Source organism: Streptococcus infantis (assembly GCF_964243025.1).
Lineage (GTDB): Bacteria > Bacillota > Bacilli > Lactobacillales > Streptococcaceae > Streptococcus > Streptococcus infantis_N.
Map to the genome: position 1 here is coordinate 1 of NZ_CAXTDJ010000006.1, position 55,635 is coordinate 55,635.

The window sequence follows — 55,635 nt, forward strand, 5'->3', positions numbered from 1 at the left end:
GTGTCTTAACCCCTTGACCAACGGACCCTGAGCTTTTTCAACTCTTTCTATTATACCCACTTTTTCTGCCTTGTCAAGAACTTGAGATTATTTTTTTATCTTTTTGGAGAAAAATCTCTTAGTACATGCTTTAGTTCTTTCAACATTGCTTTTCTTCCTTTGAATCGCTCATCAGCTAACAATCGTTCAAATAACTCCAATTTTTCTTTTCCTAATCCTGCTCGATACTTTTTAAGCACTTCTTGTAATGCGTAAGACTCATCTATCAATAGCCCCCCTTCGCCTAATCGATGACTAATCTCGCTTACTTCTTCATAAGCTTGTCGATCCAATCTTCTTTTGTAACTTTCTTGTTTCCTAACTGCATCCAAAATTCGATTTCGAAACTTTGTTTTGAAGTAGGTATAAAATTCCTTATTTTTATTTTCCTTAAAATCAGGGTGATTTTCTAATAATTCATGTAGGCAGATCATTCCCTCTTGATCCCAATCTTCTTTTTCCCATAAATGAAGGTAGTATTCTTTTCTACACTTATGTACAATAGCTTTTACTTCGTGGTAATTCATGTCTAACATAGTTGTTCTCCTTTTCTGCCATTAGTATAGCAGAGGTAGAGACGAATTATGACATTTCTTCTATTTTGTTATTTATCTTGCCTGATTTTATTTTTTTGAATGTTTGATATTTCGTTGGGATATCTTTTTAGACTTTTTAGGATATAAAAAGAGACAAGAGTTATGCTCTTGTCTTTTAAAAAATTTATTGGAACAAATCTACAATTGTATCCCAGACGGTTTTTGCCTTTTCTTTAATTTTTGCATCTGAAATAGCTTTTTCTGCTTCATCAATAAGGTTCTGTGCTCGACTTTGAATGTCACTTATAGAGTCATTCGGCTGCCCTCCACCATTGTCAGCAGGCTGATTCGGAACATTTTTAGGAGCAATTCCATTTATTTTATAGGCGTTTTCAACTGTAAATGTGCTTCCTGGTGTATAAGGAAGAATTGTTTCTGCCATACTTCTAAAAATATGAGCGGCGCCATTTGATGTCGAACCTGCTAGGTAATGATTTTCATCAGTAGTCGGGAAACCAAGCCAGTGACTAATGACTAAATCAGGCGTATAACCAACAACCCATTGATCACTCGTATATTCTGGGTTAAAAGCAGTTTCTGTCGTTCCAGTTTTTCCAGCCATGACATAACCATCAGGCGATGAACTTATTCCTGTACCATTTGTGAAAGTCCCTAGCATCATGCTAGTCATTTTATCGGCTACTGACTTATCGATTACACGTTTTTGAGAATTTTTATGAGTAGCAATGACTTGTCCACTCGCATTCTCAATTCGTGTAATAAAATGCGCTTCAGGCATCAAACCTTCATTTGCAAATGCTGCATAAGCCTGGGCCATTTGTAGTGGGTTAGTTTCCACGCCACCACCTAAAGCCACTCCAAGCACACGATCTACATCGCTCATGTTGAGACCAAACTTTTCACCCGCTTCAAAGGCTTTATCGATTCCAAGCTCTTTAACAGCAGCTACTGCAGGTAAATTTAGAGATTTAGCCAAAGCTTGATACATGGGTACTTCTCGTGATGTCTTGATTCCTGCGTAGTTGTCTACTTTATAATCACCATATTGCATGGTATGATTATCCAACTCCTTATTAAGAGACCAGCCTGCCTCAACCGCTGGTGTGTACACTATCAAGGGTTTAATAGTAGACCCTGGACTTCTTTTGGATTGGGTTGCATAGTTAAAATTTCTGAAACCTGTTTTATCATCCCCGGCCACTCGACCAACAACTCCTCGAACTCCACCTGTTTTTGGTTCTAATGCGACACTACCAGACTCTGCATGTGTTCCATCTTCAGCTGTCGGAAAGAGAGAAGTATTTTGGTAGATAACCTGCATATTTGCTTGGTAATTTTGATCTAGCTCCGTATAAATTCGATAACCGTTATTAACGATTTCTTCCTCTGTTAGATTATACTTTTCAATAGCTTCATTGACAACTGCATCAAAATAGGAAGGATAACGGTAGTCTGATATTTTCCCTTCATAACTATCTTTCAACTGAGAAGCCATATTAACACTTGATGCTTCTGCTTCCTTATTTTTATCAAGATAGCCGGCAACCACCATATTTTGCAAGACAGTATCTCTTCGATTAGTTGAATGCTCAATAGAATTCAGAGGATTGTACAATTCTGGGCCTTTAAGCATACCTGCTAAAGTGGCGGCTTCATCAAGAGTTAATTCCGATGCCGAAACACCAAAGTACTTTTTACTAGCATCTTCAACACCCCAAACTCCATTACCGAAGTAGGCATTGTTCAAGTACATGGTTAGAATTTCTTTTTTACTGTATTTTTTGGTTAATTCTAAAGCAAGGAAGAATTCTTTAGCCTTTCTCTGCACAGTTTGGTCTTGTGAAAGATAAGCATTTTTCGCCAACTGTTGGGTAATTGTAGAACCACCGCCCGAGCGACCAGCTGTTAGGATAGCCAGGAAAAAGCGCCCATAGTTAATCCCACTATTTTTGTAGAAGCTTCTATCTTCTGTCGCAATAACAGCATTTTGCAAATCTTCACTAATATCCGAAAGTTCGACATAGGTCCCTTTTTGACCTGACAGAGCCCCTGCTTCTTTCTCTTCTCGGTCAAAAATCAGAGTACGTGTTTTTAAAGAATTTTGTAAGTCTGTAACATTTGTCGATTTTGCTAGCGCAAATAGATAGACCCCAACAAAAAGGCTGGCACTTAATCCTATAATCAGAAAGATCTTTGTCAGATGATAACGGCGCCAGAATTTTCGGATAGGACCAACTGACCCAGCTTTCTTTCGTCCTGTTCTTGAACGTCGTAAATTACTAGACCCGTTATTTTCATGCTCAACTTCATTAGTCTCTGTTTCTTCAATTTCATTTTCTTCTTTCTTAAATAAGGAAAGAAATTTTTCAAATAATGTATCTAATTTCATGCGTTTATTTTATCATCTTCCCTATAGGAAGACAAGAATTTAGCTAGTTCCCCTGTCCAAATAGACTAATTTTTGTTACAATATCTGTATGAAATTTACCTTTACGATCCCCAACTCTCTACCCGAAATGACTGTCAAACATTTTCTAGAAGAACAGCTGTTAATACCTCGAAAAATAAGGCATTTTTTGAGAATCAAGAAACACATCCTCATTAATCAAGAAGAGGTTCATTGGCATCAAACGGTCAAGGCTGGGGATGAATGTCAGTTGATCTTCGATGAGGAGGATTATCCTACAAAAAAAATTCTCTGGGGAAATCCCAAACTTGTCGAAGAAGTCTATCAAGACCAACATTTAATTATCGTCAATAAACCTGAGGGTATGAAGACACATGGAAATCAGCCAGATGAGATAGCTCTTCTCAATCATGTCAGCGCCTATGTCGGCCGAACCTGCTATGTTGTTCATCGCTTGGATATGGAAACAAGTGGTCTCGTACTGTTTGCTAAGAATCCATTTATATTGCCTATCTTAAATCGATTATTAGAGAAAAAAGAGATTTCGCGAGAATACTGGGCCTTAGTGGAAGGAAAAACAGAAGCCAAAGAACTGATCTTTCGAGATAAAATTGGGCGTAATCGACATGATCGTAGAAAACGGGTCGTCGATCAAAAAAATGGTCAATACGCTGAAACCCATGTAAGTCGATTAAAGAATTTTCAAAACAAAACTAGTCTCGTTCGTTGTAGATTAAAAACAGGGCGAACTCATCAGATCCGAGTCCACCTATCTCACCACGGACATCCAATCCTCGGAGACCCTCTCTACAACCCACACTCAAAAAACAAGAGACTGATGCTTCACGCATTTAAACTATCCTTTATCCACCCTCTGACTTTAAAACAATTATGCTTTACCACACTCTCAGATACATTTGAAAGAGAATTAAAACAAAATGGATGATAAAATCATCCATTTTTCTTCACTAATACTAAAAAAGCAAGACCAATAGGTCTTGCTTTTTCGACTCAGAAATTATTTAGCAATTTTTGCGAAGTATTCAAGAGTACGTACAAGTTGTGCAGTGTATGACATTTCGTTGTCGTACCATGATACAACTTTAACCAATTGTTTACCGTCAACGTCAAGAACTTTAGTTTGAGTTGCGTCGAACAATGAACCGTAAGCCATACCTACAATATCTGAAGATACGATTGGATCTTCTGTGTAACCGTATGATTCGTTAGCTGCTGCTTTCATAGCTGCGTTCACTTCATCAACAGTAACGTTCTTTTCAAGAACAGCTACCAATTCAGTAACTGATCCAGTTGGAGTTGGAACGCGTTGTGCAGATCCGTCAAGTTTACCGTTCAATTCTGGGATTACAAGACCGATAGCTTTAGCAGCACCAGTTGAGTTAGGAACGATGTTTGCAGCACCAGCGCGAGCACGACGAAGGTCACCACCACGGTGTGGTCCGTCAAGGATCATTTGGTCACCAGTGTAAGCATGGATAGTAGTCATCAATCCTTCTACAACACCGAAGTTATCTTGAAGAGCTTTAGCCATTGGAGCCAAGCAGTTTGTAGTACATGAAGCACCTGAAATAACTGTTTCAGTTCCATCAAGAACATCGTGGTTAGTGTTAAATACAACTGTTTTAACGTCGTTTCCACCAGGAGCAGTGATAACAACTTTCTTAGCTCCACCTTTAAGGTGTTTTTCAGCTGCATCTTTCTTAGCAAAGAAACCAGTTGCTTCAAGAACGATTTCTACACCGTCAGTAGCCCAGTCGATTTGTTCTGGATCACGTTCAGCAGAAACTTTAACGAATTTACCGTTAACTTCGAATCCACCTTCTTTAACTTCTACAGTACCGTCGAAACGACCTTGAGTTGTGTCGTATTTCAACAAGTGTGCAAGCATAACTGGATCTGTAAGGTCGTTGATGCGAGTAACTTCAACACCTTCTACGTTTTGGATACGGCGGAAAGCAAGACGACCGATACGTCCGAAACCGTTAATACCAACTTTAACTACCATTAGTGATTTCCTCCTTATGAAAATCATGAAATTTTTATTGTGAAAAGAGTAACTTGAATCACTACAAATCACCTTTCAACGAACCTATTATATAACTATTTGAGCTTAATTGCAAGTGCTGACCTTGATTTTCTATGTCAATTTCTTTTTGATAGGAAGCAACTGTATTTTATTTCCCTACTCGTAGCGTAAGGATTCCACTGGATCCATTTTGCTAATTTTACGAGCTGGGAAGTAGGCTGAAATATACCCAAGTAGTAAAGCAAAAATTAGAGTTCCAAAAATTGAGAGAAGATTCAATTCAAAAACTTTAGAGATAGACGGATAAAAATGATGAACAGTAACATTCGCTAGACTGCCTATCCCTTGAGCAATGATGAAAGCTATAAGCAAGGCAATTCCTACAATCCAAAGAGCTTCGTAGATAAAAATTCCTTTCACATCCCTATTTTGATAGCCAACGGCCTTCATGACACCGATTTCCTTAGAACGTTGCATGATATTGATATAAATGATGATGCCTATCATAACTGCTGCCACCACAATCGCTTGGGATGAAAGAACAATCAATAGTCCCTGGATGACGCGAATAAAGGTAATCACAATATCAAGAACGGCCTGTTGAGAAAGAACGGCATATTTCTTATTTTTTTGTAATTCTTCTATTACTGCTTTTGTCTGAGATGGATCTTTGAGTTCCAAAATAAAATAAGATACAGTCTTTGTAAATCCAGCTTCTTTCAAAATCGTTTCCATTTGATGGGCTGGCATAAAACTGTTACTGTCCTCCATGTCATCTTCATCATTGATCACACGTACAATATGAGTTTGAAATTGAGAAGTCTTGCTACCTTCAGCGCCATTTTCTACAATGCTTGCTAATACTTTTTTGCCTATAACATCACTAGCTGTAAGATTGTTCCCTGTTTGTTCATTCCAATTTTTCAGTAGACTCATCGGAATCGTCAATCCCTGCTCTTTTGCATCAGTGTATATAGACCCTGCTAGCACTTTTTCTTTCTCATTACTGCTAACGGAGATACTTGTATCCTCATATAAACTCACAACTTGAGCATAAGAAGGCATAGTTTGATTTAAGTCCACTTCTTGTCCGTCTATACTGATTTTTGACATAGTCATGCCAAAAGGACTCTCTAGATATTTAATATTTTCTTTCCCAATCGTATCCGTGATATAGTTCTTATCTTCTTGGTTTAGAAAACCTCTTCCAGCAACGCTTGAATTCAGTGCAATCTGGACTTGAGAAGGGAGCTTGCCCCCGTTTGTATTTTCATCAATCATTGAAATCAAGGCATTCCCTAGTCCAAAAGAAATCAATACTCCGACAAAACCAATCGAGGTTGCTACTGCAATCAACAAGTTTCGCCACTTTCTTTCCATAAAGTTACTCAAAGAAAGTTTGAATTTATTTTTAAAGGATAATCCTTTATTTTTTGACTTCTTCAACGACTTCACCATCCTTCATTTTGATAATTACATCTGCATATTCAGCTACTTCTGGGTTATGAGTCACAATCAGTACTGTTTTCCCAGATTTGGCCAAACTTTTAAATACTTCTAATACCATTTCTTGAGATTGAGAATCCAGCGATCCTGTTGGTTCATCAGCTACAATCATATCCGGTTGATTGACCAGAGCACGCGCAATCGCTACACGTTGCTTTTGACCTCCAGAAAGTTGCTTGACATTTTTAGCCATAAAAGGTTCCATGCCTAGACTAAGAAGTTGCTCCTGAGCAATCCTTGTCATTTCTTTATCCGATAAATCTTTGACATAGAGAGGCAACTTGACATTATCCAGAACAGACTGGTGAGGAATGAGATTGAAGTTTTGAAAGACAAATCCAATATTATCTTTACGGAATTGAGTTAATTCAATCTCCGATAAATCCCTGAGAGGTTCTCCTTTAAAAGCTAAAATTCCCTCATACTCTCTATCTAGGCCACTGATGATATTCAGTAGACTAGTTTTTCCACAGCCTGACGGACCATAAATCGCAGTGATTTTCCCTTCTGCAATCTGCAAGTTAATATTCCTTAAAGCTTGTTCTCTATTTTTACCGTCCAAAGCGTAAAATTTTGAAATATTTTTAATGGATAAAATAGACATGGACATCTCCTTTAAATCACTTGTGATATCGTGTATCGATACAAACTATATTTATCAATCAGATTCAAAAGGAATCAAAGAATTCCTCTCTCTTTTTTACGAATTCATTGTAACAAAAAAGCGACATTTCCCCAATGACAGAAATGTCACTCCTATAAGCCATTTAACGATATCTTTCTAGGTCCTCGGCCCATTCATTATCTAAACTAACGATTAACTTCTCATTGCCAAACATTCTCGCCATCATTTTTGCTTCTTCATACTTTTGTTTGGCTGTATCATAATCCGTCTGAATATAATATTTCCACTCCACCATCAAGACAATCGGTTGTTTTTGAAAATCTCGTGTTTTCTGTCCTATTTTATATAACGTTTCAACTGCCCTCTTAAAATAATGAAACAGTCCCATAATTTCTATACAAGCTAAAGAAGCTAACAAGGAATCTCTAAGCAAGTCCAAACAATCGAACTCTATCTTATCAACCTGAGAACTTAGTTTGTCATGAAAACAAAGAATGGTTTCATGCTCAGATTCTTTTATCTCACCCACATTTAAACCATCCATTAACTGACAGTTGAAATACAGTCTCAATTTCAAAAGGTCCTCAACTTTATATACATCTCTGGATAGTAAGTCTTGAAGACCGCCCTCAATCACACTGCTTCCGTATAAGGAATTACTAGTCGCTCTCACTTCATCTATAGCTTGAAGACAATCCACTAGTACTTTCTCATCACTTGGCAAATCATCATAAAAACATTCAAAAATCTCATCAAATTATTCTTCCTTCTGTTCCAGTAACTCTTTGTCTCCATAGTCAGGATGATGAAGAAGAAAGTATTTTAATTCTTGGTAACGCTTGGGTAATTCCTTATAGTCTGGCATCAAGACATACGATGGAATACCTAGCCTATCCGCAATATATTCAAGTGTTTTTATCGTAGGACGAAATTCTCCTTTTTCGATGCGGACCAACTGACGAACGGACAACTCTGACTCATCCCCACAAAAAACTGGACGACTAAGACCTTTCTCCTCTCTAAGAAGTCTTACCTTTTCCCCTAGATCATTCATCTCTTACATTTCTCCCTCGCACGATTATCAAAGCTTTGATTTTCAAACAAATAGATGCGATTATTATACCATTTCCAAAAAAGAAATACAAAAAAGAGACAGGATTACTCCTGCCTCTGACTGATAATCAATTATTTAAGACGTCCTGGTCTTTCTTTGTAACCATAGTAAGCATCTTCGATGATTTCTTGCATATGATCAACCATTGGAAGACGTGGGTTTGCAGGTGAACATTGATCTTCATAAGCAAGGAAAGCCAATTCACGTGAATGTTCTTTCCATTCTTTCTCGTCAATACCTTGTGCTTTGAAGTTCATTTCGATACCTACGCGCTCACCGAGTTCGTAAACAGCTTTAGCATAAGATGCAACCCCTTCTTCTGGTGTAGAAGCTGGAAGTCCAAGCATACGAGCGATATCTTGATATTTCTCATCTGCACGGTAGTAGTTGTACTTAGGCCATGTAGCTGTTTTAGCAGGGCGTGTACCGTTGTAACGGATAACGTATGGAAGCAAGATTGCATTTGTACGTCCGTGAACTGTGTGGAATTGTGCACCAATCTTGTGAGCCATTGAGTGAGAAATACCTAGGAAGGCATTCGCAAAGGCCATACCAGCAATTGTTGAAGCGTTATGCATTTTCTCACGTGAGTGGAAGTCTGCATTCTTAACTGAGCTTTCCAAGTTTTCGAATACAAGTTTGATAGCTTGAAGAGCAAGACCATCAGTGTAGTCGCTAGCCATTTGTGATACGTAAGCTTCAGTCGCGTGAGTCAATACGTCCATACCAGTATCAGCAGCAACAAATCCAGGAACTGTCAACACCAAAGCAGGGTCTACGATTGCCACAGTCGGTGTCAATGAGTAGTCAGCGATTGGGTATTTACGATTGTTTGCTTTATCAGAGATAACGGCAAATGGAGTTACTTCAGATCCTGTACCAGATGTAGTTGGGATAGCGATGAATTTAGTCTTCTTACCAAGCAATGGGAATTTGAAGGCACGTTTACGGATATCCATGAATTTTTGTACAAGGTCACGGAAGTCCACTTCTGGTTGCTCGTAGAAGAGCCACATTACTTTAGCAGCGTCCATTGGTGATCCACCACCAAGAGCAATGATTGTATCTGGTTTGAAGGAACGCATAATCTCAGTACCACGTTCAACTGTAGTGATATCTGGATCTGGTTCTACATCTGCAAAGATTTGGTAAACAACCTTATTGCGACGAAGGTCAAGTTGTTCGATGATACGATCAAGGAAGCCAAGCTCTACCATAGCGTGGTCAGTAACGATCATGACACGCTCAACGTCACGACATTTTTGAAGGTATTGAATTGAATCACGTTCAAAGTATGTTTTTGAAGGAAGTTTCATCCATTGCATGTTATTTCTCCGTCTTCCGACTTTTTTGATATTCAAGAGGTTAATGGCGCTAACGTTATCCCCAACTGAGTTACGTCCGTAAGAACCACATCCGAGTGTCAATGATGGCAAGAAGGCATTATAAACATCCCCGATACCACCGAAAGTAGAAGGTGAGTTACAGATAACACGAATAGCTTTAACAGCTTTACCAAATTCTTTAGTCAATTCTTCATCAGCTGTATGGATAGCAGCTGAGTGCCCAAGACCGTTAAATTCAACCATTTGACGAGCTTTTGCAATACCATCTTCGCGGCTTTCAGATTTCAAAACTGCGATAACTGGTGATAATTTTTCACGAGTCAACGGCTCGTTTTCACCAACTTCTTTACATTCTGCAGCAAGAATGTTTGTTCCTTCTGGAACAGTAAATCCTGCTTGTTCTGCGATCCAAGTTGCTGGTTTACCAACGATGTCAGCGTTCAATTTTGCACCAGCACAGTTTTTGCTGTTTGCTTTCACGCCGAAGCAGAATTCTTCAAGAAGAGCTTTTTCTTTTTTGTTTACAAAGTAAGTGTGGTAAGATTTGAACTCTGCTACAAATTCATCATAAATTTCTTTATCAATAATAACCGCTTGTTCAGATGCACAGACCATACCATTATCAAATGATTTAGACATTACGATATCGTGAGCAGCTTGGCGAATGTTGGCTGATTTTTCAACATAAGCTGGAACGTTTCCGGCACCTACCCCAAGAGCTGGTTTACCACATGAGTATGCAGCTTTAACCATGGCATTCCCACCTGTTGCAAGGATTGTTGCAATACCTTCATGGTTCATCAATGCGCTAGTTGCTTCCATAGATGGTTCAGTAATCCACTGTACACAGTTTTCAGGAGCTCCTGCTTTAATCGCTGCATCACGCACGATTTGAGCAGCGTGAGCTGATGATTCTTGAGCTGATGGGTGGAATGCAAAGACAATAGGATTACGAGTCTTCAATGAAATCAAAGCTTTAAAGATTGCTGTTGAAGTCGGGTTAGTTGTTGGAGTGATACCACAAACAACACCAACTGGTTCAGCAATAAGAGTCAATCCTGTCACATCGTCTTCTTCAATAACACCAACTGTTTTAGTGTGGCGCATGTTGTTTACTACGTGCTCACAGGCAAACAAGTTCTTAGTCGCTTTATCTTCAAATACTCCACGTCCTGTTTCTTCAAAGGCATGTAAAGCCAATTCTCCGTGGGCATCAAGTGCTGCAACTGAAGCTTTTGCTACGATATAATCGACTTGATCTTGGTCAAGTTTACGCATTTCTTCAAGAGCAACCAAAGCTTTTTGCACCAAACCATCGACATGCTTTTCAGCAGCGAGTTTCTTTTCCTCTGGTGTTACAGTTTTTTTATCAGCCATATTTTCCTCCATAGCTTTCAAGGATTGTAAGTCCTTTGTTAATTTTTTCACAATCTTATTATAACTCTTTTTTCAAGATTTGTAAACAGTTTCATAGAAATTTCACAAACTTTTTTTATTCGCTTGTGAAAATAATTTTGCACATCCCTACCCATACGCTTTTTAGCTTATACTTTGTGAATAATCCCATAAAACTTTTATTTTTCACAAACTTCATTGTAAAAAGGTATTGAAAGGCGTCTCAATTTCCATGTAAGCGCTTTCTATAAGTGCGGTATATTACCCCCTCTAAGAGGAGGTTATTGTGCTTGTTGGAAGAGCCCTTGTTTAAAGTCACCTTCATAGACAACTTCTTGCTCTGTAGTCAGTTTTCCTTTTCCTTCAGCTTGGCCATTAACAAAGTCCCCTTCATAAACCCAGCCCTCTTTAGCTTGGTAGGTTCCTTTACCGTTAAATGCTCCATTTTTAAATTCACCAGTATAAGTGTCGCCATTTGAGAAGGTCATTGTGCCTTTGCCATTCATCTTTCCACGAACAATACTTCCATCATATACAAGTGAATCGCCATCCAGTTTTAAAACTCCTTGCTTAGGCATATTCCCTACAAATACAAATATAGCACAAAGAGCTATGACTACTACTGTTACAATTTCCAAACGAGGACGCGTTATATAGACACTGTACTTATCATAGAATTTCTTTAAATTATCCATTTTTTGCCTCATTTTCTAAACGTGTTAGCCAAGCTTGGCAACCAGTTAAAACTCGATCGTAAGTTTCATCAAAATCACCTGTATACCATGGATCAGGAACACCCTCAGAAGCAAATGCCTCTAGCTTGTGTTGTTGGTCTTGAGGACACATTCGAGTCAAATCTAGAAGATTGGACTCGTCCATCCCAATGACATAATCAAAATATTCAAAATCATCCTTAGAAATTTGCTGTGATGTTTTTGATGAATCGTAAGGAATCTCGTGAGCTTTAAAAATTTTCTGAGTTCCTTTGTGAATTGGATTGCCATGTTCCCAAGAAGAAGTTGCTCTACTTTCAATCTCATAATCATCGGTTAAAGATTTCATAACAAATTCTGCCATAGGACTACGGCAAATATTACCAAGACATACAAAAACAACTTTCTTCATTATTGTTCCCCATATTCATAGAAAAAGGGGTATGAGATCCACCCCGTTTTATTCTTCAATCGCGCTTTCACCATCGACAACTGTACCTTCTGATGTAACAGCCTCTTTAAGTGGCAAGACAGATTTGATAGCTCCAAGTTCAAAAGTCAAGTAAACTCCGTCTACATCAAGTACGATCGTTCTGTTTTCGGTATCAACTTCATCAACTGTACCGTATAAACCACCGATAGTAATGACTTCATAGCCTTTTTGAAGCTTGTTCAAGCTTTCCATACGCTTTTGCGCTTGTTTCTTTTGAGAACGTTGCATAAAGAACATCAAGGCGAACATACCTACAAGCATGATCACAAATGTTAAATTTGGACTAATATTTTCCATAGTATTTTCTCCTTTGTATTTTACATAGGACTACTATATCAAATTTCAGCTACTTTTACAAGGTTGTACCTTAGTTTTAGGTCAATAAAAAACCAGAGCAAAGCTCTGATTTTTCTTATTTCAAGTTGTTTACGATTTCCACTAAGTTATCAACTGTAAATCCATACTCTGCCAACACTTTTGGAGCTGGTGCAGATGCTCCAAAGGTATCAATACCGAGAACTGCTCCATCAAGACCAACGTATTTGTACCAGTTTTGAGTCGCTCCCATTTCAACCGCCACACGGCGACGAACTGCATTTGGTAAGATTTCTTCTTTGTAGGCTGCATCCTGTGCATCAAAGACATCCGTAGATGGCATGCTAACTACGCGAACTTTCCCACCTTGACTTGCCAATTCTTTAGCAGCTGAAACAGCTAGATTCACTTCTGAACCTGTTGCAATCAAGATCGTGTCAAAGTCTGTAGCATTTTCATAGACAACATAAGCACCTTTCGCAACCTTATTAAAGTCTGTTCCTTCTTCAACAGTCAAGTTTTGACGAGTCAAGACGAGGGCAGTTGGTGTTTTCTCGCTCTTCACTGCAAGGTACCAAGCTGCTTGAGTTTCACGCGCATCTGCTGGACGGAAAACATTAAGGTTTGGAATCGCACGAAGACCTGCCAAGTGCTCAATTGGTTCATGAGTTGGTCCATCTTCACCAACTGCGATTGAATCGTGAGTAAAGACATAGGTTACAGGAAGACCTTGTAGAGCTGACAAACGAACTGCTGCTTTAAGGTAGTCTGAGAATACGAAGAAAGTTCCACCGTAAACTCGAAGTCCACCGTGAAGAGCCATTCCGTTCAAAACTGTACCCATTGCAAATTCACGAACACCAAATTGGATATTACGGTTCAAGCGATTTGCATCGTCCTGAAGTCCGTCAGTTTTGATGTAAGTCATATTTGAATGAGCAAGGTCAGCTGATCCGCCAAGGAAGGTTGGCAATTTAGCAGCCACTACATTTAAAGCATCCTGACTTGAGTTACGAGTTGCTTGAGAGAAGCCATTTTCTAAAGCTGGGAAGTCTTCTGGAGTCAATTCAACTGGATCACGTCCTTCGATGATGGCTTCCACTTCTGCAGCAAGCTCTGGGTAAGCTTCTTTATAATCTGTAACTAGTTTTGTCCATGCTTCATATGCTGATACACCTCGGTCCGCAACATTTTCTTTGAAATCAGCATAAACTTCTGCTGGGATTTCAAATGGTTCGTAGTCCCAACCAAGGGCTTGACGAGTTGCAGCAGTTTCGTCTGCACCAAGAGGAGCACCATGTACGGCATTAGTTCCTTGTTTGTTTGGCGAACCATAACCAATAACAGTTTTTACTTCAATCAGAGATGGTTTCCCTGAAACCTTAGCTTCTTCAATAGCTGCTTGAATAGCTTCTAAGTCTGTCCCATCTTCAACCAAGGCTGTATGCCAACCGTAAGCATTGTAACGATCACGAACACTCTCTGTGAATGAATCTTTTGTCTCACCGTCCAAGTTGATATCATTTGAATCATAGAGAACAACCAATTTGTCAAGTTTCTGCAAACCTGCGTAAGAAGCAGCTTCACTTGAGACACCTTCCATCAAGTCACCATCTCCACAGATAACATATGTGTAGTGATCAAAGATGTTATAACCTTCGCGGTTATACTTGGCTGCAAGGAAACGTTCTGCTTGTGCAAAACCTGTCGCAGTTGCAATCCCTTGTCCTAGAGGACCTGTTGTTGCATCAACCCCTGCTGTATGACCAAATTCTGGGTGACCTGGAGTTTTAGAACCCCATTGACGGAAGCTCTTCACTTCATCCATGCTCACATCTTCAAATCCAGAAAGGTGAAGAAGGGCATAGAGAAGCATTGATCCGTGACCCGCTGAAAGAATAAAACGGTCGCGGTTGATCCAGTTTGGTTGAGCTGGATTGATACGAAGTTCTTTAGTGAAAAGGCTGTAAGCCATCGGTGCTGCACCCATTACCACCCCTGGGTGACCTGAGTTCGCTTTATTGATAGCGTCAATACCTAGAAAACGAATCGCATTAACAGATAGATTTGACATAGAATTTCCTTTCTCTTTGAGGTGATAAGTATACCACGCATTCTATTTTACTATTATATGAAAAAATACCTAGAATAGCAATAAAACAATTTACTATAAAATGACTCAGCCGATTATACTAATCTCTAGTCACTTGATAGTAAGGTGATAGTTTTTCAAAACCTCTATCAAGTTTATCTAGAACTTTATCTATAGTATCTTCATCAGCTACTGGAATATCAACTTTTACTAAAACCTTACGAATCTCCTGATTGAATAATTGTTGTCTTAAAAGTTGTCTATTCTCCTCAGTAGCTTGTACTCTATAGCTTTCATCGTTTTTCTGAACCCAATAATAGATTCTATCAACCACTGGGATATCCAATATTTTAGCCTGTTTTGACAAGGTAGTCTCATCTTTCTTTCTCTCTACAAAGCTGACTTCTATAGAGATTCCCCAATTATTCTGATTTCCATACAAACGAAGAGCCATCATTGGCTCTGTCACTTTCCCCTCACGCTGTAGATAAACCCAAAAATGTGGTCGCAAGCGCTGCGCTTGGTTCATCCACTGGCTAGTCTGTTGGAGTTGCCATTCTGGATGGCTTGCTTGAAAGGCTTTGGCTAGCTCTGTAAAAGCTTTTCTGGCCTCTTGACCTTTGTTGCGAAATGCCATCATTTTCTCTCGTTCTTCTCCCGCTTTATCAGGATTACGATACTGTAAACCAGCAAAGTCTAGATAGTCTCTTATCTTATTCAACATTAATTTAATCTCCTCCAGCTAGCAAAAAATCAGGATAACCCTGATTTTACTTATTCTGTATCTACGACAACATAACGATTTGGTTCGTCACCTTCAGAGTAGCTGGTTACACCTTCCATTCGTGAGATGATACGATGGATAATTTTACGCTCACTGCTTGACATTGGATCTGTCATCTGACTACGGCCTTCTTCCAAGACACGTGTAGCTAATTTTTGAGCATAACTCTGTAACACTTCTGCACGATGTTCTACATAATCATTCACGTTGATAGTAATGTAGAAAGTTTTTGAATAACGATTGTAGAGGTAATTTTGTGCCAAAAGTTGAAGAGATTTCAAAACCTTACCATGGTAACCAATGATACGACCTGGCTCATTTGTATCTATTTGCATGTTGATAGAGCGACGGTTAGAGGTGCTAGAAATAGTTCCCTCAACATCCATATCATCGATGATTGCTTGAACATAATTGGTTACTTCTTCAACAACCTTTTCGGTGTCGTATGTTAGCTCGACTTTCAAACCAAGATTTTCTAAGTCGCTGCCTTTTTCAGGCTCAACTTCATCTTGAGTTTCTTCAGGTTGCAATTCTTTTAAAACTGCAATATGGCCTGTTTCTTCTAAAATCGTGCTGGCTTCTTTATCATTCTTAAGAATTTCAGCCTTAACTTCTTCAGAAATTTCTTGCCCTTCTTCTTCAATTTTCTTGATAGCTGCAACTACATGTCCCAAATCAACGGTTGCTTCGCTGACTGTTTTAACTGGATCATTTTGATCATTAATTTCTTTCGGAACACCTTTGATCGCCTGCTGATTTGCTTTTACAACAGTTGTTTCACTGATTGCTTCGATATCAACTTGAGCTGGTTTTGTACCAAAAAGTCCAAAAAATCCTTTTTTCTCTCTCGAAATAACTTTGATATGAGCTTTCATTCTCGGAATATTTAATTCATTCAATCCCTTTTGGATTGCTTCTTCAACTGTTGAACCTGTAAATAATACCATTATCAGATTTCTCCTTACTTTTTCTTTTTCTGTGCTTTCTTAAGAGCTTTTCTTTTCTTAACTTCTAAATCCTTCTTAGCTTGCACATCAGCTTCACGCTCTGCAATGATTTTGAAGGGGTTGTTCAAAAGGTAAGTTTGCAATACTTGATAAGCATTTGAAACCGCCCAGTAAAGAGCGACACCACTTGGAGCAGATATTGCAAAAAAGAAGATTATAACAGGCATCCCATACATCATACCTGTCATTGCACCATTTTTCTCAGGCAAAGCTTTATTTGAAAGCCAGCTACTGAGGAAGGTGAATAGGGCAGCCAAAATAGGTAGTACGAAAGTGGTATCAGCTCCACCTAGATTGAACCATAAGAAGTGGCCTGTCTTCAAAAAATCTACGTTTGATAAAGCTTGGAAAAGAGCCAATAGAATTGGCATTTGAATCAAAAGTGGCCAGAAGGATGCCGATTGCTTAATGCCTAATTCTTTAAATAATTTACGTGTTTCCTGATCTAGCTTAGTACGACTTTCCATGTCGCGACCTGGATAACGTTCGCGCAATTCTTTGATAAGAGGTTGCGCCTCTTGCATTTTTCTGGAAGCCACCATTTGTGTTTGAAAGACTGGTAACAGTATTGTTCTAATCAATACTGTGAACAGAATAATCCCTAAACCAATGCTGACATCAAATGACAAAAATCGAATAGTTTCAGCAAAAAAATAAACAAGTTTACTCCAAAAGTCTGCCGAATCTGCAGACACTTCACTAGTTGCACAAGCAGTCATTACCAACAAGGACAAACCTAACAAACTAGTCAATTGTAATTTCTTCTTCACTCTTATTTCCTTCCTGGTAAATCTTTGCTAATCTCAAAACATGAAGTAAGTTTTTTTCAATTTCTGCATATTCTAATAGTTCAACGCCTTTTCGAGCAATCACAACAAAATCGACATTATCAACAAGTTGATTACTATTTTGAATGAGAACATGCCGGATTCTTCTCTTGATTTGGTTTCTTGTCACAGCATTTCCTAATTTTTTACTGACTGATAAACCTACTCGAAAATGTGTTTCATTGTTTTCTAATCGATAAATAACAAATTTTCGATTAGCTACACTTGTTCCCTTTTTAAATATGGCGTCGAAATCTTTCTCTTTTTTTACACGAAAGCTTTTTCTCAAAAATTCTACTCCATCTAATAAAACTACTACTATTATACCATAATTTTTCAAAAAAACCAATCATGGCAAGGTTTTAGGCTGGTTTGACTTCGAAAAAAGTAGCCATTCTTAAAAAATTTGACCAGAATCAATGAAATTTTACTAGTTTTTTAAAGAATATAAAACAAAAGCCACTCTTACGAGCGACTTTTGTAGGAGATTATTATGAAAAAGTTTAGGATTTCTATTAAATAAAGTTAGGAGGTCTTTATTTAATGATTAGAGTATACACACTTATCCTTAAATTGAACTTAAATCATTTTATTTTTTTATTAATTTTTAAAACTATGAATTGGAGCTGGAATCTGTCCTCCACGAGCAATGAAATCAGCCGAAGAAGTTCCATTGACTTTCATAACTGGGGCAGTTCCTAGCAAGCCACCAAACTCAATCATATCGCCTTCTTTACCCTTTGGAATGATACGAACAGCTGTTGTTTTCATATTAATAACACCAATTGCTGCCTCATCCGCAATCATAGCCGCAATCGTTTCTGCCGGGGTATCTTCTGGAATGGCAATCATATCCAATCCAACTGAACAGATAGCAGTCATCGCTTCTAATTTCTCAAGATTTAGGGAACCATTTTGCACTGCTGCTATCATACCCTCATCTTCTGAAACTGGGATGAAAGCACCTGACAGACCACCGACTTGGTTGCAAGCCATTACTCCGCCTTTTTTTACTTGGTCATTTAAAAGAGCTAAAGCGGCAGTCGTCCCATGAGTCCCAACTGTTTCCAGTCCCATTTCTTCCAGGACCCGAGCTACTGAATCCCCCACTGCAGGAGTAGGTGCTAAACTCAAATCAACAATCCCAAAATCAACACCTAGTCTTTCACTAGCCATCTGGCCAACTAATTGACCAATCCGAGTAATCTTGAAGGCTGTCTTTTTAACAGTTTCAGCAACTACATCAAAGCTTTGGCCGCGAACTTTTTCTAAAGCACGTTTGACAACACCAGGCCCTGAAACACCTACATTGATAATAACATCAGCTTCACCAACACCATGAAAGGCTCCGGCCATAAAAGGATTATCCTCAACTGCATTAGCAAAAACGACAAGTTTTGCAGCCCCCATATCTGAAAGCACAGCTGTCTCCTTGATAATTCGACCCATATCAGCTACAGCAGTCATGTTGATTCCTGACTTTGTTGAACCAATATTTACTGAAGAGCAAACTTTATCAGTTTCAGCTAAAGCACGTGGAATCGAATTAATGAGTATTTCATCTCCTTTTTGGTAGCCTTTTTGAACTAAGGCAGAAAAGCCACCAATAAAATCAACACCAATTTCTTTTGCTGCTCTATCTAAAGCTTTGGCTAATGGTACATAGTCCCTTGCATCTGTAGCAGCACCAATTAGAGAAATCGGTGTTACTGATACACGTTTATTGACAATAGGTATACCTAACTCAGCAGCAATTTCATCACCAACAGCGACTAAATTTGCCGCCTTAGTCGTAACTTTTTCATATATTTTATCTGCAGCCTTATCAATATCTGGATCAATACAATCAAGTAGAGAAATTCCCATGGTAATGGTACGAATATCAAAATTCTGCTCTTCAATCATTGCAATAGTTTCGGTAACTTGTCTAATATCCATAAGCACCTCCTAGATATTATACATAGCATCGAAAATAGTCGCGCTCTGAATATTGATTTTGACATTCAAGGTCTGGCCAAAGGCTTCAAACTCATTTCTTAGTTGAGTAAAATCATGTTTTTCATCACTGGATACTACAGCCATCATGGTGAAGAACTCATCCAAGACAGTTTGTGAAATATCATCAATATTTAATCCTAATTCAGCAATCTTAGTCGCAACACCTGCAACAATACCACCCTTATCTTTTCCAATAACAGTTATAATAGCTTTCATATTGGTCCTCCATCTTTAAAATCTAGAAAAATAACCATATCTAAATTTTTCTTTTTTCTCAGTATAGCACATTTACTTCAAAAAAACTAAAAAACGCCTGCTTACGAAATTGTTCTTAAAAGAAAAACAATTTCGTAAACAAGCGTCTACCCTATCATCTTATGATGAGTGTTCCCGCTAGGACAAAAGTCCTAGCGGTAGACCAGAGCTAGACTAAGAGCACAAGGCTCCATCATCATAACACTCAACAAAATTGATGATTTTATACTAATTCGATGATCGCCATTGGCGCTGCATCACCACGACGTGGTTCAGTTTTAAGGATACGAGTGTATCCACCGTTACGGTCTGCGTAACGAGGTGCGATTTCTGAGAACAATTTTTGAAGTGCTGTAGTAGAAGTGTACTTATCAGTTGCTTCATCATAGTTTTCAGATGCAATTTCATTACGTACGAAAGCAGCAGCTTGACGACGTGCATGCAAATCACCACGTTTACCTAGAGTAATCATTTTTTCAACAGTTTTACGGATTTCTTTAGCACGAGCTTCAGTTGTCACGATTGATTCGTTGATCAAAAGGTCAGTTGTCAAATCGCGAAGCATTGCTTTACGTTGTGAGCTAGTGCGTCCTAGTTTACGGTAAGCCATGTATTCCTCCTTTATTTATCTTTTAATCCAAGACCCAAATCAATGAGTTTGAGTTTCACTTCTTCCAAACTCTTGCGTCCAAGATTTCTTACTTTCATCATCTCTGCTTCAGATTTTTCTGTCAAATCATGCACAGTATTGATACCAGCACGTTTCAAACAGTTATATGAGCGTACAGACAAGTCAAGTTCCTCAATCGTACGTTCCAAAATACGGTCGTCCGATTCAGTATCAGCTTCTTTCATCACTTCTGCAGATTTAGCAATCTCTGTAAGATTTGTAAACAAATCAAGATGTTCTGTCAAAATACGTGCTGAAAGCCCTAAAGCATCTTCTGGAATAATAGTTCCATTTGTCAAGATTTCAAGGGTTAATTTGTCGAAACCATCATTGCTTCCTACACGAGCAGGTTCAACTTGATAGTTAACTTTTGTAACTGGTGTATAAATAGAATCTACAGCAAGTGTTCCAACTGGGGCATTATCTTTTTTATTTTCATCTGCAGGTACATAACCACGACCAGTGTTTACAGTCATAGTTGCTTTAAATGAAGCACCTTCTCCGATTGTGAAAAGATAATGATCTGGATTTACGATTTCAATATCACTATCAGTTAAAATATCTCCGGCTGTCACTTCAGCAGGACCTTCAACATCAAGTTCAATAGTCTTTTCGTCTTTTACATATGATTTAACTGCAATACCTTTAATGTTCAGAATGATTTGCATCACGTCTTCGCGAACACCAGGAATTGTATCAAATTCATGTAATACTCCATCGATATCGATAGATGTAACAGCCGCTCCTGGAAGAGAAGCAAGAAGTACACGACGAAGAGAGTTACCAAGTGTTGTACCGTATCCACGTTCTAGTGGTTCGATTACAAACTTGCCATAATCTTTATTTTCATCAATTTTTGTTATATTTGGTTTTTCAAACTCGATCATTTAGTTACTCCCTCTTAAACGAAAAGCAGTGTAAAGGTAATGATTATACACGGCGACGTTTTGGAGGACGAGCACCATTGTGTGGCACTGGAGTCACATCACGAATTGCTGTTACTTCAAGACCAGCGGCAGCAAGAGCACGAATAGCTGACTCACGACCAGAACCTGGACCTTTTACAGTAACTTCAACTGATTTAAGACCGTGTTCTTGTGCAGATTTAGCAGCAGCTTCTGAAGCCATTTGAGCAGCAAATGGTGTAGATTTACGAGAACCTTTGAAACCAAGAGCACCAGCTGATGACCAAGCGATTGCATTACCATGCACATCAGTAATCATAACAATAGTGTTATTAAATGTAGCGTGAATATGAGCAATACCAGATTCGATATTCTTTTTCACACGACGTTTACGTGTTGGTTTAGCCAAGACTTTTACCTCCTATATTATTTTTTCTTACCAGCAATCGCAACAGCTTTACCTTTACGAGTGCGAGCGTTGTTTTTAGTGTTTTGTCCACGGACAGGAAGTCCACGACGGTGACGGATACCACGGTATGAACCGATTTCCATCAAACGTTTGATGTTCAAGTTCACTTCACGACGAAGGTCACCTTCAACTTTAATTGCATCCACTTCACGACGTATAGCATCTTCTTGATCTGATGTAAGGTCTCGAACACGAATATCTTCTGAAACTCCAGCAGCTGCCAAAATCTTTTGAGATGTTGCAAGTCCGATACCATAGACATAAGTCAATGAGATAACTACGCGTTTGTCATTTGGAATATCAACTCCAGCAATACGAGCCATGTTTTCTCCTTTCTATCTTATCCTTGACGTTGTTTGTGTTTTGGATTTGCTGGGCAAATTACCATAACACGACCATTACGACGAATTACTTTACAGTATTCGCAAATTGGTTTGACCGATGGTCTTACTTTCATTTCTTATCCCTCCAAGTTTTTCGATTATTTAAAGCGGTAAGTGATACGTCCACGTGTCAAGTCATATGGACTCATTTCTACAGTAACACGATCTCCCGCTAAAATACGAATATAGTTTTTACGAATTTTACCAGAAACTGTTGCTAAAATCTGATGTCCATTTTCAAGTTCAACCGTAAACATTGCATTCGGCATCGTATCGACTACTTTGCCTTCAACTTCAATCACATCGTCTTTTGCCACGCAAAAGTACCTCCCTAAATTTCGATTTGATGCCTCTAGACACAGAGACAACAATTATAAGTCAGACTAACTCAGTATAACATTTGTCAAGACATTTTGCAAGTCTGAAAAACGCTTTTATTTCAAATTTGTCAATACCTTTTCGATATCTTTAAAGACATCATTGATATCTTGGTTGCCTTCGATATCATGTACTAGACCTTTAGCACGATAGTGAGCAATGATTGGTTCACCTTGAGCGATATTGACATCCAAACGACGTTTTACTGTCTCAGGTTTATCATCTTCACGTTGGTAGTAATCTTCCTCTTTGTAATCAACTGGTGGGTTGAATACTTTATGGAAAGTTTCGCCAGTTTCACGGTGAATGATACGACCACTCAAACGTTCAAGTAGGCAAGATGGATCTACTTCGATGTTGATAACACCTTCAAGTTTAATTCCAAGTTCAGCCAATGTTTCATCTAAGGCATGAGCTTGCTCAATTGTACGTGGGTATCCATCCAACAAGAAACCAGTTTCTTTAATATCATCTTGAGAAAGACGTTCTTTAACAATTCCATTTGTAACTTCATCTGGAACCAATTCGCCTTTATCGATATAAGACTTAGCTAATACACCCATTTCAGTTTGGTTAGCCATTGCTGCACGGAACATGTCACCTGTTGAGATGTGGGCAACGTGAAACTGTTCAACAATTTTCGCTGCTTGTGTCCCTTTACCTGCACCAGGTAAACCCATAATCAAAAGATTCATGATTCAAACTCCTTTTTTGTATTTAAATAGAAGCAAAAATTCATTTCAACTCCTATTTAAAAACAAAATAGAAGAGAGGAGATAAAAATCTGACAATGTCTTTGATTTTTACACTCCACTCTCTGAGCAATAGTGAATTTTATTTTCTATTACAATTATTCTGTTGTATCTAAGAAACCAACATACTTACGTTTCAATAGATAACCTTCCAATTGTTTAATTCCTTCGATACCTGTAGAGATAATGATTAGCAAGCTTGTTCCCCCAAAAGCGACAACTTCTGAAAGACCAAATAAATCTTTAGCTACAATAGGTAGAATAGAAATCACACCTAGGAAGATTGATCCGACTGTTGCGAGACGACGAAGAAGTTTTGACATATATTCTTCTGTCCCTTTACCAGGACGGACACCATGGATATAAGCTCCACTCTTTTGTAAATTTTCTGCTGCTTTCTCTGGATTGATCTGTACAAATGTATAGAAGAATGTAAAGAGAATAATCAACAGAGCATACAAAGCAACACCTGTTGGGGTTGAAGTAGATACCAACTCTTGAGCTGTTTTTACCCATTCCCAATTAAGGCCAGACGCACTTACGAATTGTAAAATTGCTGCCGGTGCTGCTGTAATAGAGCTAGCAAAGATAACTGGGATAACCCCAGCAGGGTTAATCTTCAATGGAAGATAGGAGCTTGACGGCGCACCTTGAGCTACCTTTGTATACTGAATTGGAATCTTGTATTTAGCTTGTTCAACGTAAGTTGTAAAGTATACAATTAACAAAACAGCAATGATTAAGATGGCAACGAAAATGAGAGACGATGTCAATCGACTATTTGGCACATTGACAAAGTAGTCCACGTAGATGCCCTTAACCATATCAGGAATTGAAGCAACAATCCCTGCAAAGATAATCATTGAAACACCATTACCATATCCCTTATCTGTGATTTGCTCTCCCAGCCAGGTTACAATCATGCTACCTGCTGTTAAGATTCCTCCAATCACAAGGAAAACTTGTGGTGTAAGTGGTACAGTCAAAAGTTTAGCTCCAGACAGAGCGTTAAAACCAGCAGTAATACCGACTGATTGAACAAATGCAAGCACTAGTGCAATGTATCGAGTCGCTTGGTTTAACTTTCTACGACCAACTTCCCCTTGTTTGCCCCACTCCACAAACTTTGGTAATAAATCCATTTGCAAGAGTTGGACGACGATTGAGGCTGTAATGTAAGGGCTAACTCCAAGAGCAAAAACTGAAAAGTTTTTCATGGCATTCCCTGACACCAAGCTCAACATATTTAAGAAGGATAGTCCACTCAAAGCGTTCAAGCTATTTGCATTTACCCACGGTACAGTGATACTAGTACCGATACGAAAAACAAATACGATAAAAATTGTGAATAAAATCTTTGATCGAACCTGCTTAACTTTGAGTGCTTCTCTCAATAATTTAAAAAACATAGGTCACCTCACTTAGATGACTTCAACTGAACCACCTTTAGCAGTGATAGCTTCTTCAGCTGATTTAGAGAATTTAGCAGCTTTAACAGTCAACTTCTTAGTCAACTCACCGTTACCAAGAATCTTGATACCTGATTTTTCAGCTTTAACAATTCCTGCTTCGATAAGAACAACTGGAGTTACTTCTGCACCATCTTCAAAGATGTTCAATTGGTCAAGGTTAACAATCGCATACTCTTTTGCGTTGATGTTAGTAAATCCACGTTTTGGAAGACGACGGAACAATGGAGTTTGTCCACCTTCAAAACCAAGGCGTACTCCGCCACCGCTACGAGCTTTTTGACCTTTTTGACCACGACCAGATGTTTTACCGTTACCTGATGAAGTACCACGACCAACACGGTTACGAGTTTTACGAGAACCTTCTGCAGATTTCAATTCATGAAGTTTCATTATATATTTTCTCCTCTTTTGTAAAATGCTAGCGCCGATAAGAGAGAAAAGGTTGTCTCTCCTATCAACTCGCCTATACTGAGTCATCTAAGATGACTATATCTAGTTTTAGGGGATTGTCTTATGCACATCCCCTAAAATTTTATTAGTTTACTTCTTCAACTGTTACCAAGTGAGATACTGCAGTGATCATACCACGGATAGCAGCGTTATCTTCTTTAATAACAGAGCTGTTCAATTTGCCAAGTCCAAGTGCTACAACAGTTTTACGTTGTGATGGAATGCGTCCGATTGGAGACTTAGTCAAAGTAATTTTAATTTGAGCCATTTTATCCCCTTTCTTATGCCAAATCAGAAACTGAAATACCACGAAGGGCAGCAACCTCTTCAGCGCGTTTCAATTGTTTCAAACCTTCAACAGTTGCACGAACAATGTTGATTGGAGTGTTAGAGCCAAGTGATTTAGATGTAATATCTGCCACACCTGCCAATTCCACAACGGCACGAACTGCACCACCTGCGGCAACTCCAGAACCTTCTACAGCTGGTTTCAACAATACTTTAGCTCCACCGAATTCTGAAAGAACTTCATGTGGGATTGTTGTTCCAACCATAGGAACTTCGATCAAGTTTTTCTTAGCATCTTCTACTGCTTTGCGGATTGCTTCTGGAACTTCTTGAGCTTTACCAGTACCAAATCCTACACGACCATTGCGGTCACCAACAACTACAAGAGCTGCGAAACGAAGACGACGTCCACCTTTAACAACTTTTGTAACACGGTTAACAGCAACTACGCGTTCTTCAAGTTCTACTGCATTGTCTTTAAATGCCATTTTCTAGTGTCCTCCTATTAGAATTTCAATCCGTTTTCACGAGCTGCATCAGCCAAAGCTTTCACACGTCCGTGATATAGATATCCACCGCGGTCGAACACCACTTCTGAAATACCTTTAGCACTTGCACGTTCTGCAACGAGTTTACCGACAGCAACGGCTTGTTCAGTTTTAGTTCCTTTTGAAACTTCTTTGTCAAGAGTTGAAGCACTTGCGAGCGTTACACCCGCTACGTCATCAATCACTTGAGCGTAGATGCCTGTATTAGAACGGAATACGTTCAAACGTGGGCGATCAGCAGTTCCAGAGAGTTTTCCGCGAACGCGACGGTGGCGTTTTTGGCGGAGTTTGTTTTTATCTGGTTTAGAAATCACAGTTTTCACCTCTTTAATTTTAAATCGTGTGCTATGCACAAAGTTGGTAATGAGGTTGGTGGTTGAAAATCAACCACTCAACATTATTTACCAGTTTTACCTTCTTTAAGACGAACATATTCGCCAACGTAACGGATACCTTTACCTTTGTATGGTTCTGGTGAACGAAGGCTACGTACGTAAGCAGCTGTTTGACCAACTACTTCTTTTGAAATTCCGCTGATAACGATAGTCGTTGGGTTTGGAAGTTCAAAAGTAATTCCTGCTGGAGCCTCAACTTCGTCTGGATGTGATTTACCAACAGCCAAAACAAGTTTGTTTCCTTGGAGTTGAGCACGGTAACCAACCCCACGCATTTCAAGTTCTTTCTTGAATCCTTCTGAAACACCAACAACCATGTTGTTCAAAAGGGCACGAGTAGTTCCGTGGATAGTTTTCATTTCTTTTGAATCGTTTGGACGGTGAAGAGTTACTTCAGTACCTTCCACACGGATTTCAATATCTTTTGAGAACTCACGAGTAAGTTCTCCTTTAGGTCCTTTTACAGTTACAACGTTGTCATTGTTAGTGAGTTCAACACCAGCAGGCAACACGATAACTTTATTACCAATACGTGACATGTTTTTATTCTCCTGTTAAATTGTCAGGCCATGACGGCCAGTTTTCACGGGGTTTAAATCTTTTTGATTTAAGAGTTAATGTTTAGGTCTCAATTTCTAAGTGAATCGAGGCATCGCCTCGCAGGCATAACTTTGGGTTAGGCAAGAGACGATAACGAAGAGTCACAACGAAATTGGGAGCTAAATATTACCAAACGTAAGCGATAACCTCTCCACCAACGTTCTTTTGGCGAGCTTCTTTATCAGTAAGCAAACCTTCTGAAGTTGAAAGGATAGCAATTCCAAGACCGTTAAGTACTTTTGGAAGATCTTCACGTTTTTTGTAGACACGAAGTCCTGGTTTAGAAACACGTTTCAAGTTAGTGATAACTCGTTCACCGTTTGCTCCGTATTTAAGGAATACACGGATGATGCCTTGTTTGTCATCTTCGATGATTTCTACATTCTTAACAAAACCTTCGCGTTTAAGGATTTCAGCAATCCCTTTTTTGATGTTTGATGCAGGTACTTCAAGTACTTCGTGTTTTGCTTGGTTAGCGTTACGAATACGAGTTAGGAAGTCTGCGATTGGGTCAGTCATAACCATTTATTTTTCTCCTCTTACTAGTAGTTTGCAAGTTGCACTTGCTAGTTAATGATTGAGCTGTGCTCAGATAGTATTGACACATTCAAACAAGATAATCTCATTTGAACACGAGCTACAACCTGGGCAAAAAAGATAGATTTGTCTTGGAACATTGCTCCTACACCAAATCTCCTATTTTTGCTGGGGTTATTACGCTCTTTGTATCATGTTATTACCAAGATGCTTTTGTTACACCAGGGATTTGACCTTTATATGCCAATTCACGGAAGCAAACACGGCAAAGTTTAAACTTGCGGTAAACTGAGTGTGGACGTCCACAACGTTCACAGCGAGTGTATGCTTGAGTAGAGAACTTCGCTGGGCGTTTGTTCTTAGCAATCATAGATTTTTTAGCCATTAGTTATACCTCCTATATTATTTTGCAAAAGGCATTCCAAGGCCTGTAAGCAATGCACGTGACTCTTCGTCAGTGTTAGCAGTAGTTACGATAACGATGTCAAGACCACGAGTTTTGTCAACGTCATCAAAGTTGATTTCTGGGAAGATCAATTGCTCTTTCACACCAAGTGTGTAGTTTCCGCGTCCGTCAAATGATTTTGTTGGAACACCGTGGAAGTCACGTACACGTGGAAGTGATACTGAAACCAATTTATCCAAGAATTCGTACATACGTTCACCACGAAGGGTAACTTTTGCACCGATCGCAACACCTTCACGAAGACGGAAGCCGGCGATAGATTTTTTAGCTTTAGTGATAAGTGGTTTTTGACCTGAGATAAGTGCTAATTCTTCAGCAGCTTTTTCAAGGCTTTTAGCGTTTGATACAGCTTCACCAACACCCATGTTCAAAACGATCTTATCCACTTTAGGAACAGCCATCACTGATGAGTAGTTGAATTGTTCTGTCAAAGCAGGAACTACTTCATTAAGATATTTTTCTTTTAAACGATTTGCCATTATACTTCTCCTTTCCTTCGTGATTAATCAAGCACTTCGCCTGATTTTTTGTTGTAGCGAACTTTTTTACCGTCTACAAATTTGTAACCAACACGACCAGCTACACCATTTTTATCCAAAACTTGAACGTTTGATACGTGGATAGCTGCTTCCTTCTCGATGATACCACCTTGAGGAAGTTCGTTAGTTGGACGTTGGTGTTTCTTAACGATGTTAACACCTTCAACGATAACTTTGTTTACTTTTGGAAGGGCAGTAAGGACAACAGCTTCTGTTCCCTTATCTTTACCAGCGATTACGCGAACTTTGTCGCCTTTTTTTACAAACATTTTTTTCTCCTTTTATTCTTACGCCCAATGGGCACCCTGGCTAGGCCAGGGGACTGTGTTTGTTTTTATTGATTAAAGTACTTCTGGAGCAAGTGACACGATCTTCATGAAGCCACCTTCACGCAATTCACGTGCAACTGGGCCAAAGATACGTGTTCCGCGAGGAGTTTTGTCGTCACGGATGATAACTGCTGCGTTTTCGTCAAATTTGATGTATGAACCATCAGCACGACGAGCACCTGATTTAGTACGAACGATAACTGCTTTAACAACGTCACCTTTTTTAACCGCACCACCAGGAGTAGCTTGTTTTACAGATGCCACAATAACATCACCGATGTTCGCAAATTTACGTTTAGAACCACCAAGAACTTTGATAGTCAAGATTTCGCGTGCACCGCTGTTGTCTGCGACTTTCAAACGAGTTTCTGTTTGAATCATTTCAGTTTTCTCCTTTCAGGGTTGATTAGATGATTACCGCTTCTTCAACAACTTCTACAAGACGGAAACGTTTTGTAGCTGAAAGCGGGCGAGTTTCCATGATACGTACGATATCGCCTTCTTTGGCAACATTGTTTTCATCATGTGCTTTGTATTTTTTAGAGTAGTTAATACGTTTACCATAGACTGGGTGGTTACGTTTTGTTTCAACTACAACTGTGATTGTCTTGTCCATTTTGTCAGATACAACACGTCCAACAAGAACTTTACGATTATTGCGTTCCATTGAAATTTCTCCTTCCCTAGTCTATTATTTCGCTTCAGATTGAACTGTTTTGATACGAGCGATTTGTTTTTTAACTTCTTTCAAGCGAGCTGTTTGTTCTAATTGACCAGTAGCAGCTTGGAAACGAAGTTCAAACAATTCTTTTTTCAATTCGTTTTCGCGCTTCGCGAGTTCTTCTTGAGAAAGACCACGAAGTTCTTTAACAAATTCTTTTACTTCATTAAGTTTCATGCCTTCTCCTTATTCTGCTTCACGTTTTACGAATTTACATTTAACTGGCAATTTGTGGCTTGCAAGACGAAGCGCTTCGCGAGCGATCTCTTCAGATACACCAGCAACTTCAAACATTACTTTACCACGTTTAACTGGTGCTACCCAGCCTTCAGGTGCCCCTTTACCAGATCCCATACGAACCCCGATAGCTTTAGCTGTGTATGATTTGTGTGGGAAGATTTTAATCCAAACTTTACCACCACGTTTCATGTAACGAGTCATGGCGATACGAGCAGCTTCGATTTGGCGGTTAGTGATCCAGTGGCTAGTTGTAGCTTGAAGACCGTATTCACCGAATGCTACTTCTTTCCCACCTTTAGCTTCACCGCGCATTTTACCACGGAATTCACGACGGTGTTTAACACGTTTAGGTACTAACATTGGTTATTTACCTCCTTTAGTGTTTTTACGAGCTGGAAGAACTTCACCACGGTAGATCCATACTTTAACACCAAGTTTACCGTATGTAGTGTCTGCTTCTTCCCAAGCGTAATCGATATCTGCACGAAGTGTGTGAAGTGGAACAGTCCCTTCAGAGTATCCTTCAGCACGGGCGATATCTGCACCGTTCAAACGACCTGATACTTGAGTTTTAATTCCTTTAGCTCCAGCACGCATTGCACGTTGGATTGCTTGTTTTTGTGCACGACGGAAAGCAACACGTTGCTCCAATTGACGAGCAATACCTTCACCAACAAGGTGAGCATCCAAATCAGGTTGTTTGATTTCGATGATGTTGATGTGTACTTGTTTACCAGTCAATTTGTTAAGTTTTGCACGGAGTGCATCAACGTTAGCACCACCTTTACCGATAACCATACCTGGTTTAGCAGTGTGAAGTGAAACGTTAACTTTGTTTACTGCGCGTTCGATTTCAATAGTTGAAACTGCTGCGTCAGCAAGTTCTTTTTGAACGAATTTACGGATTGCAAGATCTTCATGAAGGTAATCCGCGTATTCTTTTTCAGCATACCATTTGGCATCCCAATCACGGATGATGCCGACACGCATACCAATTGGATGTACTTTTTGACCCACGATTTTACCTCCTTATTTTTCTGCAACAGCTACAGTGATGTGAGCTGTACGTTTGTTGATTGGTGAAGCTGAACCTTTCGCACGTGGACGGAAACGTTTCATAGTTGGTCCTTCGTTTGCGAATGCTTCAGATACTACCAAGTTAGCTTTATCCAAACCAAAGTTGTTTTCAGCGTTAGCTACAGCTGAGTTCAAAACTTTCAAGATGATTTCAGCAGCTTTGTTTGGAGTGAATGTCAAAATTGCGATTGCATCGGCTACGCTTTTACCACGGATGTTGTCAAGAACAAGACGTGATTTACGAGGTGAAACACGTACTGTGCGAGCCATTGCTTTAGCTGAAGTAATTTCTGCCATTTATGTTCTCCTTATTTTCTACGTGTCTTCTTGTCGTCTGCGGCGTGACCTTTGTAAGTACGAGTTGGTGCAAATTCACCAAGCTTGTGACCTACCATGTCTTCTTGGATGTAAACAGGTACGTGTTTACGTCCATCATAAACTGCGATAGTGTAACCAATGAAACTTGGGAAGATCGTTGAACGACGTGACCAAGTTTTGATAACTTTTTTCTTTTCGTCGTTAGCTTGAGCTTCAACTTTTTTCATCAAATGCTCATCGACGAAAGGTCCTTTTTTAAGACTGCGTCCCATTTTTATATTTTCTCCTTTAAATATAGTACCACAGCGGCTTGCGCTCTCAACGAGCGCTACCGAGCTGGCGGATTATCTAGCGCTTAAGCGACTAATTTTAAATTATTTCTCGTTGCGACGACGAACGATAAGTTTGTCAGATTTCGCTTTCTTGTTACGAGTTTTAAGACCAAGAGCAGGTTTGCCCCATGGAGTTGATGGTGCTTTACGACCAACTGGTGCTTTACCTTCACCACCACCGTGTGGGTGATCGTTAGGGTTCATTACAGAACCACGAACTGTTGGGCGGATACCTTTCCAACGGCTACGTCCTGCTTTACCAAGGTTTACAAGTCCATGTTGTTCGTTTCCGACAACACCAACTGTAGCACGACAAGTTCCAAGAATCATACGAACTTCACCTGATTGAAGACGAACAAGAACGTATTTACCTTCTTGACCCAATACTTGAGCAGAAGCTCCAGCAGCACGTACCAATTCTCCACCACGACCTGGTTTCAATTCGATGTTGTGGATCAAAGTACCAACTGGGATGTTAGCAAGTGGAAGAGCGTTTCCGACTTTGATATCTGCTTCTGGACCTGAAACGATACGTTGACCTACTTCAAGACCTTTTGGAGCGATGATGTATGCTTTCACACCGTCAGTGTAGTGTACAAGAGCGATGTTAGCAGAACGGTTTGGATCGTACTCGATAGTTTTAACAACTGCTTCAACGTTGTCTTTGTTACGTTTAAAGTCAACCAAACGGTAGAAACGTTTGTGCCCACCACCTTGGTGACGAACTGTGATACGACCGTTGTTGTTACGACCAGCCTTGCTCTTCAATGCAACAAGCAATGATTTTTCAGGAATGCTTGTTGTGATTTCAGCGAAATCCAAAGAAGTCATATTACGGCGACCGTTTGTTGTTGGTTTATAAACACGAATTCCCACGATATTTCCTCCTTAGATTATTCAGCTTCAGCTGCAAACAACTCGATTGCTTTTGAATCAGCTGTAAGAGTGATGATAGCTTTTTTAGTTTTGTTAGTAAAACCAGTGTAACGTCCAACACGTTTAGCTTTAGGTTTTACGTTGATTGTGTTAACATTTGCAACTTTAACACCTTCGAAAGCAGCTTCAACAGCTTGCTTGATCAAAAGTTTGTGTGCACGAGTGTCAACTTCAAATACATATTTGCCTGCTTCAAGTTGAGCCATTGAGCTTTCAGTGATAACAGGTTTTTTGATAACATCATACAAATTCATTATGCAAGAACCTCCTCGATTTTAGAGATAGCTGCTTGAGTAACAAGAAGTTTGTCACTATTTGCGATGTCAAGAACACTTGCAGTTGTAGCAGTCGCAACTTTCACGTTTGGAAGGTTACGAGCTGAGAGAGCTGCGAATTCGTTTCCTTCTTCAAGAATAACAAGGACTTTAGAATCGATGCTCAAAGCTGCAAGAACTTTTGCAAATTCAGCAGTTTTTGGAGCTGTAAATTCAAGAGAATCAACGGCTACAAATTTGTTTTCAGCAACTTTTTCTGAGTAAACAGATTTAAGCGCAAGGCGACGAACTTTTTGAGGAAGTTTGTACGCATAGCTACGTGGAGTTGGTCCGAAGACGATTCCACCACCACGCCATTGTGGAGAGCGGATAGAACCTTGACGAGCACGTCCAGTTCCTTTTTGACGCCATGGTTTGCGTCCGCCACCTGAAACAGCTGAGCGGTTTTTAACTGCGTGAGTTCCTTGACGAAGGCTAGCACGTTGGCTGATGATCACATCAAACACAACAGATTGGTTTGGTTCGATACCAAAGATTGCATCGTTAAGAACAACTTCGCCCGCTTGTTTACCAGTTTGGTCGAATAATGTTACATTTGCCATTTTGACTGTATTCCCCTTTCCTTATTATTTACCAGCTTTAACTGCTGACTTGATAGTGATAAGAGATTTCTTAGCACCTGGTACGTTACCTTTGATAAGGATAACGTTCTTTTCTGGAACAACTTGTACAACTTCAAGGTTTTGAATTGTTACACGGTCGCCACCCATACGTCCTGCAAGGTTTTTACCTTTGAATACGCGGTTAGGTGCAACAGGTCCCATAGAACCTGGACGACGGTGGTAACGAGAACCGTGAGCCATAGGTCCACGTGATTGTCCGTGGCGTTTGATAACACCTTGGAAACCTTTACCTTTAGATGTACCAGTTACATCAACAATGTCTCCAGCTGCGAAAGTTTCAACTGTGATTTCAGCACCAACTTCCAAGCCTTCAACGTTTTTGAATTCACGAATGAAGCGCTTAGGAGCCGTGTTAGCTTTTGCTACATGTCCTTTAGCAGGTTTGTTGCTCAATACTTCGCGTTTGTCATCGAAACCAACTTGGATAGCGTTGTAACCATCTGTTTCAACAGTTTTAACTTGAAGAACAACGTTTGGAGTTGCTTCGATAACTGTTACAGGGATCAATTCGCCAGCTTCAGTGAAGATTTGAGTCATTCCCACTTTTTTCCCTAAGATTCCTTTTGTCATGAGAAAATAGTTCCTTTTCTATATTTTTTATTCAAAAAGTTTTTAACGAGCGTTTTTTATGCTCAAGGTTTCAAACTTTCGATTAAAGTTTGATTTCTACGTTTACACCACTTGGAAGATCCAATTTCATCAAAGCGTCAACTGTTTTTTGAGTTGGGTTGATGATATCGATCAAACGTTTGTGTGTACGCATTTCGAATTGTTCGCGAGAGTCTTTATATTTGTGAGTCGCACGAATAATTGTGTAGAGGCTACGTTCAGTTGGAAGTGGGATTGGACCTGCAACTTCTGCACCTGTGCGAGTAGCTGATTCTACGATTTTAGCAGCCGCTGTGTCAAGCGTACGGTGTTCGTAAGCTTTCAAACGGATACGGATTTTTTTGTTTGCCATCTTTTTCTCCTTTTCGTCTATTTAAGATAATAGGCTAGCTCCACAAGAAAACCGACGCGCGTTGCGTGGCAATGCAACCGAGCGTGTCGCAACCTCTTGCATCAAAGCTAAGGCTGTAATTTACAGCACCATAATAGAATAACACAAAGCCCCTGCGATTGCAAGGGATTTGACAGGATTTTTTTAATTTTTCGAATGAAACTGTTTTCTTATCGCTCCTTATCTCAAAAAAGCATAAATGAAGAGCTAATTTTTATTTTTTCTTCTATATAATAGATACAGTTTCTGCAATTGTTTTTTCATTCTCTCTTCACTTGCTCGTAACTTTCTTTCCCGTCATTCAATTTATCCCAGATGATGACTTTGCCTTCTTTTAGTGATTTTTGTACATCGATAATTCGTTGATTGGAAGAGCCACGGAATTGAAGCATGAGATTACGCTTGCTTTTATCATACCGTCCATCGACAAGAATATCAATCAGTGACAAGAGTTCTAGCTTATCTGGTGTCTCCAACATCATCTCTTCCCATGTATATCCCGTCCAAGACCAAATATCTTTTTCTGGCAATTCTTTCCGTATACGTTTCACGAGAGGCAAGAGGATTCCTGTATTTAGGAAGGGTTCTCCTCCTAATAAAGTCAAGCCTTGAACATAGGGTTGGGCTAGGTCTGCTATGATTTGCTCTTCCAACTCTGGGGTATAAGGTATGCCTGCATTAAAGGACCAGGTCGCTACGTTGTAACAGCCCTCACAGTGAAACATACAACCTGCTACGTAAAGGGAGTTGCGCACTCCCTCTCCATCGACAAAGTTAAAAGCCTTATAGTCAATGATGCGCCCCTGACTGAGTTCTTCACTTTTCCACTCGCCTGGTTTTGGTGTATTCCATGTCATGCTTTCTACTCCAAGTCTATCCAATAGCGCTCCGTTCCGTTTCGAACATCCTCATAAACACCACCGTTAGCTAAAATAACAGCTCGGCTTACTGGATTTTCTGTGCTACAAGTCAGCAGAGCTCGTTTAATATTCTTTCCCTTAGCAACTTGTAGACCTTGTCGGAGGGCCTCTTTGGCGTAGCCCTTGCCTCTTTCAGATGGACGAATGGAGTAGCCAATGTGGCCTCCTACCTCCAGCAAATAGTCACTAAGACGCAATCTCAGATTGAGGAACCCTACGGCTTGTCCATCTTTTGCAAAAGCGACTAATTGAATAGCAGGCACCCACCCTTCAGGCAGATCAATCCCCATTTCCTGATCCTGATTACTTTCTAACCACTCTTCATAAACAAAATTCTCAGCATCCCAGAATCCGCCATCGTGGGCTGATTGGCTCTTTTCAAACTCTGCCATCATCTCTAAAACTGTTTCTTTATCTGCCAATGTCGGTCTGCGTAGTTCCATATTCCCCTCCCCGCTAAGAGAAAAGCGAGAGGGAACTCTCACTTTTTCTTATTCTTATTTAAAAATTGTTCTCTAAGGCTAGCTACTCGGTCTTTTTTATTGACTCCACCCTTTGAATGTTTCTCGTGGAATCGTTGAACCTGGGCCTTGCCCTTATCGTCTAATTGGTATTTTCCCATGCTATCTCTTTCTAATTTCTTACTTCATGTCCTGCTGTTTTGATAGTAGAACCGTTCATATGTTTGACACGCGCAGCAATTTCCTTGTGGCGTCCATTAACCATCGGACGTGCTTGAGGATTCCCTAAATAACCACAAGTTCGTTTAACAACATCTACTGTTTTAGGATCATTATTTCCACAGTTAGGACAAGCAAATCCTCTCTCAGTAGGTTCAAAATCTCCTTCAAAATCACACTTGTAACAGCGGTCAATAGGAGTATTAGTTCCGAGATAACCTACACGGTCATATGCATAGTCCCACACAGCTTCCAAAGCCTTTGGATTTTGTTGGAGAACTGGGTACTCGCAGTAGTGGATAAAGCCACCAGATGCACCTGCTTCTGGATAAACCTTTTCAAAATCTAGTTTTTCAAAAGGAGTTGGATTTTTGCGGACATCATAATGGAAGGAATTTGTGTAGTATTCTTTATCTGTAATATCTGGAATAGAGCCGAATTTCTCCGTATCCAAACGACAGAAGCGGTCTGTCAAACTTTCAGACGGCGTTGAATAGATAGAGAAATGGTAACCATATTGGTCAGACCATTCTTCTACTCGACGTTTCATATCGCGAATAATATCAAGGGTGAACTCTTTGGCTTCTGGATTATTTTCCCAATGATTACCAAAGAAAACTGTCGCTACCTCGTACAAGCCAATATAGCCCAGAGAAATAGTTGCACGACGATTCTTAAAGAGTTGATCAACACTTTCTTCTTTTCCAAGACGACGTCCGAAGGCTCCATATTGATAAAGAATTGGTGCATTAGCTGGAGTGGCTTCCTTGGTTCTTTCCACACGGTAAACCAAGGCATCTTCCGCGATGTTCATGCGCTCGTTGAAGATTTCCCAAAACTTGTTCAGGTCGCCTTCAGACTCAAGAGCGATACGAGGAAGATTGACCGTCACAACTCCTAGGTTCATACGGCCCGAATTGACTTCTACTCCATTTTCATCCTTCCATCCTTGAAGGAATGAACGACATCCCATCGGAACTTTGAAAGAACCAGTCAACTCGACAATCTTATCATAAGACAAGACATCCGGGTACATGCGCTTAGTTGCACACTCAAGAGCCAACTGCTTGATGTCGTAGTTAGGAGAGCCTTCCTCTAAGTTAAGACCTCTTTTAAGAGTAAAGATGAGTTTAGGAAAGATGGCTGTACGGTGTTCTGAACCAAGCCCCTTGATACGAATGTTCAGGATTGCCTTTTGAATTTCACGTTCAAAACGACTGGTTCCTAGACCGAAACCAAGAGAGGTAAATGGCGTTTGTCCATTTGATGTAAAGAGGGTATTAATCTCGTACTCTAGAGATTGCATGGCATCGTAGATGTCTTTTTGGGTTTTCTTCCAGGCATATTCTTGGCGCTTGTCAGGCAGAACCCATTCCTCCGCATCCTTGAGATGCTTTTGGTAATTTTTCTCTGCATAAGGAGCCAAAACTTCATCAATACGGTCTGCTGAACAGCCTCCATACTGACTTGATGCAACGTTGGCGATGATTTGTGAAATCTGTGCTGTCGCAGTTTGGATAGACTTGGGACTCTCTACCTCAGCATTTCCAATCTTAAAACCATTTTCCAACATGCCCTTGAAATCAATCAAACAGCAGTTGGTCATAGGGGTATAGGGACTGTAGTCCAAATCATGATAGTGGATATCCCCTTTTTGATGGGCATTAGCCACATGTTTAGGAAGCATTTGAAGTCCGATGGATTTCCCAACAATCCCTGCCGTCAAATCACGCTGGGTATTAAAAACATCACTATCCTTATTGGCATTTTCATTGACAACCGCCTGATCTTTATTGAGAAGTTTATGAATACTAAAGTTGATATCTGTCGCTTTTGAGCGCTCAAAATCCCTTTGAGTCCGATAGGTGATATACTCCTCAGCCAAGGCGTATTCTTTTGCTTCCAACAATTCGTGTTCTACGATATTTTGGATTTCATAGATTTTTACACCTTGTGGGAAACGGCTATGAATCTCTTCGACGATACGTTCAACTAAGGTACTAAGTCGTTTTTCAACCAAAGGGGTTACATCCATAACCTTTTCAGCAGCCTTATGAAGCGCTTTGTCAATCTTGTCTACTTCAAAAATTACACGTCTGCCGTCACGCTTTTCGACGAATAAAGTCGGATCAGGGACAGCCTTCTCTTCCAATACAATCATATCCATACCCTTTTCTTAAATATAATATTGATTCTAAAAAGTATTATATCACTAAAAAAATAAAAATCAATATCTTGTGTCAAAAAATAAAATTTTTTTAAAATTACACAAGATATTGATAGTTTTTATTTTAATTTATAGAGTTTAAAATCTTTGAATTCACTTTGAACCGCTTGATAATTTTCAGCTAAGAGTTGCTCAACTTCTGTCCATAGACTTGTTTTTGTATTCACTACAATCATCTTTGGTTGATTATCTCTCAGATCATTAATAAGTCTGGTACGATTTTCACCAAGTCCTGTATGCAACCTAGGCGAAAGCAACTGACTCGCAGCTAAACGTTCACTAGCCTTATAACTACTTGTCAGATTGTCCCAAACATAGATACGATCTGTAGCTTGAGTTTCCCCTTTTACCTTAGTTTCGATGGCTGTACGTTCTTGATATTGTTCTGCATGAAGTAAATATCGTGATACTACAGGTGCTAAGAATAGGTAAGCAAGAGCTAAAATTGGTAGATAGACATTTCCTTTTACAAAAGCTCCCCATACCGAAGTTTCTTCTCTAGATCTTCTACGACGATTCGCTCCTTCTGGCTTCTCTGTAGGAATTCGTGTCAGCAAAAGAAGCGATAAGAAAGGAAGGAACTCAATCATACGACTACCATTGATAAGATCTGTAGAAAAAATCTCTAAAATCAATACCAAAATGACAGCCATTGAAGCAGAGATTGATAAGACTGACTGTTTCAATGGTTTAGATTGGAAGAGACCTGTAAATGCTAGCGTCAATGCTCCAAGAGCAATTGCTAACAATCCATAAAAGAGGATATTGTCGAGTAATCCCGAGTTAGACGTAAAGTTTAAACTATCTAATGGATAAAGGATTTGACTAATGGCATTTCCGAAACTGCCTTTATAAGCTGTGTAGTATCCAATTGGATAAAAGAAGATTGAAAAACCAAGGCCCGCTGCAAAAAATTGATAGAGGCCATGATTCAACTTATTGCGACCAACATTAAATACTGTTAGAGCAAAAAACAAAACAAATCCATACAAAGCTGTGACCAAGGGCGCAAAGAAAAATGCTAGAGCCAAGCTAGCTCCAATCCGGATAAATCCTTTGTCAAGGCTTGATTCTGCCAAATAAGCTGTTACTAAACTCAAGGCATAGAACAAGAATGGGAGGGCTAGAATAGTTGCATAGCCCCCACCAAAACTAAGAGCACTAGCCAGGACATAAAAGACCGTCAACACTTGTTGCGATTGCTTGTTTTGTTCCGTTAGATTGTAAGCCGAACGGAAAAGAAAGAATCCCGCACCTACTAAGGCCAACCAATTAAAGACGGCAAATAAAATACTGCCCTTGGTTAAATACTGTAAAAAGTAATAGAGGAGACCACTAGTTCCAAAATAATCTGTGTAGATAGCTCCGCTCTGATGCATAGCCCATCCAATATAAAAATCCTGAGACTGCTCCGGACTTATTAACCCTAAGAAGAAGGGTAAAATTACGGACACAAGCACCACTATAGTACTCAAAAAGAGGATATTCAAAAATGGTAAGCGGGCAGGCTGACGAGTTTCAACCTCGAGTTGCTCCTCATTTTCTACTGGAGCATCCTGACTTCCCATCCAAGTTGGAGTTGGTTCGTCTTCTAATCTGCCATATACGTTCATTCGCTCTCTCCTATATTTTAATTTGTTCTAGTATATCAAAAAGTCTAATTCTTGTCAGCCTTTGGCGGACGTTCGCTCCACTTTGCAGACAAGGTAACAAAGCGTTCAGTCTCATAAAAACGATGATATGAAACTCTTTTATAGCGGTCTAAAAAATTTTTTTCTTCTACTGTCAGCATAGTCATTTCTCCTTTTCTCTTAATTCGAAAAATGAAGAAAAAATTAAAAAAGCTGAATCCCTCAATAGAGAATTCAGCTTTTTATTTTTAGTCAGCTTTCTTTTCTAAGTTTTTAGAAATGCTTCGATTTTTACCTTCCAGATACACCATAAGAATGGAAATATCTGCTGGGTTTACACCTGAAATACGGCTAGCTTGGCCGATGGTTTCTGGATTGATGAGCTTAAACTTCTGGCGAGCTTCTGTCGCGATAGAGTCAATATCATCCCAGTCAATATTCGCTGGAATCCGTTTTTCTTCCATGCGTTTCATCTTGGCAACCTGATCCATGGCTTTTGAAATGTAGCCTTCGTACTTGATTTCTGTTTCAATCAATTCGATAATCTTGTCATCTAACTCTTCAGCAGCAGGTCCGATAAAGGCCACCACATCTTGGTAAGACACTTCTGGGCGGCGAAGGAATTCCTTGGCTGTCACCGCATCTGTCAATGGCTTGAACCCCATCTCCTCAACCTTAGCATTTGTTTCCTTGACTGGCTTGAGTTTGATGCTGTCTAAACGCTTCATTTCATTTTCAAATTGATTTTTCTTGATTTCAAAACGAGCCCAACGTTCATCGTCAACAAGCCCAATCTCGCGTCCCATCTCGGTCAAACGCATATCGGCATTGTCATGACGGAGAATGAGGCGGTATTCAGCACGACTGGTCAAGAGACGGTAAGGTTCAATGGTCCCCTTAGTCACCAAGTCATCAATCATAACCCCGATATAACCGTCGCTTCGCTTCAAAATCAACTCAGGCTTGTCTTGGATTTTCAGAGCCGCGTTGATACCCGCGATAATCCCTTGACCTGCTGCCTCTTCGTAACCAGATGTACCATTTGTTTGACCAGCTGTGAAAAGTCCTGAGATTTTCTTGGTTTCCAGAGTTGCACGCAACTGATGAGGCAAAACCATGTCATACTCAATAGCATAACCAGTTCGCATCATCTCTGCATTTTCCAAACCTTTGATAGAATGAACCAAGTCACGTTGGACATCCTCAGGAAGACTTGTTGAAAGCCCTTGGACATAAACTTCTTCTGTGTTTCGTCCTTCTGGCTCAAGGAAAAGCTGGTGACGTTCCTTGTCCGCAAAGCGAACAATCTTGTCCTCAATCGATGGGCAGTAGCGAGGTCCCACTCCCTTGACCACACCTGTAAACATAGGCGCGCGGTGGAGGTTATTCTGGATAATTTCATGACTGGTACCATTGGTATAGGTCAACCAGCACGGTACTTGGTCTTTGACATAATCTTCATCACGTGAGGTGTATGAGAAGTGATTTGGCGTTTCATCTCCTGGCTGAATCTCTGTCACATCATAGTTGATAGAAGAAGCCTTGACACGGGGAGGCGTTCCTGTCTTGAAACGACCGATTTCAAGTCCAAGTCCCTTGAGATTGTCAGCAAGGTTTATAGAAGCTAGACTGTGGTTTGGCCCTGATGAGTACTTGAGATCTCCGATGATGATCTCCCCACGGAGGGCTGTCCCTGTGGTCACGATAACAGCCTTGGCAGCATACTCTTGATGGGTCGCTGTACGAACACCGACAACCTTGCCATCTTCCACCAAAATCTCATCAATCATGGTTTGACGAAGGGTTAGATTTTCTTGATTTTCAACCGTCTTGCGCATTTCCTTAGAGTAAAGTTCCTTATCAGCCTGCGCACGAAGGGCACGGACAGCTGGTCCCTTCCCAGTGTTGAGCATCTTCATCTGGATATAACTCTTGTCAATGGTCTTAGCCATTTCGCCACCAAGGGCATCTACCTCACGCACGACAATCCCCTTGGCAGAACCACCAATAGACGGATTACATGGCATGAAAGCCAACATTTCAATGTTGATAGTCGCAAGCAAGACCTTGCAACCCATACGGCTCGCAGCTAGGGAAGCTTCAACCCCCGCATGTCCCGCACCGATTACAATAATATCGTATTCTTCTGTAAAATTATAAGTCATCTCTTAACCTTTCAAAAATTTCTCGTAAATAAGGAACTATCTTCTCCTCCTCTAGAGCTTGATCCATAGTAACCCATTTAAAGTGTGTATGCTCTTCAGGATCTAATCTGATAATTGGCTTCTCCCCAACCCACTCTGCTTTATAAACTAAGCGAGTAAAGACAATATTCTTAGAGGTATCCAGTTGACTATCTTCGTGAAGAAGTTTGAGCGATCCTCTATCTAGCCTAACTCCCGCTTCTTCAACACATTCTCTAAGAGCTCCATCTCGCGGAAGTTCACCCTTTTCAACCCCGCCACCAGGAATATCCCAGTAAGTTGGATAAACGTTGGGTTGTCCTCTTTTAATTTCCGAACGCTGAATAAGCAAAAAATCACCACCACTATGAACAAGCACATGGGCAATAAGCTTAACCATCATTTTCTCTCCTATTCTTCAAGGTGAATGTGTCTTAGTTGGCCGTCCCAAGCTGGCAAGGCTGTTTTTAAAAAGGCTGGAACTAGCTGGATATCCTCAAGCCTGTCCAAGTCAATCCACTCACAGGGTTGCCTTTTCTCATCTTCCTGCATGGTCAATGGGGCATCCTCAAGTAAGTCTACCAGATAATGAAACTCGATGTTGTGATAAGAAACACCGTCCTGTTCAAAACGATTTTCAACCACAAAAGCTAGCTCCCCAGCTTGAGCTTTGACACCCAGTTCTTCACCCACTTCGCGAACTACGGCTTCTTCCGTTTTTTCGTTCACTTGGATCGCACCGCCAATAGTGTAATACTTGTCCTTATCTTTGGTGACTAGGAGCTTGCGGTTTTGAAGAATCAAAGCTGTCGCCCGAACGCCAAAAACCGTATTTCCCACTTTTGTCCGAAAGTCTTGTTGAGTCATGTTGTCCCTTCCTTAAAACGACACAAAAACAGTCAAAACTCGTAAGAAGTGCAGGACAAAAAAGCCTGCAACATCCATGAGCTTTGACCATCATTTCTATTGCTTTTATTATTGTAGCAAATTGAGAACATTTGTCAATCTAAATGTACTGACAAACCTTGCCATCACGGTAGGCATTGTCAATCAAACCACCACCGAGACATTCTTCGCCGTCATAAAAAACAACTGCCTGTCCCGGTGTAATCGCACGTTGTGGTTCCGCAAAGATGACTTCTGCCTTGTCTCCTTTGACATGGACGGTCACCTTCGAGTCAGGCTGACGATAGCGGAATTTAGCCGTGCATTCGAGCGTAAATTCCTCTGGCATATCACGAGTAAAGTGGACCTGACTGGCTTCTAAGCTAGTTGACATAAGCGAGTCATGGTAGAATCCTTGGCCTACATAGAGAATATTCTGACTTAGGTCTTTTCCAACAACAAACCAAGGAGCATTGTCACCACCGTGTTGGCCACCGATACCAAGTCCGCCACGCTGACCGATCGTATAGTACATTAGACCAGCATGCTCGCCCATATCGCGACCATCCACAGTCATCATTCGACCAGGCTGAGCTGGTAAGTAGTTGCTGAGAAATTCTTTAAAGTTCTTTTCTCCGATAAAGCAAATCCCTGTTGAATCTTTCTTCTTAGCAGTCGCAAGGCCTGCTTCTTCTGCTAGTTTGCGAACTTCAGGCTTTTTCAAATGTCCCAGTGGGAACATGGTCTTTTGTAATTGTTCTTGCGAAAGTTGGCTGAGGAAATAGGTCTGGTCTTTGCCATTGTCCACGCCACGAAGCATGTGAACGATACCATCCTCATCACGCGCCACTCGGGCATAGTGCCCAGTCGCTACATAGTCTGCTCCCAAGGTCATGGCATAGTCCAAAAAGGCCTTAAACTTGATTTCCTTGTTACACATAACGTCTGGATTTGGCGTGCGTCCTGCACGGTATTCCGCTAGGAAGTACTCAAAAACGCGGTCCCAGTACTCTTTTTCAAAATTGACAGAGTAGTAAGGAATGCCAAGTTGGTCTGCCACTGCAGCCACATCCTTGTAATCTTCGGTCGCCGTACAGAAGCCGTTTTCATCTGTGTCATCCCAGTTCTTCATGAAGATACCGATCACATCGTAGCCCTGCTCCTTGAGAAGAAGAGCCGTCACCGACGAATCAACACCACCACTCATCCCCACGACAACACGTGTTTTAGAGTTATCACTCATGGTAGTTCTCCCATCTATTCGTTTATTCACGATTGAAGGTCGTTTGAGCAGTTTTCATTATAACATGCTTGGTTAGAGAAGACAAGGAAGATACTGACAAACTATCAACCTCTTCTGTCAATACATGAAGATAGGATACAAAAGAAATCAATTCATTCCTAAATCTCTATTCTCTTTAAAAACTTATTTTTAAAATCAACTAAAAATGATATACTTTAATAAGGAGGAATGCGCACATGATTCCATATATACACCATCATCCATGTGCGTAGGACTAATGTGAACAACTACAAAGATATTCTAAAATCAAAAAATACTATTTTTATTATTACACTTATTGCAGGTATTGGACTTTTGACAGGCTTAGTCCTCCATCAAGAAAAAATCCAAGCAGAGAGAGGGAACGTTGCTCTCATCAAACAACAAAAAAATCAACAAGATGTCGAACAAGTAAAAAACGCCATTAAAGACTTCAATATTGATTCTGAAACCATTATAGAAGATTGGAAAAAAATTCAAGAATTAAAACCAACTACTGATGAAGGCAAAAAGACATTAGCAGACTTTCTCGCTTCTACTGCCGATAAAGTTACAAATCATTATAGTGAAAAAGCTTTGAAATTAGATATAAAGGATTCTGATAGCCAGTTTCAAGATAAACAAACACTTGAGACAGCCATCACTTCCTTGCAAAAAATAATAGACATCATTAAAAATATTAATTCTGCCAGCGACCAAGTTGCTCTTGAAGAAAAGATAAAACCAATTCAAGAACTAATCTCTAAATTCCAAAAACAAGTTGAAGTCTTGACCAAAAAAGAAGAAGAAAAAACTACCCAAACGGAAACGACTACTAGAGATGCTGGAATAGAAGCCAGCCGTTCAGAAGATAGTAGCTATATTCAAAGCTATCCAGAAACAAATGGAAGCATATCTAATTCCCAAGCACCTGCAGCTGAGCAGTCTTCATCTGGTAGTACTAGTAGTGGAGGAGATAATAGCGCTAATACAGGAGGTCAAACTGCTGATTCTTCAGGTTCTCAATCAGAGTCTAATAGCGTTACAACCAGTTCGTCTAACTAATAATCTAGATGGCGAAATCCCATAAACTTGTAAGCCCTCAACACCAATGTTTATAATGATCTCTCATCAAATGCAAACACACAAAAAGAGCCGTTTAGGGCTCTTTTTTAGGGTTCTATGATATTGGTAGCAGGTTAATTCCCTATAGATATTATGGAGCCAATTATTGATAAAAACTTTAGTCATCTTCGTCTCTATAAAAATATTTTCTATACACTCTTGATAATACCAAAATTAATGCCCATATCGTACTCAGAGCTATAATAATAGAATTTATTGGATTTATTTCAGTATGTCCAATCACTAGTCCAATTATTGGACTAGTAGACATGCTTAGATATAATAAAAATGACAAAAATGATGTTGCTGCTGAATCTCTCAACTCTTTATCTTTACAATGGTGATAAGTTACTTTGCAAACAGCTTTGCTACACTCTCTTGGAGGAAGCAAAAATAAGCAGACAGTATGACACACTTACGTTTTCCTATATTCGTATAGGCATTTGTACTAATGATACTCAGTTGATACAAAATGGACTCTCCTTAGCTAAGCTAGTAAAAGATGAACACTTACTAACAGAACTAGAGCGAGAAGTTGATATCTTTGTAAACAAAAAAAGAAAGTCATTGAGACTTCCTTTTTTATATCTTCTTAGTACCAACCGTTGTTAAGCCAGAAGTTCTTAGCAGCTGTCCATGAACCGTAACGTCCTGCAACATAAGCGTCTGCTACACGTTCTTGGTTTTCAGCTGAGTAGTCGCCGTTCAAGTAAGAATCTGTCAATTGGTAACGTCCGATGTAACGTCCGTTTGTCGCAGTGTAGCTACCACCTGATTCTTTTTGAGCGATCCATTCTTTCGCTTCTGCTTCAGATCCGCTTACAGTTGCAGCTGGAGCTGAGTAGCTTTCTGCTGCTGCAGGTGCTGAAGCTGGAGCTGGAGCTTCGTAAGTTTCTTCGTATGTAGTTTCTTCTACAACAGTTTCAGCAACTGCTGGAGTTTCTTCAACTGCTGCTACAGGAGCTTCTGTTGTTGTAGTTTCAGCAACTGGAGCTTCTCCATCGATAACCAATACTTGGTCAATAAAGATAAGGTCAACATTTTTAATGTTGTTCAATTTAGCTAATTTTTCAACTGTTGTGTTGTAAGTCTCAGCAATTTCTGAAAGAGTATCTCCAGGTTTAACTGTATAAGTTTTTGTTTCTTGCGCAAAAGTAAATGATGGTGCAAGGAAAGCAAGTACAACTGCAAATCCTGCAAGTTTAGTCTTAATGTTTAATTTCATTTAAAAAAGTTCTCCTTCTTTCTTATACTACCATGATACCTTTCTAATGTTACTATTTGTTAACGAATTTGTGTAGAAATGTTACAAAACTGTGATTTATTTACTTAAAAAAGCCACTTTTTGTTACAAAACCCTTGTTATAAAAGCTTTTTAATCTTTTTATATATTTCAGAAAGTAATTAAGCACTTACATCTAATCTTTGCTATAATAGAAGTAAGAATCTTTTTAAGGGGAAACAGATGCAATCACTTCGTTTTCAATCTGTCTTTGATATCATTGGACCAGTCATGATTGGGCCATCTAGTAGTCACACGGCAGGAGCTGTTCGTATCGGTAAAATCGTTTCATCTATCTTTGATGATACTCCAACGGAGGTTGAATTCCAGCTTTTTAACTCTTTTGCAAAAACCTATCGTGGACACGGGACAGACCTTGCCCTTGTAGCTGGTATTTTGGGAATGGATACGGATGATCCTGAAATTCCAAATAGTTTAGAAATCGCCCATAAGCGTGGCATTAAAATCGTGTGGACCATCCAAAAGGATAGTAATGCTCCCCACCCAAATACTACGAAAATCACTGTTAAGAACGATCGTAAGACTATCAGCGTAACAGGGATTTCAATCGGCGGTGGAAATATCCAGGTAACAGAATTAAATGGTTTTGCCGTATCTCTCAACATGAACACCCCTACCATCATCATCGTCCACCAGGATGTTCCAGGTATGATTGCACATGTGACCGAGGCTCTTTCTCGCTTCGGCATCAACATCGCCCAAATGAATGTAACTCGAGAAAAAGCCGGCGAGAAAGCAATCATGATTATTGAAGTTGATAGTCGAAACTGTGAAGAATCTATCGAAGAGATTCGGAAAATTCCTCATTTGCACAATGTCAATTTCTTTCAATAGGAGAAAATATGTTTTACTCTATCAAAGAATTAGTCGAACAAGCCGAACTTGACTTCCAAGGAAATGTTGCTGAGCTCATGATTAGGACTGAGTATGAGCTAACTGGTCGTGAGCGTGAGGAAGTTCTCCTCCTCATGGAACGCAATCTTGAAGTCATGAAGGCCTCTGTTGAACTCGGTCTCAGCGAAAAAAAATCTCGTAGTGGTTTAACTGGTGGAGACGCAGCTAAGCTCGACCACTACATCAAAAAAGGAAAGACCTTATCAGACTTCACTGTCTTGTCTGCCGCCCGTAACGCCATTGCCGTTAATGAGCACAATGCCAAGATGGGCCTTGTGTGTGCGACACCGACTGCAGGTAGTGCAGGTTGTCTTCCCGCAGTTCTCACATCCGCTATTCAAAAGTTACATTTAAGTCATGAACAACAACTAGATTTTCTCTTTGCTGCTGGTGCTTTTGGGCTCGTCATTGCTAATAACGCTTCTATCTCGGGAGCTGAAGGAGGCTGTCAAGCCGAAGTTGGATCCGCCTCTGCCATGAGCGCTGCTGCCCTAACTCTAGCTGCAGGTGGAACTCCTTATCAAGCGAGTCAGGCTATCGCCTTCGTTATCAAAAACATGCTCGGTCTTATCTGCGATCCCGTTGCAGGTTTGGTTGAGGTTCCATGTGTTAAGCGTAATGCCATGGGAGCAAGCTTCGCCTTCATCGCAGCTGATATGGCTTTAGCCGGTATTGAATCAAAAATCCCAGTTGACGAAGTCATTGATGCCATGTACCAAGTAGGCTCTAGCCTCCCAACTGCCTTTCGTGAAACTGCCGAAGGTGGTCTCGCAGCCACACCAACAGGCCGTCGCCTTCAAAAAGAAATCTTCGGCGAATAATTTCAAGATTACTAGGAGAATCAATGTCATCCCTATCAGCCATCTTTTTCGACTTAGATGGAACCCTTGTGGACAGCTCTATCGGTATTCACAATGGCTTCACCTATACTTTTGAACAACTGGGAGTCCCTAGTCCAGATGCAAAAACCATCCGTGGTTTTATGGGACCACCTTTGGAAACTAGTTTCGCTAGTTGCTTACCAACTGAGCAGATTGAGCTAGCTATCCAGCTTTATCGTTCTTACTATAAGGAAAAAGGAGTTTACGAAGCCCAACTATTTCCACGAATCAAGGAACTACTCACTGAACTAGCCCAACAGTATCCTCTCTATATCACGACAACAAAAAATACTCCGACAGCAGTCCATATGACAGCTAATTTTGAAATCGATCACTTCTTTGACGGCATCTATGGTTCAAGTCCTCAAGCGGTGCATAAGGCAGATGTCATTCGTCAAGCTTTGGCAACTCATAAATTGGACCCAGAAAAAGTGGTCCTTATCGGAGATACTAAGTTTGATATGATTGGTGCCCAAGAAACTGGCATTAAAAAACTAGCGGTTACTTGGGGATTTGGTGACGAGAAGGACCTCATGACCTATCAACCTGACTGGGTCGCACATCAACCAGCAGACATTTTACGTCAACTATAATTGAAACCCTAAACAAAAAACACTCCAATTTAATTGGGGTGTTTTTTAATTTGTTCTTGCTTTGATCTGTCATTTATTAGCTAGTTACTTCCTTAGTTGGCATTGCAAGCAGGACTAAAAGAATAAATCCTCCCATTGGAGCGAAAGCGAGAAAAATGAAGGCCCAGTGAAAGCCTGCATCACGTAAACGTCGAACTCTTAGAGCGATACTCGGTATGAATATCACTAGATAAAAAATGATATAAAAACTCAGAATTCCCACACTTGCGATAGGGTCTGCTACTTCTTCTTCAGTGAAGACAGTCTGAAAATAGGTAATATAAAGAGGAATGGACAAAATAGTGTTCATTATCCAAACCCACCAAAAGTCTGGACGTGTTGAACGTCCTGAAAAGTCTGCAAACCCTCTAAAGAAATTTTTATAGGCTTCAATCATAAGATACTCCTAATTATATGTTAAACAGGCGTGAGAACTACCAGACAAGATTCAACTGTAAAACAAGAATCTCTTAGTTCTTATCTGATTCTTCGAACGGTGTATCTTCGATGGCTTCTTCATTTTTGACTACTTGAGATTCACTATAGTTTACCACTTCAGTTTCTTTTGTCGGCATAGCGAAAAGAATCAAAAGAGCTATCCCTCCCATTGGAGCAAAGCGAAGGAAAATAAAGGCCCAGTGGAATCCAGCATCACGCAAACGGCGAACTGATAAAGCTAAAGTCGGTACTAAGATTGCTAGGTAGAAAATTGCATAAATAATGGCAACTAAACCAAAAACCATGAAAGTAGCTTCGCTGGCTGAATCGCTCACTGAATCCATCACGGTACTAAGAAATACAGTGTAGAAATAGATAATCCAGAAAGGAATAGAAAGGATGAGGTTTCCTAACCAAACCCACCAGTAATCTGGACGCGTCGAACGCCCAGTGAACTCTGCAAAATTCTTAAAAAAATTCTTATACGCGTTAATCATATGATACTCCCAACTTTTATTTTATCAGTAGATACTATACTGTACAGTTATAGAACACTCCCAAATCTAGTAAAAGACCTGGGAGTGTTAGCAAATTATTCGACAAGACTGAAACTTCTTCGTCCTTGTAGCATTCTTCAGATAGTTAATCTTATAGTGTTTCCTTTGTCGGCATAGCTAGGAGTACCAAAAGAGCGATACTTCCAACAAATGGAACAAATCCAACGAAGATGAGCGCCCAATGAAAACCAGCGTCACGTAGACGACGAACTGTCAATGCTAGTCCAGGCAAGAAAACTGCTAGTCCAAAAATGAAATAGACAAATCCGATTAAGCCCAAAGTCATAATAGCAGCTTCACTATCTGGATTTGCCATTGCAGCACCGTATGCCATGTAGAGAGGAATAGAAAGGATAATGTTTGCCAACCAAATCCACCAGTAATCTGCGCGAGTTGAACATCCTGAAAAATCTACATAACCTTTAAAGAAATTTTTAATTGCGTTAATCATAATATACTCCTATTTTCTTTTATGACTATATTTTATCATAAGTGTTGAAACCTGACAAGCCAACGCATGAGTCAAAAGAGCTTGCTTTAAACGTATAAAAAAGATACTATCTGCTCCTTCTCATAAACAGAAGTTGCAGATAGTATCTTGTCTATTTTTAGTCAGCATGTGTTGTTTCATTAGCAAAAGCTATGATTGCTCTCTTCAATTCAGAACCTTGCAAGGTACGGAACTCTTCAATCTTCTGATTGATCATATCAAGAGGCATTACATTTACTTTACCAACAAAGATTTTGTCCATTACTTGATTATCAACTAGTTCAGTTGATACAAGCAACTCTTCGTATAGTTTTTCACCTGGGCGAATACCTACTTCTACGATTGGAATTTCATTTTCAGTATGGCCACTGAGTAGAACCATTTTCTTAGCCAAATCGTAAATGCGTACTGGTTTGCCCATATCAAGGATAAAGACTTCTCCATCCTTTGCATAAGCGCCCGCATGAATCACCAAGCGACTAGCTTCTGGAATGGTCATAAAGTAACGAGTCATTCGGAAGTCTGTCACCGTTACAGGCCCACCTTCAGCAATCTGACGTTCAAAGACAGGAATTACACTACCACGGCTACCGAGTACGTTACCAAAACGAACCGCACAGTAGGTAGATTGGCTACGTTGATTAAATCCTGTAACAATTAACTCAGCCACACGTTTAGTTGCTCCCATTACGTTTGGTGGATTAACGGCCTTATCTGTCGAAATCATGACCATTTTTGGAACTCGTGCGGTGTCAACTGCCTTAGCAACATTATAAGTTCCAAGGATATTATTCTTGAAGGCTTCTTTTGGATTACGCTCCATCATCGGAACATGTTTATGGGCTGCAGCATGGTAAACAATCGCTGGTTCGTACTGTTCAAAAACTTGAAGCAAACGATCGTAATCTTGAATATCAGCAATGACAGGAACAAAATCAATTTCCTGGAACTTGCGAATCAATTCATGGTAAATCAGATAAATAGAGTTTTCTCCATGACCGAGCAAAATGACACGTTCAGGATTGAATCGACTAACTTGACGGCAGATTTCTGAACCAATCGAACCTCCAGCTCCAGTCACCAAGATTGTTTTGCCAGTGATTTCAGAACCCAGACGTGATTCATCAAGCTGAATCTCTTTACGTCCCAACAGGTCCGTGATATCAATTTTCTGGAAACCGCCTGCTTGAGGCTGGATACCTTGCACAACTGACTCAATCATCGGCATTTTGAAGCATTTGACACCGATACCGTTACACATTTGCAGGATTCGTTCATATTCAGATGGATCTAGAGACGGAATCGCAACGATAACTTTTTCAACTCTGTAGCGTTTAGCCAATTCTGGTAGATCATCATAAGACCCCAAAACTGGGATTTTCCCAAGTTTTTGTCCTTTTTTCTTTTCATCATTATCCAAAATCCCAACTAGTTCAAGGTCACTAGTAGGATGTTGGTAGCTGTTCATAAAGAGAGCGCCACCATCACCAGCACCAATCAAGAAGGTACGACGGTGTTCTCCAGCTCCATTTCCCTTTTTACGTCTTGAGTAAATCAACTGCCAAGTGATACGAGGAAGTAGAATCAAGAATGTTGTTAATAGGATAAAGAGTACGATAAAGCGGATAGAAAAGAGCGGCAAGAAAGCATAGCAGATCACATAAGATAAGATACTACTGATAGTTACTCCGAAGAAAATCTTCATGAAATCTGTTATTTTGCTATATCGACTAATACTTGCATTAAGCCCCCAGAATCCAATCATCAGTTGGTAGAAAAGGAAGGTTAGACCTGTGTAAATGACATAGTCTACCGGGGCTGGATTAATCAAGCCATAAAATAGAATATAGGAAACAATAATTGATAAGACCATACTGGCAATATCAAAAAATCCCCAAAATATTTGTTTCTGTTGTTTATTTAATACTTCAACCAGATCAATTACGTAATCTGTTATTTTTTTATTCATGTGAATGGTATCCTCCTATACAGAGAAAATGTTTAATTGAGCATGAGATAAGGAGTCTTAATTTAAATACTGAATTTCAGATTTATAACTTTTTCTCCATTTAAAACCTTTAATCAACCCAACTATTGTACCTATGCCGTAGGCAAAATGGATTGAAAATAGCATAAATGGCATTAAGAGCAATGCTACATTCTTATGTTTCAATAAGGTAAGTATAGTCAATGAAATTACAAATAGGCTATAAACTACTACTAGAAACATTAAAAACAATGGAGAAAAAGGTATTAGCATAGTACTTACAAAAATGCTTAACACAAACGCAAAGGGAACATAATGAAAAATAGATAGACATCTTGGTTTAACATGAGTTGTCAATCCAATCCACAGACCGTTTGAATACTTTTGGTGGAGCATCTTTTTAAATGTTGGTCGAATATATTGATAAGATAAAACATTGGGACTAAATCTTATTTTATATCCGTGATTTCTGATACGATAATGAAGTTCATTGTCTTCTGTTCTTCCAAGTTGTTCATCGACTAAACCAGCTTTCTCAAAAACTTCTCGACGGTACATACCATGAAAAATTGAAGAAACATATCTGTCTTGAGAACTATTTCGATAATCTGCGATGCTACTTCCAAACATATTTTCTTCAACGATATGTAAAGCTTCTGACCACTTCCCTTCGCCTTCAACAATCGTCGGTCTAGGGCCACCACAGATATATTCTCCCTGATTGATTAGCTCAACATTATTCCTCACAAAATTCTCTGTGACTTTGGAGTGCGCATCAATCTTCAAAATAAGGTCTCCATTAGAATTCTTAATCCCTAAATTAAAGCCACTTGCTTGATTCTTTTTAGGGTTATCATACAATCTAATTGACCTAAATTCAGTATCCTCAGAGATAAATCGCTGAATAATATCGGTTGTCTTATCTGTGGACATTGCATTAATAAATAGAATTTCAATATCTTCTTTATTATATGTCTGTCTTTTTAAATCTTCAATTAAGCCCGGTAAATATTTTTCTTCATTATAAGCACTAATCACAATAGAGACGATTAAATTATCGATTTGTTGAATCACTTACAGTCTCCTAATTATTTTCTTTCACTATTTTATCACAATTTTTCAGACTTTCATATTTTTATTTGAATCCCAGAAAAAAACTAGTAAATATATTGTCCTTCTTTACTATGATTTCTATCGGCTACGTAGCGAATCACATCAGGTCAACTTGACATCTTTAGGAAAAAAAATTAAAATAAGCTGTTATCAAAATCAGCTTACTGAGGTTCACATGAAAAAACGAGCACTCTTTTTTATTCTAGGAATTATCTTAATTGGAGCGATCTTAAGAGCTCCTTTCACAGCTTTACCAACTATTTTGGGAGATATTGCCCAAGGTTTAGGCGTGGAAGTTAGTTCACTTGGTGTTTTGACCAGTCTCCCTCTCTTGATGTTTGCCCTCTTCTCCTCTTTTGCGACTCGTTTGGCTCAAAAAATTGGACTCGAGCACCTTTTCACCTATAGTCTTATCGTATTGACCATCGGTTCAGTGATTCGTATCTTTAATCTTCCTCTACTCTATCTAGGGACTTTACTCATCGGAGCAAGTATTGCAATCTTTAACGTGCTCCTTCCTAGCGCCATTCAGGCCAATCACCCACAAAAAATTGGCTTTCTGACAACCATCTATGTGACCTCTATGGGGATTACAACGGCTCTTGCTTCCTATCTCTCAGTCCCCATTACTCAGGCAACATCCTGGAAAGGCTTGATTCTCTGTTTATCCTTGGTCTGCTTACTAACTTTAGTTGTCTGGTTCCCCAATCATCGTCACAATCATTTTCTAAAAGGAAGTGAGAAAAAACAAAAAAAAGAGAATATCTTAAAAAACAAGGAAGTTTGGGCTATTATTGTATTCGGTGGACTTCAGTCCTTACTCTTCTATACCAGTATGACCTGGTTACCTACCATGGCAATCAGTGCTGGCTTATCTCACACAGATGCCGGTCTTTTAGCTTCGATCTTTTCTCTGACTAGTATCCCCTTCTCGATGACCATTCCAAGTTTAACGACGCGTTTGTCCAATCATCACCGTCAAATCATGCTGACAGTCATCTCTATCGCTGGATTGCTTGGAATTGCCATGCTCTTATACCCGAGCAAGAGTTTCCTCTACTGGTTAGTAGCGCATCTCTTGATTGGTACTGCCTGTAGCGCTCTTTTCCCTTATCTCATGGTTTGCTTCTCCATCAAAACTAGCTCCCCTGAAAAGACAGCCCAATTGTCTGGGCTTGCCCAGACCGGCGGCTACATTTTGGCAGCTGTCGGCCCAGCCCTCTTTGGTTACAGCTTTGACATGTTCCATTCCTGGGTCCCAGCTGTTATTACCCTCCTAGTCATTGATATCATCATGACGATCTCACTCTTTATGGTGGATAGATCGGATAAAATTCTCTAATCTTCTAGTTTTTGCTAGAAGATTTTTTATATATAAAAATTTTACACATATTACTTGACAGGGCTTACATTTAGATGTATGATGTATGTGTAGAATAATTATATATAAAATTTTTACATACTAAAAAAGGAGGTGCCCCATGTATTTTCCAACATCAGCGGCCTTGATTGAATTTCTCATCTTGGCCATCCTAGAACAAGGGGATTCCTATGGTTATGAAATTAGTCAAACTATTAAACTCATTGCCAAAATCAAGGAATCTACCCTCTACCCCATCTTGAAAAAACTGGATACCAACCGCTACCTGACTACATACTCTCGCGAATACCAAGGTCGGATGCGGAAATACTACTCCTTAACAGAGATTGGGGAGGAGCAACTATTTGTACTCAGAGAAGAGTGGACACTCTACACTGACACTATCAACGGCATCATAGAAGGGAGCGTTCGCCATGACAAGAACTGAATATTTGAATCAGCTTGAAGCCTATCTGATGAAGCTTCCTCAATCTGATCGTATCGAAGCCATGGACTACTTCAAAGAACTCTTTGATGATGCGGGTCCAGAAGGTGAGGAAGAACTCATAGCTAGCCTCGGTAGTCCAAAAGAGGCTGCCCATGACATCCTGACTACACTTCTTGATAAAAAAATCAACGGAGAAAATTCCAATAAGAACAACCGTCAGGTTTTACAAATCGCAATCCTTGCACTTCTGGCTGCACCTATTGGGATTCCAGTCGGGATTGGTCTTCTCATGGCTATCATCGGGATTTTTATCGCTGCGATTAGTGTACTTTTAGCC

70 protein-coding genes and 1 pseudogene (1 of these 71 only partly in view) are annotated in these 55,635 nt (G+C 39.8%); 8 read left to right on the forward strand and 63 right to left on the reverse strand.

Annotated elements, in window-relative coordinates; all coding sequences use genetic code 11:
• Positions 1–95: 95 nt before the first annotated feature.
• Together ACESNQ_RS07240 and pbp2a are read right to left on the reverse strand one after the other, a co-directional pair.
• A complete protein-coding gene (locus ACESNQ_RS07240; protein WP_373075927.1) occupies positions 96–575 on the reverse strand; it encodes a sigma-70 family RNA polymerase sigma factor in 480 nt (159 codons plus the stop codon).
• Between the two features lie 184 nt (positions 576–759).
• A complete protein-coding gene (gene pbp2a / locus ACESNQ_RS07245) occupies positions 760–2,985 on the reverse strand; it encodes a penicillin-binding protein PBP2A (RefSeq protein ID WP_373075928.1) in 2,226 nt (741 codons plus the stop codon).
• A gap of 88 nt (positions 2,986–3,073) precedes the next feature.
• Between pbp2a and ACESNQ_RS07250 the strand changes: the two genes are divergently transcribed.
• The gene (locus ACESNQ_RS07250; RefSeq protein ID WP_373075929.1) at positions 3,074–3,949 is read left to right on the forward strand and encodes an RluA family pseudouridine synthase; all 876 of its coding nucleotides are present in this window, start codon (positions 3,074–3,076) and stop codon (positions 3,947–3,949) included.
• 72 nt (positions 3,950–4,021) lie between these two features.
• On the opposite strand, the gene gap is transcribed toward ACESNQ_RS07250, so the two are convergent.
• From gap to mnmA, 54 genes and pseudogenes are all read right to left on the reverse strand, one after another.
• Positions 4,022–5,029: a type I glyceraldehyde-3-phosphate dehydrogenase gene (gene gap, locus ACESNQ_RS07255; RefSeq protein ID WP_000260681.1), complete on the reverse strand. Its 1,008-nt coding sequence runs from the start codon at positions 5,027–5,029 to the stop codon at positions 4,022–4,024.
• A gap of 177 nt (positions 5,030–5,206) precedes the next feature.
• Complete coding sequence (locus tag ACESNQ_RS07260; protein ID WP_373075930.1) at positions 5,207–6,508, reverse strand: ABC transporter permease; 1,302 nt, start codon at positions 6,506–6,508, stop codon at positions 5,207–5,209.
• On the reverse strand, positions 6,477–7,160 hold the full coding sequence (locus ACESNQ_RS07265) for an ABC transporter ATP-binding protein (RefSeq protein WP_373075931.1): 684 nt from the start codon (positions 7,158–7,160) through the stop codon (positions 6,477–6,479). Before ACESNQ_RS07265 ends, ACESNQ_RS07260 begins: the two co-directional genes overlap by 32 nt.
• 163 nt (positions 7,161–7,323) lie before the next feature.
• A pseudogene (locus ACESNQ_RS07270) lies at positions 7,324–8,235 on the reverse strand (helix-turn-helix domain-containing protein).
• Between the two features lie 131 nt (positions 8,236–8,366).
• Positions 8,367–11,018 carry a bifunctional acetaldehyde-CoA/alcohol dehydrogenase gene (gene adhE, locus ACESNQ_RS07275; protein WP_373076002.1) on the reverse strand — a complete coding sequence of 884 codons (2,652 nt, stop codon included), beginning with the start codon at positions 11,016–11,018 and terminating at the stop codon, positions 8,367–8,369.
• Positions 11,019–11,317: 299 nt separating this feature from the next.
• A complete protein-coding gene (locus ACESNQ_RS07280) occupies positions 11,318–11,731 on the reverse strand; it encodes an MORN repeat-containing protein (RefSeq protein WP_281137971.1) in 414 nt (137 codons plus the stop codon).
• A complete protein-coding gene (locus ACESNQ_RS07285; RefSeq protein WP_006153398.1) occupies positions 11,724–12,161 on the reverse strand; it encodes a low molecular weight protein-tyrosine-phosphatase in 438 nt (145 codons plus the stop codon). Before ACESNQ_RS07285 ends, ACESNQ_RS07280 begins: the two co-directional genes overlap by 8 nt.
• Before the next feature lie 48 nt (positions 12,162–12,209).
• Complete coding sequence (gene yajC / locus ACESNQ_RS07290) at positions 12,210–12,530, reverse strand: preprotein translocase subunit YajC (RefSeq protein ID WP_247913099.1); 321 nt, start codon at positions 12,528–12,530, stop codon at positions 12,210–12,212.
• Between the two features lie 124 nt (positions 12,531–12,654).
• Positions 12,655–14,631 carry a transketolase gene (gene tkt / locus ACESNQ_RS07295; protein WP_373075932.1) on the reverse strand — a complete coding sequence of 659 codons (1,977 nt, stop codon included), beginning with the start codon at positions 14,629–14,631 and terminating at the stop codon, positions 12,655–12,657.
• Positions 14,632–14,749: 118 nt separating this feature from the next.
• Entirely contained in the window at positions 14,750–15,373 is a 624-nt protein-coding gene (locus tag ACESNQ_RS07300) for a ribonuclease P (RefSeq protein ID WP_373075933.1), read from the reverse strand.
• Positions 15,374–15,423: 50 nt separating this feature from the next.
• Positions 15,424–16,380: an RNA-binding cell elongation regulator Jag/EloR gene (gene jag, locus ACESNQ_RS07305; RefSeq protein ID WP_373075934.1), complete on the reverse strand. Its 957-nt coding sequence runs from the start codon at positions 16,378–16,380 to the stop codon at positions 15,424–15,426.
• 14 nt (positions 16,381–16,394) lie between these two features.
• Positions 16,395–17,210 carry a YidC/Oxa1 family membrane protein insertase gene (locus tag ACESNQ_RS07310; protein WP_004251132.1) on the reverse strand — a complete coding sequence of 272 codons (816 nt, stop codon included), beginning with the start codon at positions 17,208–17,210 and terminating at the stop codon, positions 16,395–16,397.
• Positions 17,185–17,556, reverse strand: a complete 372-nt coding sequence (gene rnpA / locus ACESNQ_RS07315; protein ID WP_247913100.1) for a ribonuclease P protein component — start codon at positions 17,554–17,556, stop codon at positions 17,185–17,187. The genes ACESNQ_RS07310 and rnpA overlap by 26 nt, the downstream gene beginning before the upstream one ends.
• A gap of 311 nt (positions 17,557–17,867) precedes the next feature.
• Positions 17,868–19,205 (reverse strand): PFL family protein, encoded by a 1,338-nt coding sequence (locus ACESNQ_RS07320; protein WP_373075935.1) that lies wholly within the window; start codon positions 19,203–19,205, stop codon positions 17,868–17,870.
• Positions 19,206–19,214: 9 nt separating this feature from the next.
• Positions 19,215–19,481 carry an ACT domain-containing protein gene (locus ACESNQ_RS07325; RefSeq protein ID WP_373075936.1) on the reverse strand — a complete coding sequence of 89 codons (267 nt, stop codon included), beginning with the start codon at positions 19,479–19,481 and terminating at the stop codon, positions 19,215–19,217.
• A gap of 262 nt (positions 19,482–19,743) precedes the next feature.
• Positions 19,744–20,130: a 50S ribosomal protein L17 gene (gene rplQ, locus ACESNQ_RS07330; protein ID WP_004251124.1), complete on the reverse strand. Its 387-nt coding sequence runs from the start codon at positions 20,128–20,130 to the stop codon at positions 19,744–19,746.
• 11 nt (positions 20,131–20,141) lie between these two features.
• The gene (locus ACESNQ_RS07335) at positions 20,142–21,077 is read right to left on the reverse strand and encodes a DNA-directed RNA polymerase subunit alpha (protein ID WP_004251121.1); all 936 of its coding nucleotides are present in this window, start codon (positions 21,075–21,077) and stop codon (positions 20,142–20,144) included.
• Positions 21,078–21,120: 43 nt separating this feature from the next.
• A complete protein-coding gene (rpsK, locus tag ACESNQ_RS07340) occupies positions 21,121–21,504 on the reverse strand; it encodes a 30S ribosomal protein S11 (RefSeq protein ID WP_001118385.1) in 384 nt (127 codons plus the stop codon).
• 17 nt (positions 21,505–21,521) lie between these two features.
• Positions 21,522–21,887, reverse strand: coding sequence for a 30S ribosomal protein S13 (gene rpsM / locus ACESNQ_RS07345; RefSeq protein ID WP_004251117.1), 366 nt, complete (start codon positions 21,885–21,887; stop codon positions 21,522–21,524).
• 17 nt (positions 21,888–21,904) lie between these two features.
• A complete protein-coding gene (gene rpmJ, locus ACESNQ_RS07350; protein WP_001808836.1) occupies positions 21,905–22,021 on the reverse strand; it encodes a 50S ribosomal protein L36 in 117 nt (38 codons plus the stop codon).
• 24 nt (positions 22,022–22,045) lie between these two features.
• Positions 22,046–22,264, reverse strand: a complete 219-nt coding sequence (gene infA / locus ACESNQ_RS07355; RefSeq protein WP_001029883.1) for a translation initiation factor IF-1 — start codon at positions 22,262–22,264, stop codon at positions 22,046–22,048.
• A 117-nt stretch (positions 22,265–22,381) separates the two neighbouring features.
• On the reverse strand, positions 22,382–23,020 hold the full coding sequence (locus ACESNQ_RS07360; protein WP_373075937.1) for an adenylate kinase: 639 nt from the start codon (positions 23,018–23,020) through the stop codon (positions 22,382–22,384).
• Between the two features lie 155 nt (positions 23,021–23,175).
• On the reverse strand, positions 23,176–24,486 hold the full coding sequence (secY, locus tag ACESNQ_RS07365; protein WP_373075938.1) for a preprotein translocase subunit SecY: 1,311 nt from the start codon (positions 24,484–24,486) through the stop codon (positions 23,176–23,178).
• Between the two features lie 12 nt (positions 24,487–24,498).
• Entirely contained in the window at positions 24,499–24,939 is a 441-nt protein-coding gene (rplO, locus tag ACESNQ_RS07370) for a 50S ribosomal protein L15 (RefSeq protein ID WP_373075939.1), read from the reverse strand.
• A gap of 145 nt (positions 24,940–25,084) precedes the next feature.
• The gene (gene rpmD, locus ACESNQ_RS07375; protein WP_000057241.1) at positions 25,085–25,267 is read right to left on the reverse strand and encodes a 50S ribosomal protein L30; all 183 of its coding nucleotides are present in this window, start codon (positions 25,265–25,267) and stop codon (positions 25,085–25,087) included.
• A gap of 13 nt (positions 25,268–25,280) precedes the next feature.
• Complete coding sequence (gene rpsE, locus ACESNQ_RS07380; protein ID WP_004251100.1) at positions 25,281–25,775, reverse strand: 30S ribosomal protein S5; 495 nt, start codon at positions 25,773–25,775, stop codon at positions 25,281–25,283.
• A gap of 17 nt (positions 25,776–25,792) precedes the next feature.
• Complete coding sequence (rplR, locus tag ACESNQ_RS07385; protein WP_004251098.1) at positions 25,793–26,149, reverse strand: 50S ribosomal protein L18; 357 nt, start codon at positions 26,147–26,149, stop codon at positions 25,793–25,795.
• Between the two features lie 83 nt (positions 26,150–26,232).
• Positions 26,233–26,769, reverse strand: a complete 537-nt coding sequence (rplF, locus tag ACESNQ_RS07390; RefSeq protein WP_368910478.1) for a 50S ribosomal protein L6 — start codon at positions 26,767–26,769, stop codon at positions 26,233–26,235.
• 187 nt (positions 26,770–26,956) lie between these two features.
• Complete coding sequence (gene rpsH, locus ACESNQ_RS07395) at positions 26,957–27,355, reverse strand: 30S ribosomal protein S8 (protein WP_004251095.1); 399 nt, start codon at positions 27,353–27,355, stop codon at positions 26,957–26,959.
• Positions 27,356–27,566: 211 nt separating this feature from the next.
• The gene (locus ACESNQ_RS07400; protein WP_001085699.1) at positions 27,567–27,752 is read right to left on the reverse strand and encodes a type Z 30S ribosomal protein S14; all 186 of its coding nucleotides are present in this window, start codon (positions 27,750–27,752) and stop codon (positions 27,567–27,569) included.
• 17 nt (positions 27,753–27,769) lie between these two features.
• Complete coding sequence (rplE, locus tag ACESNQ_RS07405; protein WP_000013542.1) at positions 27,770–28,312, reverse strand: 50S ribosomal protein L5; 543 nt, start codon at positions 28,310–28,312, stop codon at positions 27,770–27,772.
• A gap of 23 nt (positions 28,313–28,335) precedes the next feature.
• Positions 28,336–28,641 (reverse strand): 50S ribosomal protein L24, encoded by a 306-nt coding sequence (gene rplX / locus ACESNQ_RS07410; protein WP_000497691.1) that lies wholly within the window; start codon positions 28,639–28,641, stop codon positions 28,336–28,338.
• 72 nt (positions 28,642–28,713) lie between these two features.
• The gene (rplN, locus tag ACESNQ_RS07415; RefSeq protein WP_000616547.1) at positions 28,714–29,082 is read right to left on the reverse strand and encodes a 50S ribosomal protein L14; all 369 of its coding nucleotides are present in this window, start codon (positions 29,080–29,082) and stop codon (positions 28,714–28,716) included.
• A 25-nt stretch (positions 29,083–29,107) separates the two neighbouring features.
• Positions 29,108–29,368: a 30S ribosomal protein S17 gene (gene rpsQ / locus ACESNQ_RS07420; RefSeq protein WP_000440801.1), complete on the reverse strand. Its 261-nt coding sequence runs from the start codon at positions 29,366–29,368 to the stop codon at positions 29,108–29,110.
• 24 nt (positions 29,369–29,392) lie between these two features.
• The gene (gene rpmC, locus ACESNQ_RS07425) at positions 29,393–29,599 is read right to left on the reverse strand and encodes a 50S ribosomal protein L29 (protein ID WP_000772918.1); all 207 of its coding nucleotides are present in this window, start codon (positions 29,597–29,599) and stop codon (positions 29,393–29,395) included.
• Between the two features lie 9 nt (positions 29,600–29,608).
• Positions 29,609–30,022 (reverse strand): 50S ribosomal protein L16, encoded by a 414-nt coding sequence (rplP, locus tag ACESNQ_RS07430; RefSeq protein WP_000960948.1) that lies wholly within the window; start codon positions 30,020–30,022, stop codon positions 29,609–29,611.
• A 3-nt stretch (positions 30,023–30,025) separates the two neighbouring features.
• A complete protein-coding gene (gene rpsC, locus ACESNQ_RS07435) occupies positions 30,026–30,679 on the reverse strand; it encodes a 30S ribosomal protein S3 (RefSeq protein ID WP_000529936.1) in 654 nt (217 codons plus the stop codon).
• A 12-nt stretch (positions 30,680–30,691) separates the two neighbouring features.
• Entirely contained in the window at positions 30,692–31,036 is a 345-nt protein-coding gene (gene rplV / locus ACESNQ_RS07440) for a 50S ribosomal protein L22 (RefSeq protein WP_000818137.1), read from the reverse strand.
• A gap of 11 nt (positions 31,037–31,047) precedes the next feature.
• Positions 31,048–31,329 (reverse strand): 30S ribosomal protein S19, encoded by a 282-nt coding sequence (rpsS, locus tag ACESNQ_RS07445; protein WP_000533766.1) that lies wholly within the window; start codon positions 31,327–31,329, stop codon positions 31,048–31,050.
• A 102-nt stretch (positions 31,330–31,431) separates the two neighbouring features.
• Positions 31,432–32,265, reverse strand: a complete 834-nt coding sequence (gene rplB / locus ACESNQ_RS07450) for a 50S ribosomal protein L2 (RefSeq protein WP_373075940.1) — start codon at positions 32,263–32,265, stop codon at positions 31,432–31,434.
• Between the two features lie 17 nt (positions 32,266–32,282).
• Positions 32,283–32,579 (reverse strand): 50S ribosomal protein L23, encoded by a 297-nt coding sequence (locus ACESNQ_RS07455; protein ID WP_001055347.1) that lies wholly within the window; start codon positions 32,577–32,579, stop codon positions 32,283–32,285.
• Entirely contained in the window at positions 32,579–33,202 is a 624-nt protein-coding gene (gene rplD / locus ACESNQ_RS07460; protein WP_000024549.1) for a 50S ribosomal protein L4, read from the reverse strand. The genes ACESNQ_RS07455 and rplD overlap by 1 nt, the downstream gene beginning before the upstream one ends.
• A 24-nt stretch (positions 33,203–33,226) precedes the next feature.
• Entirely contained in the window at positions 33,227–33,853 is a 627-nt protein-coding gene (gene rplC / locus ACESNQ_RS07465; RefSeq protein WP_004251088.1) for a 50S ribosomal protein L3, read from the reverse strand.
• Positions 33,854–33,935: 82 nt separating this feature from the next.
• Entirely contained in the window at positions 33,936–34,244 is a 309-nt protein-coding gene (rpsJ, locus tag ACESNQ_RS07470) for a 30S ribosomal protein S10 (protein ID WP_001284511.1), read from the reverse strand.
• A gap of 299 nt (positions 34,245–34,543) precedes the next feature.
• A complete protein-coding gene (gene nrdG, locus ACESNQ_RS07475) occupies positions 34,544–35,140 on the reverse strand; it encodes an anaerobic ribonucleoside-triphosphate reductase activating protein (protein ID WP_373075941.1) in 597 nt (198 codons plus the stop codon).
• 5 nt (positions 35,141–35,145) lie between these two features.
• Positions 35,146–35,646: a GNAT family N-acetyltransferase gene (locus tag ACESNQ_RS07480; protein WP_373075942.1), complete on the reverse strand. Its 501-nt coding sequence runs from the start codon at positions 35,644–35,646 to the stop codon at positions 35,146–35,148.
• 38 nt (positions 35,647–35,684) lie between these two features.
• Positions 35,685–35,825 (reverse strand): hypothetical protein, encoded by a 141-nt coding sequence (locus tag ACESNQ_RS07485; protein WP_101770863.1) that lies wholly within the window; start codon positions 35,823–35,825, stop codon positions 35,685–35,687.
• Positions 35,826–35,836: 11 nt separating this feature from the next.
• Positions 35,837–38,044 carry an anaerobic ribonucleoside-triphosphate reductase gene (nrdD, locus tag ACESNQ_RS07490; protein ID WP_373076005.1) on the reverse strand — a complete coding sequence of 736 codons (2,208 nt, stop codon included), beginning with the start codon at positions 38,042–38,044 and terminating at the stop codon, positions 35,837–35,839.
• Between the two features lie 125 nt (positions 38,045–38,169).
• Positions 38,170–39,723, reverse strand: coding sequence for a damage-inducible protein CinA (locus ACESNQ_RS07495; RefSeq protein ID WP_373075943.1), 1,554 nt, complete (start codon positions 39,721–39,723; stop codon positions 38,170–38,172).
• Between the two features lie 44 nt (positions 39,724–39,767).
• Positions 39,768–39,902 (reverse strand): hypothetical protein, encoded by a 135-nt coding sequence (locus ACESNQ_RS07500; RefSeq protein WP_373075944.1) that lies wholly within the window; start codon positions 39,900–39,902, stop codon positions 39,768–39,770.
• Between the two features lie 87 nt (positions 39,903–39,989).
• Positions 39,990–41,906: a tRNA uridine-5-carboxymethylaminomethyl(34) synthesis enzyme MnmG gene (gene mnmG / locus ACESNQ_RS07505; RefSeq protein WP_373075945.1), complete on the reverse strand. Its 1,917-nt coding sequence runs from the start codon at positions 41,904–41,906 to the stop codon at positions 39,990–39,992.
• On the reverse strand, positions 41,896–42,327 hold the full coding sequence (locus ACESNQ_RS07510) for an NUDIX hydrolase (protein WP_373075946.1): 432 nt from the start codon (positions 42,325–42,327) through the stop codon (positions 41,896–41,898). The genes mnmG and ACESNQ_RS07510 overlap by 11 nt, the downstream gene beginning before the upstream one ends.
• An 8-nt stretch (positions 42,328–42,335) precedes the next feature.
• A complete protein-coding gene (locus ACESNQ_RS07515) occupies positions 42,336–42,791 on the reverse strand; it encodes an NUDIX hydrolase (RefSeq protein ID WP_373075947.1) in 456 nt (151 codons plus the stop codon).
• Between the two features lie 139 nt (positions 42,792–42,930).
• Entirely contained in the window at positions 42,931–44,052 is a 1,122-nt protein-coding gene (gene mnmA / locus ACESNQ_RS07520) for a tRNA 2-thiouridine(34) synthase MnmA (RefSeq protein WP_373075948.1), read from the reverse strand.
• A gap of 279 nt (positions 44,053–44,331) precedes the next feature.
• On the opposite strand from mnmA, the gene ACESNQ_RS07525 reads away from it, so the two are divergent.
• The gene (locus tag ACESNQ_RS07525) at positions 44,332–45,135 is read left to right on the forward strand and encodes a hypothetical protein (RefSeq protein WP_006149033.1); all 804 of its coding nucleotides are present in this window, start codon (positions 44,332–44,334) and stop codon (positions 45,133–45,135) included.
• Between the two features lie 178 nt (positions 45,136–45,313).
• On the opposite strand, the gene ACESNQ_RS07530 is transcribed toward ACESNQ_RS07525, so the two are convergent.
• Positions 45,314–45,517 carry a hypothetical protein gene (locus ACESNQ_RS07530; RefSeq protein ID WP_368910470.1) on the reverse strand — a complete coding sequence of 68 codons (204 nt, stop codon included), beginning with the start codon at positions 45,515–45,517 and terminating at the stop codon, positions 45,314–45,316.
• A gap of 270 nt (positions 45,518–45,787) precedes the next feature.
• A complete protein-coding gene (gene apf, locus ACESNQ_RS07535; RefSeq protein ID WP_373075949.1) occupies positions 45,788–46,420 on the reverse strand; it encodes an aggregation-promoting factor in 633 nt (210 codons plus the stop codon).
• 240 nt (positions 46,421–46,660) lie between these two features.
• On the opposite strand from apf, the gene sdaAB reads away from it, so the two are divergent.
• The 3 genes from sdaAB to ACESNQ_RS07550 are packed head-to-tail and all read left to right on the forward strand — an operon-like array spanning position 46,661 to position 48,866.
• The gene (sdaAB, locus tag ACESNQ_RS07540) at positions 46,661–47,332 is read left to right on the forward strand and encodes an L-serine ammonia-lyase, iron-sulfur-dependent subunit beta (protein WP_004251057.1); all 672 of its coding nucleotides are present in this window, start codon (positions 46,661–46,663) and stop codon (positions 47,330–47,332) included.
• Positions 47,333–47,340: 8 nt separating this feature from the next.
• Complete coding sequence (gene sdaAA / locus ACESNQ_RS07545; protein WP_373075950.1) at positions 47,341–48,213, forward strand: L-serine ammonia-lyase, iron-sulfur-dependent, subunit alpha; 873 nt, start codon at positions 47,341–47,343, stop codon at positions 48,211–48,213.
• Positions 48,214–48,236: 23 nt separating this feature from the next.
• Positions 48,237–48,866 carry an HAD hydrolase-like protein gene (locus tag ACESNQ_RS07550; RefSeq protein WP_373075951.1) on the forward strand — a complete coding sequence of 210 codons (630 nt, stop codon included), beginning with the start codon at positions 48,237–48,239 and terminating at the stop codon, positions 48,864–48,866.
• A 76-nt stretch (positions 48,867–48,942) separates the two neighbouring features.
• Here the strand turns inward: ACESNQ_RS07550 and ACESNQ_RS07555 are convergent, their stop codons facing one another.
• The 5 genes from ACESNQ_RS07555 to ACESNQ_RS07575 all read right to left on the reverse strand — a co-directional run bounded on the left by ACESNQ_RS07555 (position 48,943) and on the right by ACESNQ_RS07575 (position 53,451).
• Entirely contained in the window at positions 48,943–49,302 is a 360-nt protein-coding gene (locus ACESNQ_RS07555) for a DUF805 domain-containing protein (protein ID WP_223334458.1), read from the reverse strand.
• 73 nt (positions 49,303–49,375) lie between these two features.
• A complete protein-coding gene (locus ACESNQ_RS07560) occupies positions 49,376–49,840 on the reverse strand; it encodes a DUF805 domain-containing protein (protein WP_373075952.1) in 465 nt (154 codons plus the stop codon).
• A gap of 151 nt (positions 49,841–49,991) precedes the next feature.
• Positions 49,992–50,351, reverse strand: coding sequence for a DUF805 domain-containing protein (locus tag ACESNQ_RS07565; RefSeq protein WP_373075953.1), 360 nt, complete (start codon positions 50,349–50,351; stop codon positions 49,992–49,994).
• Between the two features lie 157 nt (positions 50,352–50,508).
• Entirely contained in the window at positions 50,509–52,359 is a 1,851-nt protein-coding gene (locus tag ACESNQ_RS07570; protein ID WP_373075954.1) for a polysaccharide biosynthesis protein, read from the reverse strand.
• A gap of 57 nt (positions 52,360–52,416) precedes the next feature.
• Positions 52,417–53,451 (reverse strand): glycosyltransferase family 2 protein, encoded by a 1,035-nt coding sequence (locus tag ACESNQ_RS07575; protein WP_373075955.1) that lies wholly within the window; start codon positions 53,449–53,451, stop codon positions 52,417–52,419.
• Positions 53,452–53,665: 214 nt separating this feature from the next.
• Between ACESNQ_RS07575 and ACESNQ_RS07580 the strand changes: the two genes are divergently transcribed.
• The 3 genes from ACESNQ_RS07580 to ACESNQ_RS07590 form a co-directional block, all read left to right on the forward strand.
• Positions 53,666–54,832, forward strand: coding sequence for a CynX/NimT family MFS transporter (locus ACESNQ_RS07580; protein WP_373075956.1), 1,167 nt, complete (start codon positions 53,666–53,668; stop codon positions 54,830–54,832).
• A 139-nt stretch (positions 54,833–54,971) separates the two neighbouring features.
• On the forward strand, positions 54,972–55,298 hold the full coding sequence (locus ACESNQ_RS07585) for a PadR family transcriptional regulator (protein ID WP_006153330.1): 327 nt from the start codon (positions 54,972–54,974) through the stop codon (positions 55,296–55,298).
• Positions 55,285–55,635: the 5' portion of a DUF1700 domain-containing protein gene (locus tag ACESNQ_RS07590; protein ID WP_373075957.1), read on the forward strand. Its footprint extends 243 nt past the window's final position; 351 of the gene's 594 nt are visible here — the first part of the coding sequence; the start codon lies at positions 55,285–55,287; its stop codon lies beyond the right edge, outside the window. Before ACESNQ_RS07585 ends, ACESNQ_RS07590 begins: the two co-directional genes overlap by 14 nt.

What these genes read in the sequence shown, in the direction of transcription:
- ACESNQ_RS07240 (WP_373075927.1), bottom strand. Translation starts at nt 575, where the DNA reads ATGTTAGACATGAATTACCACGAAGTAAAAGCTATTGTACATAAGTGT.
- pbp2a (WP_373075928.1), bottom strand. Translation starts at nt 2,985, where the DNA reads ATGAAATTAGATACATTATTTGAAAAATTTCTTTCCTTATTTAAGAAA.
- ACESNQ_RS07250 (WP_373075929.1), top strand. Translation starts at nt 3,074, where the DNA reads ATGAAATTTACCTTTACGATCCCCAACTCTCTACCCGAAATGACTGTC.
- gap (WP_000260681.1), bottom strand. Translation starts at nt 5,029, where the DNA reads ATGGTAGTTAAAGTTGGTATTAACGGTTTCGGACGTATCGGTCGTCTT.
- ACESNQ_RS07260 (WP_373075930.1), bottom strand. Translation starts at nt 6,508, where the DNA reads ATGGTGAAGTCGTTGAAGAAGTCAAAAAATAAAGGATTATCCTTTAAA.
- ACESNQ_RS07265 (WP_373075931.1), bottom strand. Translation starts at nt 7,160, where the DNA reads ATGTCTATTTTATCCATTAAAAATATTTCAAAATTTTACGCTTTGGAC.
- adhE (WP_373076002.1), bottom strand. Translation starts at nt 11,018, where the DNA reads ATGGCTGATAAAAAAACTGTAACACCAGAGGAAAAGAAACTCGCTGCT.
- ACESNQ_RS07280 (WP_281137971.1), bottom strand. Translation starts at nt 11,731, where the DNA reads ATGGATAATTTAAAGAAATTCTATGATAAGTACAGTGTCTATATAACG.
- ACESNQ_RS07285 (WP_006153398.1), bottom strand. Translation starts at nt 12,161, where the DNA reads ATGAAGAAAGTTGTTTTTGTATGTCTTGGTAATATTTGCCGTAGTCCT.
- tkt (WP_373075932.1), bottom strand. Translation starts at nt 14,631, where the DNA reads ATGTCAAATCTATCTGTTAATGCGATTCGTTTTCTAGGTATTGACGCT.
- ACESNQ_RS07300 (WP_373075933.1), bottom strand. Translation starts at nt 15,373, where the DNA reads ATGTTGAATAAGATAAGAGACTATCTAGACTTTGCTGGTTTACAGTAT.
- jag (WP_373075934.1), bottom strand. Translation starts at nt 16,380, where the DNA reads ATGGTATTATTTACAGGTTCAACAGTTGAAGAAGCAATCCAAAAGGGA.
- ACESNQ_RS07320 (WP_373075935.1), bottom strand. Translation starts at nt 19,205, where the DNA reads ATGGATATTAGACAAGTTACCGAAACTATTGCAATGATTGAAGAGCAG.
- ACESNQ_RS07325 (WP_373075936.1), bottom strand. Translation starts at nt 19,481, where the DNA reads ATGAAAGCTATTATAACTGTTATTGGAAAAGATAAGGGTGGTATTGTT.
- rplQ (WP_004251124.1), bottom strand. Translation starts at nt 20,130, where the DNA reads ATGGCTTACCGTAAACTAGGACGCACTAGCTCACAACGTAAAGCAATG.
- ACESNQ_RS07335 (WP_004251121.1), bottom strand. Translation starts at nt 21,077, where the DNA reads ATGATCGAGTTTGAAAAACCAAATATAACAAAAATTGATGAAAATAAA.
- rpsM (WP_004251117.1), bottom strand. Translation starts at nt 21,887, where the DNA reads ATGGCTCGTATTGCTGGAGTTGATATTCCAAATGACAAACGCGTAGTT.
- rpmJ (WP_001808836.1), bottom strand. Translation starts at nt 22,021, where the DNA reads ATGAAAGTAAGACCATCGGTCAAACCAATTTGCGAATACTGTAAAGTA.
- ACESNQ_RS07360 (WP_373075937.1), bottom strand. Translation starts at nt 23,020, where the DNA reads ATGAATCTTTTGATTATGGGTTTACCTGGTGCAGGTAAAGGGACACAA.
- secY (WP_373075938.1), bottom strand. Translation starts at nt 24,486, where the DNA reads ATGTTTTTTAAATTATTGAGAGAAGCACTCAAAGTTAAGCAGGTTCGA.
- rplO (WP_373075939.1), bottom strand. Translation starts at nt 24,939, where the DNA reads ATGAAACTTCATGAATTGAAATCTGCAGAAGGTTCTCGTAAAACTCGT.
- rpmD (WP_000057241.1), bottom strand. Translation starts at nt 25,267, where the DNA reads ATGGCTCAAATTAAAATTACTTTGACTAAGTCTCCAATCGGACGCATT.
- rpsE (WP_004251100.1), bottom strand. Translation starts at nt 25,775, where the DNA reads ATGGCATTTAAAGACAATGCAGTAGAACTTGAAGAACGCGTAGTTGCT.
- rplF (WP_368910478.1), bottom strand. Translation starts at nt 26,769, where the DNA reads ATGTCACGTATTGGTAATAAAGTTATCGTGTTGCCTGCTGGTGTTGAA.
- rpsH (WP_004251095.1), bottom strand. Translation starts at nt 27,355, where the DNA reads ATGGTTATGACTGACCCAATCGCAGACTTCCTAACTCGTATTCGTAAC.
- ACESNQ_RS07400 (WP_001085699.1), bottom strand. Translation starts at nt 27,752, where the DNA reads ATGGCTAAAAAATCTATGATTGCTAAGAACAAACGCCCAGCGAAGTTC.
- rplE (WP_000013542.1), bottom strand. Translation starts at nt 28,312, where the DNA reads ATGGCAAATCGTTTAAAAGAAAAATATCTTAATGAAGTAGTTCCTGCT.
- rplX (WP_000497691.1), bottom strand. Translation starts at nt 28,641, where the DNA reads ATGTTTGTAAAAAAAGGCGACAAAGTTCGCGTAATCGCTGGTAAAGAT.
- rplN (WP_000616547.1), bottom strand. Translation starts at nt 29,082, where the DNA reads ATGATTCAAACAGAAACTCGTTTGAAAGTCGCAGACAACAGCGGTGCA.
- rpsQ (WP_000440801.1), bottom strand. Translation starts at nt 29,368, where the DNA reads ATGGAACGCAATAATCGTAAAGTTCTTGTTGGACGTGTTGTATCTGAC.
- rpmC (WP_000772918.1), bottom strand. Translation starts at nt 29,599, where the DNA reads ATGAAACTTAATGAAGTAAAAGAATTTGTTAAAGAACTTCGTGGTCTT.
- rplP (WP_000960948.1), bottom strand. Translation starts at nt 30,022, where the DNA reads ATGTTAGTACCTAAACGTGTTAAACACCGTCGTGAATTCCGTGGTAAA.
- rplV (WP_000818137.1), bottom strand. Translation starts at nt 31,036, where the DNA reads ATGGCAGAAATTACTTCAGCTAAAGCAATGGCTCGCACAGTACGTGTT.
- rpsS (WP_000533766.1), bottom strand. Translation starts at nt 31,329, where the DNA reads ATGGGACGCAGTCTTAAAAAAGGACCTTTCGTCGATGAGCATTTGATG.
- ACESNQ_RS07455 (WP_001055347.1), bottom strand. Translation starts at nt 32,579, where the DNA reads ATGAATTTGTATGATGTTATCAAAAAACCTGTTATCACTGAAAGCTCA.
- rplD (WP_000024549.1), bottom strand. Translation starts at nt 33,202, where the DNA reads ATGGCAAATGTAACATTATTCGACCAAACTGGTAAACAAGCGGGCGAA.
- rplC (WP_004251088.1), bottom strand. Translation starts at nt 33,853, where the DNA reads ATGACAAAAGGAATCTTAGGGAAAAAAGTGGGAATGACTCAAATCTTC.
- rpsJ (WP_001284511.1), bottom strand. Translation starts at nt 34,244, where the DNA reads ATGGCAAACAAAAAAATCCGTATCCGTTTGAAAGCTTACGAACACCGT.
- nrdG (WP_373075941.1), bottom strand. Translation starts at nt 35,140, where the DNA reads ATGACATGGAATACACCAAAACCAGGCGAGTGGAAAAGTGAAGAACTC.
- ACESNQ_RS07480 (WP_373075942.1), bottom strand. Translation starts at nt 35,646, where the DNA reads ATGGAACTACGCAGACCGACATTGGCAGATAAAGAAACAGTTTTAGAG.
- ACESNQ_RS07485 (WP_101770863.1), bottom strand. Translation starts at nt 35,825, where the DNA reads ATGGGAAAATACCAATTAGACGATAAGGGCAAGGCCCAGGTTCAACGA.
- nrdD (WP_373076005.1), bottom strand. Translation starts at nt 38,044, where the DNA reads ATGATTGTATTGGAAGAGAAGGCTGTCCCTGATCCGACTTTATTCGTC.
- ACESNQ_RS07495 (WP_373075943.1), bottom strand. Translation starts at nt 39,723, where the DNA reads ATGAACGTATATGGCAGATTAGAAGACGAACCAACTCCAACTTGGATG.
- ACESNQ_RS07500 (WP_373075944.1), bottom strand. Translation starts at nt 39,902, where the DNA reads ATGCTGACAGTAGAAGAAAAAAATTTTTTAGACCGCTATAAAAGAGTT.
- mnmG (WP_373075945.1), bottom strand. Translation starts at nt 41,906, where the DNA reads ATGACTTATAATTTTACAGAAGAATACGATATTATTGTAATCGGTGCG.
- ACESNQ_RS07510 (WP_373075946.1), bottom strand. Translation starts at nt 42,327, where the DNA reads ATGATGGTTAAGCTTATTGCCCATGTGCTTGTTCATAGTGGTGGTGAT.
- ACESNQ_RS07515 (WP_373075947.1), bottom strand. Translation starts at nt 42,791, where the DNA reads ATGACTCAACAAGACTTTCGGACAAAAGTGGGAAATACGGTTTTTGGC.
- mnmA (WP_373075948.1), bottom strand. Translation starts at nt 44,052, where the DNA reads ATGAGTGATAACTCTAAAACACGTGTTGTCGTGGGGATGAGTGGTGGT.
- apf (WP_373075949.1), bottom strand. Translation starts at nt 46,420, where the DNA reads ATGAAATTAAACATTAAGACTAAACTTGCAGGATTTGCAGTTGTACTT.
- sdaAB (WP_004251057.1), top strand. Translation starts at nt 46,661, where the DNA reads ATGCAATCACTTCGTTTTCAATCTGTCTTTGATATCATTGGACCAGTC.
- sdaAA (WP_373075950.1), top strand. Translation starts at nt 47,341, where the DNA reads ATGTTTTACTCTATCAAAGAATTAGTCGAACAAGCCGAACTTGACTTC.
- ACESNQ_RS07550 (WP_373075951.1), top strand. Translation starts at nt 48,237, where the DNA reads ATGTCATCCCTATCAGCCATCTTTTTCGACTTAGATGGAACCCTTGTG.
- ACESNQ_RS07555 (WP_223334458.1), bottom strand. Translation starts at nt 49,302, where the DNA reads ATGATTGAAGCCTATAAAAATTTCTTTAGAGGGTTTGCAGACTTTTCA.
- ACESNQ_RS07560 (WP_373075952.1), bottom strand. Translation starts at nt 49,840, where the DNA reads ATGATTAACGCGTATAAGAATTTTTTTAAGAATTTTGCAGAGTTCACT.
- ACESNQ_RS07565 (WP_373075953.1), bottom strand. Translation starts at nt 50,351, where the DNA reads ATGATTAACGCAATTAAAAATTTCTTTAAAGGTTATGTAGATTTTTCA.
- ACESNQ_RS07570 (WP_373075954.1), bottom strand. Translation starts at nt 52,359, where the DNA reads ATGAATAAAAAAATAACAGATTACGTAATTGATCTGGTTGAAGTATTA.
- ACESNQ_RS07580 (WP_373075956.1), top strand. Translation starts at nt 53,666, where the DNA reads ATGAAAAAACGAGCACTCTTTTTTATTCTAGGAATTATCTTAATTGGA.
- ACESNQ_RS07585 (WP_006153330.1), top strand. Translation starts at nt 54,972, where the DNA reads ATGTATTTTCCAACATCAGCGGCCTTGATTGAATTTCTCATCTTGGCC.